Annotated in this window: 52 protein-coding genes, 2 tRNA genes, 2 rRNA genes, 1 other RNA gene and 1 other annotated feature (2 of these 58 running past the window's edge); of the genes, 43 read left to right on the top strand and 14 right to left on the bottom strand. The window is 39.5% G+C overall.

Features of this window, described 5'->3' with window-relative positions; all coding sequences use genetic code 11:
- From J9537_RS09020 to J9537_RS08975, 10 genes are all read left to right on the top strand, one after another.
- Positions 1 to 454 carry the 3' portion of a PTS sugar transporter subunit IIA gene (locus J9537_RS09020; protein WP_218255800.1) on the top strand. Its footprint begins 5 nt before the window's first position, so 454 of the gene's 459 nt are visible here — the last part of the coding sequence; its start codon lies off the left edge, out of view; the stop codon is at positions 452 to 454.
- A gap of 12 nt (positions 455 to 466) precedes the next feature.
- Positions 467 to 1,957 (top strand): PTS ascorbate transporter subunit IIC, encoded by a 1,491-nt coding sequence (locus J9537_RS09015; RefSeq protein WP_218255798.1) that lies wholly within the window; start codon positions 467 to 469, stop codon positions 1,955 to 1,957.
- Between the two features lie 41 nt (positions 1,958 to 1,998).
- Positions 1,999 to 2,298: a PTS sugar transporter subunit IIB gene (locus J9537_RS09010; RefSeq protein ID WP_218255796.1), complete on the top strand. Its 300-nt coding sequence runs from the start codon at positions 1,999 to 2,001 to the stop codon at positions 2,296 to 2,298.
- Positions 2,299 to 2,313: 15 nt separating this feature from the next.
- Positions 2,314 to 2,955 carry a 3-keto-L-gulonate-6-phosphate decarboxylase UlaD gene (locus tag J9537_RS09005; RefSeq protein ID WP_218255794.1) on the top strand — a complete coding sequence of 214 codons (642 nt, stop codon included), beginning with the start codon at positions 2,314 to 2,316 and terminating at the stop codon, positions 2,953 to 2,955.
- 1 nt (position 2,956) lies between these two features.
- Positions 2,957 to 3,817 carry an L-ribulose-5-phosphate 3-epimerase gene (locus tag J9537_RS09000; RefSeq protein WP_218255793.1) on the top strand — a complete coding sequence of 287 codons (861 nt, stop codon included), beginning with the start codon at positions 2,957 to 2,959 and terminating at the stop codon, positions 3,815 to 3,817.
- Positions 3,807 to 4,520 (top strand): L-ribulose-5-phosphate 4-epimerase AraD, encoded by a 714-nt coding sequence (gene araD / locus J9537_RS08995; RefSeq protein WP_218257358.1) that lies wholly within the window; start codon positions 3,807 to 3,809, stop codon positions 4,518 to 4,520. The genes J9537_RS09000 and araD overlap by 11 nt, the downstream gene beginning before the upstream one ends.
- A gap of 98 nt (positions 4,521 to 4,618) precedes the next feature.
- Positions 4,619 to 4,867, top strand: a binding site (T-box leader).
- Between the two features lie 119 nt (positions 4,868 to 4,986).
- Entirely contained in the window at positions 4,987 to 5,826 is an 840-nt protein-coding gene (locus J9537_RS08990) for an SAM hydrolase/SAM-dependent halogenase family protein (protein WP_218255791.1), read from the top strand.
- 36 nt (positions 5,827 to 5,862) lie between these two features.
- Complete coding sequence (locus J9537_RS08985) at positions 5,863 to 6,414, top strand: ECF-type riboflavin transporter substrate-binding protein (protein ID WP_218255789.1); 552 nt, start codon at positions 5,863 to 5,865, stop codon at positions 6,412 to 6,414.
- A gap of 16 nt (positions 6,415 to 6,430) precedes the next feature.
- Positions 6,431 to 8,119 carry an ABC transporter ATP-binding protein gene (locus J9537_RS08980; protein ID WP_218255787.1) on the top strand — a complete coding sequence of 563 codons (1,689 nt, stop codon included), beginning with the start codon at positions 6,431 to 6,433 and terminating at the stop codon, positions 8,117 to 8,119.
- Positions 8,106 to 8,939, top strand: a complete 834-nt coding sequence (locus tag J9537_RS08975; RefSeq protein ID WP_218255785.1) for an energy-coupling factor transporter transmembrane component T family protein — start codon at positions 8,106 to 8,108, stop codon at positions 8,937 to 8,939. Before J9537_RS08980 ends, J9537_RS08975 begins: the two co-directional genes overlap by 14 nt.
- An 85-nt stretch (positions 8,940 to 9,024) precedes the next feature.
- Here J9537_RS08975 and J9537_RS08970 read toward each other — a convergent pair whose 3' ends face one another.
- On the bottom strand, positions 9,025 to 9,231 hold the full coding sequence (locus J9537_RS08970; RefSeq protein WP_010746184.1) for a DUF378 domain-containing protein: 207 nt from the start codon (positions 9,229 to 9,231) through the stop codon (positions 9,025 to 9,027).
- Between the two features lie 253 nt (positions 9,232 to 9,484).
- Here J9537_RS08970 and J9537_RS08965 point away from each other — a divergent pair, with 253 nt between their 5' ends.
- Entirely contained in the window at positions 9,485 to 9,682 is a 198-nt protein-coding gene (locus J9537_RS08965) for a hypothetical protein (protein ID WP_218255784.1), read from the top strand.
- A 244-nt stretch (positions 9,683 to 9,926) separates the two neighbouring features.
- Positions 9,927 to 11,258, top strand: a complete 1,332-nt coding sequence (locus J9537_RS08960; RefSeq protein ID WP_218255782.1) for an ISL3 family transposase — start codon at positions 9,927 to 9,929, stop codon at positions 11,256 to 11,258.
- Positions 11,259 to 11,321: 63 nt separating this feature from the next.
- Here the strand turns inward: J9537_RS08960 and ssrA are convergent.
- Positions 11,322 to 11,688: a transfer-messenger RNA gene (ssrA, locus tag J9537_RS08955) on the bottom strand.
- A gap of 210 nt (positions 11,689 to 11,898) precedes the next feature.
- Between ssrA and J9537_RS08950 the strand changes: the two genes are divergently transcribed.
- Together J9537_RS08950 and J9537_RS08945 are read left to right on the top strand one after the other, a co-directional pair.
- Positions 11,899 to 12,621 carry a response regulator transcription factor gene (locus J9537_RS08950; protein ID WP_010746186.1) on the top strand — a complete coding sequence of 241 codons (723 nt, stop codon included), beginning with the start codon at positions 11,899 to 11,901 and terminating at the stop codon, positions 12,619 to 12,621.
- Positions 12,618 to 14,099, top strand: a complete 1,482-nt coding sequence (locus J9537_RS08945; protein WP_218255781.1) for a sensor histidine kinase — start codon at positions 12,618 to 12,620, stop codon at positions 14,097 to 14,099. The genes J9537_RS08950 and J9537_RS08945 overlap by 4 nt, the downstream gene beginning before the upstream one ends.
- Positions 14,100 to 14,134: 35 nt before the next feature.
- On the opposite strand, the gene J9537_RS08940 is transcribed toward J9537_RS08945, so the two are convergent.
- From J9537_RS08940 to J9537_RS08930, 3 genes are all read right to left on the bottom strand, one after another.
- Positions 14,135 to 15,574 (bottom strand): NCS2 family permease, encoded by a 1,440-nt coding sequence (locus J9537_RS08940; RefSeq protein ID WP_010746188.1) that lies wholly within the window; start codon positions 15,572 to 15,574, stop codon positions 14,135 to 14,137.
- 134 nt (positions 15,575 to 15,708) lie between these two features.
- Positions 15,709 to 16,365: a hypothetical protein gene (locus tag J9537_RS08935; protein ID WP_218255779.1), complete on the bottom strand. Its 657-nt coding sequence runs from the start codon at positions 16,363 to 16,365 to the stop codon at positions 15,709 to 15,711.
- A 125-nt stretch (positions 16,366 to 16,490) separates the two neighbouring features.
- Positions 16,491 to 18,602: an LTA synthase family protein gene (locus J9537_RS08930; protein ID WP_218255778.1), complete on the bottom strand. Its 2,112-nt coding sequence runs from the start codon at positions 18,600 to 18,602 to the stop codon at positions 16,491 to 16,493.
- Positions 18,603 to 18,779: 177 nt separating this feature from the next.
- Here J9537_RS08930 and J9537_RS08925 point away from each other — a divergent pair, with 177 nt between their 5' ends.
- Entirely contained in the window at positions 18,780 to 19,949 is a 1,170-nt protein-coding gene (locus tag J9537_RS08925; protein WP_425333170.1) for a class I SAM-dependent rRNA methyltransferase, read from the top strand.
- A gap of 22 nt (positions 19,950 to 19,971) precedes the next feature.
- Entirely contained in the window at positions 19,972 to 20,721 is a 750-nt protein-coding gene (gene aroD, locus J9537_RS08920; RefSeq protein WP_010746192.1) for a type I 3-dehydroquinate dehydratase, read from the top strand.
- 117 nt (positions 20,722 to 20,838) lie between these two features.
- On the opposite strand, the gene J9537_RS08915 is transcribed toward aroD, so the two are convergent.
- Entirely contained in the window at positions 20,839 to 21,876 is a 1,038-nt protein-coding gene (locus J9537_RS08915; RefSeq protein WP_218255774.1) for a tagatose 1,6-diphosphate aldolase, read from the bottom strand.
- Positions 21,877 to 22,006: 130 nt separating this feature from the next.
- Between J9537_RS08915 and ybaK the strand changes: the two genes are divergently transcribed.
- On the top strand, positions 22,007 to 22,492 hold the full coding sequence (gene ybaK / locus J9537_RS08910; RefSeq protein WP_218255772.1) for a Cys-tRNA(Pro) deacylase: 486 nt from the start codon (positions 22,007 to 22,009) through the stop codon (positions 22,490 to 22,492).
- On the opposite strand, the gene J9537_RS08905 is transcribed toward ybaK, so the two are convergent.
- On the bottom strand, positions 22,489 to 23,745 hold the full coding sequence (locus tag J9537_RS08905) for a BaiN/RdsA family NAD(P)/FAD-dependent oxidoreductase (protein WP_218255770.1): 1,257 nt from the start codon (positions 23,743 to 23,745) through the stop codon (positions 22,489 to 22,491). The two genes, ybaK and J9537_RS08905, sit on opposite strands and share 4 nt — an antisense overlap.
- 162 nt (positions 23,746 to 23,907) lie before the next feature.
- Between J9537_RS08905 and gdhA the strand changes: the two genes are divergently transcribed.
- The 5 genes from gdhA to J9537_RS08880 all read left to right on the top strand — a co-directional run bounded on the left by gdhA (position 23,908) and on the right by J9537_RS08880 (position 29,154).
- Positions 23,908 to 25,251, top strand: a complete 1,344-nt coding sequence (gdhA, locus tag J9537_RS08900; protein ID WP_010746196.1) for an NADP-specific glutamate dehydrogenase — start codon at positions 23,908 to 23,910, stop codon at positions 25,249 to 25,251.
- An 86-nt stretch (positions 25,252 to 25,337) separates the two neighbouring features.
- Entirely contained in the window at positions 25,338 to 26,684 is a 1,347-nt protein-coding gene (locus J9537_RS08895; RefSeq protein WP_028020642.1) for a glucose-6-phosphate isomerase, read from the top strand.
- Between the two features lie 312 nt (positions 26,685 to 26,996).
- The gene (locus tag J9537_RS08890; protein WP_010746284.1) at positions 26,997 to 27,215 is read left to right on the top strand and encodes a hypothetical protein; all 219 of its coding nucleotides are present in this window, start codon (positions 26,997 to 26,999) and stop codon (positions 27,213 to 27,215) included.
- A gap of 234 nt (positions 27,216 to 27,449) precedes the next feature.
- The gene (locus J9537_RS08885) at positions 27,450 to 28,364 is read left to right on the top strand and encodes an ABC transporter ATP-binding protein (protein WP_218255768.1); all 915 of its coding nucleotides are present in this window, start codon (positions 27,450 to 27,452) and stop codon (positions 28,362 to 28,364) included.
- Positions 28,354 to 29,154, top strand: coding sequence for an ABC transporter permease subunit (locus J9537_RS08880; RefSeq protein ID WP_218255766.1), 801 nt, complete (start codon positions 28,354 to 28,356; stop codon positions 29,152 to 29,154). Before J9537_RS08885 ends, J9537_RS08880 begins: the two co-directional genes overlap by 11 nt.
- Positions 29,155 to 29,195: 41 nt before the next feature.
- Here the strand turns inward: J9537_RS08880 and J9537_RS20605 are convergent, their stop codons facing one another.
- From J9537_RS20605 to J9537_RS08860, 4 genes are all read right to left on the bottom strand, one after another.
- Complete coding sequence (locus tag J9537_RS20605) at positions 29,196 to 30,131, bottom strand: glycerophosphodiester phosphodiesterase family protein (protein WP_245001248.1); 936 nt, start codon at positions 30,129 to 30,131, stop codon at positions 29,196 to 29,198.
- Positions 30,132 to 30,947: 816 nt separating this feature from the next.
- On the bottom strand, positions 30,948 to 31,547 hold the full coding sequence (locus J9537_RS08870) for a TVP38/TMEM64 family protein (RefSeq protein WP_010746288.1): 600 nt from the start codon (positions 31,545 to 31,547) through the stop codon (positions 30,948 to 30,950).
- A 188-nt stretch (positions 31,548 to 31,735) separates the two neighbouring features.
- The gene (locus tag J9537_RS08865; protein WP_218255763.1) at positions 31,736 to 32,185 is read right to left on the bottom strand and encodes a threonine/serine exporter family protein; all 450 of its coding nucleotides are present in this window, start codon (positions 32,183 to 32,185) and stop codon (positions 31,736 to 31,738) included.
- 25 nt (positions 32,186 to 32,210) lie between these two features.
- Entirely contained in the window at positions 32,211 to 32,963 is a 753-nt protein-coding gene (locus J9537_RS08860) for a threonine/serine exporter family protein (RefSeq protein WP_218255761.1), read from the bottom strand.
- A 392-nt stretch (positions 32,964 to 33,355) separates the two neighbouring features.
- Here J9537_RS08860 and J9537_RS08855 point away from each other — a divergent pair, with 392 nt between their 5' ends.
- Entirely contained in the window at positions 33,356 to 33,928 is a 573-nt protein-coding gene (locus J9537_RS08855) for a TetR/AcrR family transcriptional regulator (RefSeq protein WP_010746292.1), read from the top strand.
- Positions 33,929 to 33,969: 41 nt separating this feature from the next.
- Positions 33,970 to 34,057 (top strand) — tRNA-Ser (locus J9537_RS08850).
- A gap of 111 nt (positions 34,058 to 34,168) precedes the next feature.
- Here the strand turns inward: J9537_RS08850 and J9537_RS08845 are convergent.
- Positions 34,169 to 35,152 (bottom strand): homing endonuclease associated repeat-containing protein, encoded by a 984-nt coding sequence (locus J9537_RS08845; RefSeq protein WP_218255759.1) that lies wholly within the window; start codon positions 35,150 to 35,152, stop codon positions 34,169 to 34,171.
- Positions 35,153 to 35,389: 237 nt separating this feature from the next.
- Here J9537_RS08845 and J9537_RS08840 point away from each other — a divergent pair, with 237 nt between their 5' ends.
- The 5 genes from J9537_RS08840 to J9537_RS08820 all read left to right on the top strand — a co-directional run bounded on the left by J9537_RS08840 (position 35,390) and on the right by J9537_RS08820 (position 38,503).
- Entirely contained in the window at positions 35,390 to 35,617 is a 228-nt protein-coding gene (locus J9537_RS08840; RefSeq protein WP_218255757.1) for a hypothetical protein, read from the top strand.
- 324 nt (positions 35,618 to 35,941) lie between these two features.
- On the top strand, positions 35,942 to 36,325 hold the full coding sequence (locus J9537_RS08835) for a hypothetical protein (protein ID WP_218255756.1): 384 nt from the start codon (positions 35,942 to 35,944) through the stop codon (positions 36,323 to 36,325).
- Between the two features lie 41 nt (positions 36,326 to 36,366).
- A complete protein-coding gene (locus J9537_RS08830) occupies positions 36,367 to 36,963 on the top strand; it encodes a DUF2922 family protein (protein WP_218255754.1) in 597 nt (198 codons plus the stop codon).
- 176 nt (positions 36,964 to 37,139) lie between these two features.
- Entirely contained in the window at positions 37,140 to 37,922 is a 783-nt protein-coding gene (locus J9537_RS08825) for a hypothetical protein (protein ID WP_218255752.1), read from the top strand.
- A gap of 80 nt (positions 37,923 to 38,002) precedes the next feature.
- Positions 38,003 to 38,503, top strand: coding sequence for a flavodoxin family protein (locus J9537_RS08820; RefSeq protein WP_218255751.1), 501 nt, complete (start codon positions 38,003 to 38,005; stop codon positions 38,501 to 38,503).
- A 47-nt stretch (positions 38,504 to 38,550) separates the two neighbouring features.
- Here J9537_RS08820 and J9537_RS08815 read toward each other — a convergent pair whose 3' ends face one another.
- A complete protein-coding gene (locus J9537_RS08815; RefSeq protein WP_010746299.1) occupies positions 38,551 to 39,357 on the bottom strand; it encodes a Cof-type HAD-IIB family hydrolase in 807 nt (268 codons plus the stop codon).
- 181 nt (positions 39,358 to 39,538) lie between these two features.
- Here J9537_RS08815 and J9537_RS08810 point away from each other — a divergent pair, with 181 nt between their 5' ends.
- Positions 39,539 to 40,741 (top strand): multidrug efflux MFS transporter, encoded by a 1,203-nt coding sequence (locus tag J9537_RS08810; RefSeq protein WP_218255749.1) that lies wholly within the window; start codon positions 39,539 to 39,541, stop codon positions 40,739 to 40,741.
- Positions 40,742 to 40,846: 105 nt separating this feature from the next.
- On the opposite strand, the gene J9537_RS08805 is transcribed toward J9537_RS08810, so the two are convergent.
- Positions 40,847 to 41,026 (bottom strand): YjzD family protein, encoded by a 180-nt coding sequence (locus J9537_RS08805; protein WP_010746301.1) that lies wholly within the window; start codon positions 41,024 to 41,026, stop codon positions 40,847 to 40,849.
- A gap of 309 nt (positions 41,027 to 41,335) precedes the next feature.
- On the opposite strand from J9537_RS08805, the gene J9537_RS08800 reads away from it, so the two are divergent.
- The 13 genes from J9537_RS08800 to J9537_RS08740 all read left to right on the top strand — a co-directional run.
- The gene (locus tag J9537_RS08800) at positions 41,336 to 44,593 is read left to right on the top strand and encodes a DNA polymerase III subunit alpha (protein WP_218255748.1); all 3,258 of its coding nucleotides are present in this window, start codon (positions 41,336 to 41,338) and stop codon (positions 44,591 to 44,593) included.
- A 140-nt stretch (positions 44,594 to 44,733) separates the two neighbouring features.
- Positions 44,734 to 45,696: a 6-phosphofructokinase gene (pfkA, locus tag J9537_RS08795; RefSeq protein ID WP_010746303.1), complete on the top strand. Its 963-nt coding sequence runs from the start codon at positions 44,734 to 44,736 to the stop codon at positions 45,694 to 45,696.
- 63 nt (positions 45,697 to 45,759) lie between these two features.
- Positions 45,760 to 47,544 carry a pyruvate kinase gene (pyk, locus tag J9537_RS08790; protein WP_218255746.1) on the top strand — a complete coding sequence of 595 codons (1,785 nt, stop codon included), beginning with the start codon at positions 45,760 to 45,762 and terminating at the stop codon, positions 47,542 to 47,544.
- A gap of 418 nt (positions 47,545 to 47,962) precedes the next feature.
- Entirely contained in the window at positions 47,963 to 48,514 is a 552-nt protein-coding gene (locus tag J9537_RS08785; RefSeq protein WP_218257357.1) for a YceD family protein, read from the top strand.
- Between the two features lie 59 nt (positions 48,515 to 48,573).
- Positions 48,574 to 48,753, top strand: a complete 180-nt coding sequence (gene rpmF / locus J9537_RS08780) for a 50S ribosomal protein L32 (RefSeq protein WP_010740070.1) — start codon at positions 48,574 to 48,576, stop codon at positions 48,751 to 48,753.
- Between the two features lie 223 nt (positions 48,754 to 48,976).
- Entirely contained in the window at positions 48,977 to 49,711 is a 735-nt protein-coding gene (locus J9537_RS08775) for a CPBP family intramembrane glutamic endopeptidase (protein WP_218255744.1), read from the top strand.
- A 53-nt stretch (positions 49,712 to 49,764) separates the two neighbouring features.
- A complete protein-coding gene (locus tag J9537_RS08770; protein WP_218255742.1) occupies positions 49,765 to 50,463 on the top strand; it encodes a CPBP family intramembrane glutamic endopeptidase in 699 nt (232 codons plus the stop codon).
- A 434-nt stretch (positions 50,464 to 50,897) separates the two neighbouring features.
- A complete protein-coding gene (gene gndA / locus J9537_RS08765) occupies positions 50,898 to 52,319 on the top strand; it encodes an NADP-dependent phosphogluconate dehydrogenase (RefSeq protein WP_218255740.1) in 1,422 nt (473 codons plus the stop codon).
- Between the two features lie 107 nt (positions 52,320 to 52,426).
- Positions 52,427 to 53,113, top strand: a complete 687-nt coding sequence (locus J9537_RS08760; protein ID WP_010740068.1) for a response regulator transcription factor — start codon at positions 52,427 to 52,429, stop codon at positions 53,111 to 53,113.
- On the top strand, positions 53,110 to 54,615 hold the full coding sequence (locus J9537_RS08755; protein WP_010746309.1) for a HAMP domain-containing sensor histidine kinase: 1,506 nt from the start codon (positions 53,110 to 53,112) through the stop codon (positions 54,613 to 54,615). Before J9537_RS08760 ends, J9537_RS08755 begins: the two co-directional genes overlap by 4 nt.
- Positions 54,616 to 55,142: 527 nt before the next feature.
- Positions 55,143 to 56,701, top strand: a 16S ribosomal RNA gene (locus tag J9537_RS08750).
- A gap of 76 nt (positions 56,702 to 56,777) precedes the next feature.
- A tRNA-Ala gene (locus tag J9537_RS08745) sits at positions 56,778 to 56,850 on the top strand.
- Positions 56,851 to 57,027: 177 nt separating this feature from the next.
- Positions 57,028 to 57,671: ribosomal RNA gene (locus J9537_RS08740) — 23S ribosomal RNA — on the top strand; it runs 2,269 nt beyond the window's last position.
- Together the 16S and 23S rRNA genes with 1 tRNA gene alongside form the textbook arrangement of a ribosomal RNA operon.

Genomic DNA, 57,671 nt, shown 5'->3' with positions numbered 1-57,671 from the left:
TAAATATTTTTTTGATAATGAACTAATCAACTATTCCGAAAAAGAAATAACGGATTGGCGAGAGGCGATTGCTGAAAGCTGCCATTTATTGTTGGAGAAAAAGATTATCAGTCAAACCTATGTGGATGAAATCATACGCTGTGTAGAAGAGCATGGTCCTTATATAGTCATTGTTCCAGGAGTAGCAATGCCACATTCTTCTGAGGACAGCGAAGGGGTTTTTGGAACAGCGATCTCATTTACGAAAATGAAGAAGCCGATTCAATTCGATAGTAAAGACGAAGAAAAAGCTGCTATTTTATTTTTTACCCTAGCCGCAAAAAATGCTGAAGAACATATGGAAAATATTCAGAACTTGTCTGAATTACTGATGACAGAAGGTCTAATAGAGCGTCTTGTTGCGACAAATTCGATCGAAGATTATCAAACTGTGATGCAAGAGTATAACTTATAGGAGGAAGAAGTAATGGGGGACTTTTTGTTAAGTATTTGGACATATTTTGCAACAAACATTTTGACACAGCCAGCTTATCTGATCGGATTTATTGTGCTGCTGGGGTATATCTTACTGAAAAGGCCGCTTTATGAATGTGTCGCGGGCTTTTTAAAAGCAACTGTTGGCTACTTTATTTTAACTGTTGGATCAGGTGGCCTAGTAAATAACTTTCGCCCAATCTTAGTTGGATTAAAAGAACGCTTTAACTTAGATGCAATGGTAACCGATCCATACTTTGGACAAAACGCAGTGGATGCTGGGCTGATGGAAACCTTCGGCCGAACATTTGGAGACGTTATGATTTTACTATTGATCGCTTTCGTTATGAATATTTTATTGGTTCGTTTCCAAAAATACACGAAATTACGCTCCGTTTTTACAACAGGAAATGTGCAAATTCAACAGTCGGCCACTGCCTTTTGGATCTTATTGTTCTGTTTTCCAGATTTAGGAAGAATTCAAGTGTTGATCTTTATGGGATTAATTTTAGGCTGTTACTGGGCAGTTGCTTCAAACTTGACGGTAGGAATTACACAGGAATTAACGGAGGGGGCAGGTTTTGCTGTTGCTCATCAACAAATGTTTGGGATTTTTATCTTCGCAAAATTAGCTGAATGGATGAAAAAACGGGATGAGAAGAAAAATAAAGCTGAAAAAATGGATAAAAAGTTAGAAGATATTGAATTGCCAGGTTTTTTATCAATCTTCAATGAAAATATGGTAGCAACTTCTTTACTGATGCTTTTCTTTTTTGGAATCATTTTATTGGTGTTAGGTAAGGATTACTTAATTCAGGCAGAATTCATGCAAGAAGGTCAAAGCTTCCTATTCTATATTATGACTACATCGCTGAATTTTGCTGTTTATCTGGCTATCTTGCAATTAGGAGTACGGACTTTCGTTGATGAACTGACTCAATCTTTCCAAGGAATTTCCAATACGATTTTGCCAGGTGCAGTTCCTGGGATTGACGTGGCTGCTACCTTTGGTTTTGGTTCACCTAATGCAGTGACAATTGGTTTCTTGTTTGGTGCTTTAGGCCAGTTCTTAATGATCGGATTGCTAATTCTATTAAAATCTCCAACAATTGTTATTGCAGGATTTATCCCGTTATTCTTTGATAATGCAGTAATTGCTGTTTTCGCAAATAACCGTGGAGGGTTCAAAGCCGCTTGTCTATTTCCGTTTCTTTCGGGGATTATCCAAGTCGGAGGGTCGGCGCTATTTGCAACTTGGATCGGCATGTCAAAATACGGCGGCTATATCGGAATGTTTGACTGGGCGACAGCTTGGCCAGTATTTACAGTCATCATGAAAGTCTTAGGTTATATTGGAATCGCTATCGTTGTGGTGGGGCTACTGATCATTCCGCAACTGCAATATCGGAAAAATCCAGATGGCTACTTTATGATTGTGGATGATTACGAACAATATGCAGAGAAATATCAAGAGCAAAATTAATAAAAAAATAAATTGTTAAAACGAATAAGGAGGAAGTAATAATGAGAATTTTAGTATCTTGTGCGAACGGGTCTGGTACTAGCTTGATGATGATGAGAAGTGTGGAAAAGGCAATGAAGGAATTGAATGTGCCAATCACAAAGATTCACCATTGTGCGATTTCTGAAGGGAAAAGTTCTGCAACGCAATACAATGTCGTTTTTACTCCAGTAAATTTTTTAAATATGTTTACTCAAGCAGAAAAAAAAGGTGTGACAGTAATCGGAATTAAGAACGTAATGTCCGCTAAAGAAATCGGAGAAAAATTTTCGGAATCAGAGTTATATCAAAAAACTAAGTAGAAGAGGAATTTCATAATGAGTAGACCAAATTTACAAATAGCATTGGATCATAATGATTTAGAGCACGCATTAGCAGATATTTTTAAGGTAGGAGCTGTCGTTGATATTATTGAAGTAGGCACGATCTTGTGTTTACAAGAAGGACAAAAAGCAATTCGCTGTATTCGTGGAATGTTTCCAGAAAAAAAATTAGTCGCTGATACCAAATGCGCGGATGCTGGTGGAACAGTTGCGAAAAATGTTGCGAAGGCTGGGGCAGACTTCATGACGGTTATCTGCTGTGCGACGATTCCGACGATGAAAGCAGCGAAAAAAGAAGTGGAAGAATTACAAGTAGAGCTGTATGGGGATTGGACCTACCAGCAGGCCGAAGCTTGGCGTGAGATGGGAATCAAACAAGCGATTTACCATCAAAGCCGTGATGCTTTGCTATCTGGTGAAACTTGGGGCGAAAAAGATTTATCCAAAGTCAAAAAGTTGATTGAAATGGGCTTCAACGTTTCAGTTACTGGTGGGTTAGATGTAGATACATTAAAACTATTCGAAGGAATTGATGTGTACACCTTTATCACAGGACGAGGAATTACAGCGGCTCCCAATCCAGTACAAGCCGCTCAAAACTTCAAGGATGAAATCATTCGAATTTGGGGGCAATAAAATGGCTCAAGTCGGAATTTACGAAAAAGCCTTACCTCAAAATATTTCATGGAAAGAACGTTTTTACTTGGTAAAGGAAATGGGCTTTGATTTTATAGAAATGTCCATCGATGAAACCGATGAACGATTGGCGCGTTTAGACTGGCCTGAAGAAAAAATTGCGGAGCTGAGAAACGATATGTTCGAGACAGGCGTGCGAATTAATTCTATTTGTCTAAGTGGACATCGTCGTTTTCCTTTTGGCTCTTCTGATCCAAATAAGCAAAAAATCGCAAAAGAGATTATGAGTAAAGCCATTCAATTAGCTCACAATTTAAGTATTAATGTTATTCAAGTAGCAGGATACGACGTATACTATGAAAAAAAATCCATAAGTTCTAGGGAAGACTTTATCGCAGGAATGAAGGAAAGTGTGAAGGAAGCGTCAAATTACGGTGTGATTCTCTCTGTTGAAATTATGGATGATCCTTTTATGAACTCTATATCAAAATTTTTAGAGATTAAAAAACAAATCCATTCACCTTACCTTCAAGTGTATCCAGATTTAGGTAATTTATCTGCTTGGCCGGAAAATGATCCAGCTCGAGAATTGGAAAAAGGAATCGACTGTATTACGTCCATTCATTTGAAGGATACCTATCCTGTAACCGAAGATTCCAGTGGACAGTTTCGGGATGTTCCATTTGGGGAAGGCTGTGTCGATTTTCTAGGGTTATTAAGAAATTTGAAACGACTAGAATACGATGGGACGTTTCTAATCGAGATGTGGAGTGAAAAGAGTCAGGATTTTGTGACGGAAATTCAGCAAGCGAAAAGATATCTTTATGCAAAATTAAGGGAGGCAGGCTATGATGTCGCGTAATGAAGTCATTGCCGCAATGAAACAGCGAGTTTTTGAGGCGAATTTAGAACTGCCTCAATACGGCTTAGTCAAATTAACTTGGGGCAATGTCAGTGAAATCAATCGGAAACTAGGGATCATTGTGATCAAACCAAGCGGAGTAAAATACGAAAAAATGCAGGCAGATCAAATGGTCGTTACGGACTTAGCCGGACATGTGTTGGGTAAGGGAAGTCTTAATCCATCATCTGATTTGCCAACACATGTGGTGCTATACCAAGCATTTGAAAAAATCAATGCCATCGTTCATACTCATTCAACAAACTCGGTCATGTGGGCTCAAGCTGGACGTGATCTGCCAGCTTATGGAACGACGCACGCGGATGCTTTTTATGGTAGCATTCCCTGTACACGTCAGCTAACGGAAGCAGAAGTGAAAGAAGCGTATGAAGTAAACACTGGACAGGTAATTGTTGAGACATTCAAGAAAAGGAAAATCCATTCAGATGAAGTACCTGGGGTGTTAGTTTATGGGCATGGTCCATTTACTTGGGGCGATTCACCGATGAAAGCAGTGGAAAACAGTTTGATTTTGGATGAAATTTGTCTGATGGCGAAGGAAAATGAAAAAATCAATCCAGGCATCTGTGAGATTCCACAGTATTTGCTAGATAAGCATTATTACCGTAAGCACGGAGACCATGCATATTACGGGCAAGGTTAAGCAAAGTAGTCAAACCGCTCTCTTTTTTATTGACGAGTGGTCAAATTATCTCTGAGATTGACAAGTCGTAGTTTCTTTGCTATTTTATTAACAATCAATGAAACGCGATGAGAAAGAAAGTAAATTAATTCAATCTGCGAAAGAGAGTTCCTGTTTGGTGAGAAGGGATGCAGCTTGGTTATTTGAAAATGGCTTTTGAGCGGATTTCCCGAATGTTTAAGGAAATACGGATGCCCCCGTTAACAAGGCACAGTCTCCAAGAAGTTGATTTTTTTGGGTACTGATTGAGGTGAAGTCTGTGAGGATTTTTACGAGTAAAGGTGGTAACGCATGTTCATGCCCTTAGCAATTTTTTTGCTGAGGGCATTTTTTGTGTCTGCTTTTTTGTTAAGGTGACGATCTTAACAACTAAAAGAACTTACAAGACGAGCTTTAAAATGATGTAAAAGTGGAAGGTGGAAGATTTATGGCAGGATTTTTAGTGGTACAGACGGATTTTGGATTGCAAGACGGTGCGGTTAATGCAATGTATGGAGTGGCTTATCAGGTGGATCCGACATTGAATATTAATAATTTAACGCACGAAATCGAACCCTATAATATTCATGATGCTAGCTATCGATTATTGCAAGCAGTTACTTATTGGCCGGCAGGAACAGTATTTGTCTCAGTGGTTGACCCTGGAGTAGGTTCAACCCGTCGCAGTGTCGTTGCAGAGCTGAGAGGCGGACAATACGTGATCACCCCAGATAATGGTACATTAACATACTTAGCACAGTACGTGGGGATCAAAGAAGTTCGTCAAATAGATGAGGAGTCGCAACGCTTGCCGGGATCCTCTGAGAGTCATACATTTCATGGCCGTGATGTTTACGTTTATAATGGTGCGCGGCTTGCTAGTGGGAAGGTTAGCTTTGCAGAATTAGGAACCGTGATTCCTGTAAGTGAGTTAGTGACTTTTCCTTTGATTGCCCCCACACAAATTGAAAGTAAAATTATCGGTACGATAGATATCACGGATATTCGCTTCGGTTCACTATGGACGAACATTCCTGTGGACTTTTTCAAAAACTGGCAGATTGAATATGGACAAAGCTTGCTAGTAAAAATATACTATCAAGGTGTGGTTCGTTATCAGGATGAGGTTGTTTTTGGGCGTTCCTTTGCTCAAGTCTCTCCAAAAGAAGCGGTCTTATATATTAATTCATTATTAAATGTTGGTTTAGGGATTAATCTGGACTCGTTTTCTACAGTTTATAAAATAGGAACGGGCAATGATTGGACGATTGAGCTAACAAAAATTTAGCGAATATAGCACAAAAAATGAAAAAGGGGTAAAACTATGAATAAGAAATTTACAGTAAAACACATTGTAGCAATTGGTATCGGTGCGGCAGTCTTCTTCATTTTGAAGCGATTTGTGACGATTCCTACAGGGATTCCAAATACGGATATTGCAACAGCCTATCCTTTCTTGGCGCTATTAGGTGTAGTATACGGACCAATTGTTGCCGGTTTAGCAGGCTTCATCGGACATGCTTTAGGTGATTTAACGACGTATGGCGCCTGGTGGTCATGGATCGTCGCTTCAGGTATTCTGGGTGTTTTCTTCGGACTCTTGGCAAAACGTATTCCGATCGAACAAGGAATTTTCGGTAAAAAAGAAATCGTGACTTTTTTGGTTGGTGAAACGATCGCAAACCTAGTGACCTGGGTTGTTATTGCACCCATTGGAGATATTTTGATTTATGCAGAAGCACCGAGCAAGGTTTTCACTCAAGGCGTTGTTGCGGGTATTACAAATTCTGTTGTTACGGGAATTATAGGTTTTATTCTATTAAAAGCTTACGCACAGACAAAAACTAAAAAGGGAAGTTTAAATAAAGAAGCTTAGAACGTGAGGAAATAAAATGATCGAGTTTCGTGATTTTACGTTTCAATATGACAGTCAAGCTGAACCTACCTTGAAAAACATCAATTTGTCAATTAAACAAGGTGAAAAGATATTAATCATGGGTCCTAGTGGTTCAGGGAAATCGACGTTGGGAAAGGGTTTGAATGGGATCATTCCCCAAAATGAGAAGGGCAGCTTTACCGGCAGCTTGAGTATCAACGGCCAACTATTCAGCGAGGCATCAATTTATGATCTTTCGCTGGATGTTGGTACGGTGCTCCAAGATACTGACAGTCAATTTGTCGGCTTGACTGTTGCCGAAGATATTGCGTTTTCTTTAGAGAATGAGATGGTCGAGCAGGAAGCCATGCGTCAAGCGGTAAAATATTGGTCGGAAAAGACCCATCTACTGGCACAGCTTGAAAAACGTCCGCAGGATCTTTCTGGTGGACAAAAGCAGCGGGTGACGATGGCAGGTGTTCTGATCGATGAGACACCAATTCTTTTATTTGATGAACCTTTAGCAAATCTTGATCCGCAAACAGGCTATGAAGCGATTCAAATGATTGATCAACTATACTTGTCACAAAAATTTACGACAATTATCATTGAACACCGTTTGGAAGAAGTATTGGCTGCGCCAATTGATCGTGTTGTTTTGATGGATGAAGGAAAGATTATTGCGGATATGACACCAACGGAATTGCTAAAAAGTGATTTGTTAGCGACATATGGTATTCGTGAGCCACTTTATATTTCCGCGTTAAAACGTGCAGGTATTTCATTAGAAGGTTTCCCTGATTTAACGCAAGTAGATCAATTAGTTTCACCGGAGATTTCTGCAGCTTTAGCGAAATCGCAAGGGAAGTTTAAAGCAGTTGAAAAATCAAAAACACCCTTATTGTCCATAAATAATCTTTCATTTAGTTTTGGAAATGAAGAAGTCATCAAAAACATGGATCTTACGCTCTATCAAGGTGAAATGGTCAGTCTAGTAGGACATAACGGTGCTGGAAAATCCACTCTTTCTAATTTGATTACCGGCTTTTATCCTCTTCAGACAGGACAACTTCTGTGGAAGGGACAAGCTATTGCAAATGAGAGCATCAAGGAACGGGCGGATAAAATTGGTTACGTATTGCAAAACAGCAACCAAATGTTGTCTAAAAATATGATTTTTGAGGAAGTGGCTTTAGGATTAGAAAATCGTGGAGTTGCGCCTGATAAAATTCAAGAGAAGGTATTTGATACCTTGAAAGTCTGCGGACTCTATGAGTTTCGTAACTGGCCAATCTCAGCGTTGAGTCACGGACAAAAGCGTCGGGTAGCGATTGCTGCCATTTTAGTACTGGAGCCAGAACTGTTGATCCTTGATGAGCCGACAGCCGGGCAAGATTATTACCATTATAATGAAATGATGACGTTCTTGCGAAAGTTGAATCGACAAGGAATAACGATTTTGATGATTACACATGACATGCACTTAATGTTAGAACATACAAAACGGACGCTTGTCTTGAAGGAAGGCCAGTTGATTGCTGACGAAACACCTGCGGATGTTCTATCTTCAGCAAAGCTTGTTGCCTCGGCGAGTTTGCGTGAGACCAGCTTGTACACGTTGGCGCAAAACAATCATCTAACGGATGCAACTGGCTTTGTGTCGGCATTTATCCAACATGAGGAGGGGCCTTATGGCAGGAAATAATCTAATTGGCTATTTGCCAAAAACGACACCGATCCATCAGCTTAGCGGATTTTCGAAATTATTATGCTTTTTGATGATTTCCGTGGTTGGAATGATTTCCTATGATACGCGATTCTTACTCGCGCTTGCAATCTTTTCAGTGATTCTATTCAAGACAGCAAAAATCAGCTATCGGGAGATTTCTTTTGTGGTGAAGTTTATCGCCTTCTTTTCAATTCTGAATCTACTGACAGTTTATCTATTTGCTCCAGAATATGGTGTAACCATTTATGGAACACGTCATGTAATTTTAGAAGGCATCGGCCGCTATACACTTACTCAAGAACAACTGTTTTACGAATTTAATTTATTGATAAAATATTTTGTCACGATCCCACCGGGGTTGATTTTTATTCTAACGACCAATCCAAGTGAACTAGCTTCAAGCATTCATCGAGTTGGCGGGTCTTATAAGATTGCGTACGCCTTTTCTTTGGCACTACGTTATATCCCAGATATTCAAGAAGACTTTCGAACAATTTCTAAAGCCCAACAAGCTCGCGGAAACGAACTTTCTAAAAAGGCTTCCTTGGTGAAACGGGTGAGGGGAAATTTAACGATCGCAATCCCATTGATTTTTTCTAGCTTGGAACGAATTGAAACGATCTCTTCGGCTATGGAGCTACGTCGTTTTGGAAAGAAAAAAAGTCGAACATGGTTGTTGGCTAAGCCTTTGAAGCGAAATGATTATTTAGCCTTAGCAATGGTCCTTTTTTTGTGCTCTGCGGGAATTATTTTGCTTTTTGTCAATGGTGGACGATTTTACAATCCTTTTCGTTAAAAAAACGAAGCCCTCTATTCAATTATGAGGGCTTCGTTTTTTTATATATTAAATGCTTTTGATTTTGTAAATCTATTTTACTTAACTATTCAGCACGATTCGCAATTCCTGGAATGAATTTCAAACAGTAAAGAGCACATATTCCGACAACGATATAAATAATTTTAGCAAGAATCGCTGTACTTCCACCAGATATCGCAGCAACTAAATCATATTCAAAAAGACCTACTAATAACCAATTAATTCCACCGACAATTAACAAAATAAGCGCGATAATATCAAGGTATTTCATCTGTAACCCCTCCTTTCTGATTGGTCTAACCGTACCATAGTTGTTTATCCGTCCCTACTTATATGCTCAAAATAGAATTATTTTTATTTTATTAGATGAAAAATAACGTTAATCAAATTAGAATAGTTCCGCATGATAAGAAAAAGCCCATTTACTTAATAAAACGAACGATTTTTAAGAAAACTACCTATCTTTATACTCAGCGCGTATAATAGAAGTATGCAAAGTTGTCCAAGGAAAGGGAGCGAGCTGAATGTTGAATCCATTTATCAATCCGGGTCTGGAAATTGCTTTAAAAGAACTTTTTCGCGACAATGTCTCAACAGAACAAGTGCATCCAGCAGTCGCGACCGATATACGGAAGGAACGTTTGATTGTATATGTATACCCAGAATCGATAGAATTCGTGTTTGTTGAGTTGGAACAAGAGGTTTTTGATCAAGGGAAGTAAAGGTGGTATTGAAAACTCGGTTCAAGTGCTGCATCTTTTAATAAATTAAAAAAAGGTCCCAATGCTTCAGTACTTAGCATTGGGGCCTTTTCTGTGGTTTTAGGATTATGGGGCTCTATAATATCTAGTGTTGGTGACACCTTCTGTTGCCAACACTTTTTCTTTTTTTCTAATAAACGCAAACAGACACCTTGAAATCCTTTAGAATAAAGTCGACGAAAACCATTCAAAGGAGTGTTTCAAGATGTCCTATTCAGAGTTTACCAAAGAGTTACTAGATATTCTAGACCTAAATCTTACCTTTCATGAGAATGCCTTTCGCAAAGAGCGAATCAAGGACGAGACCTGTTTTGTTTTTGATGGCACATTAACCTATCGACCAGAGGAATGCTTTCATTGCCGCTATGAAAATGATCAAACGATCATTAAATGGGGCTGGAAGAAAGTCTCTATCCTATTAAATGACGTCAGTAACTACAAGACGATTCTGCGGATAAATAAACAACGCTTTAAGTGTAAACACTGTGGAAAAACTTTTTTAGCCGAAGATTCGGTTAGTGATCGTCACTGCTCCATTGCCCGCAGAGTCAAACAAGCCGTTCTCGAACTATTAAGTGAGCCTCTTTCTATGTCCTTGATTGCACGCATGAAACACGTTTCTCCAACAACGGTTATTCGGATCCTTCGCAGCCTTCGGCCTAAAACCATTTCTTTGAACCAGCCACTGCCAGAAGTGTTGTGTTTTGATGAATTCAAATCAGTGAAAAATGTCTCGGGTGCTATGAGCTTTGTCATGATGGATGGCAAAACCCATCAACTGATCGATATTGTGGAAAATCGTCAACTCGATCCTTTACGCGACTATTTCTTGCGTTATCCCAGAAAGGTACGGGAACAAGTACGTCTAGTGGTTTCAGATTTCTATACACCCTATCGTACATTGGTGAAAGATTGTTTTCCGAATGCCCGAATCGTCGCCGATCGCTTTCATATCAGCCAACACATTGGTCGAGCCTTTACCAACCACCGAATTCAAGTGATGAAGTCCTTTAGAAAAGGCGACAGTCGATCAAAACATTTAAAGAAATACTGGAAACTGCTTCAGAAGAATGCGTGGGAATTGAAGGGGAGACACCGCTACTGGCGACCTTCTTTTCGGGCACATCTAACGGAAGCAGAAATCGTCGATCGCCTGTTGTCTTACGATGACTCCTTAAAGCAAGGCTACGAAGTCTATCAGCACTTTCTGTCCGCTATCAGAAGACGAGATGTTCCTGATTTCACGAAGCTTTTAAAGGAAAATTACAAAGAGTTACCAGAACACTACCAACCAGTGATTACGACCTTCAAAAAGTACCAAACAGAAATCAAACGCGCGTTGCGGGTTCCCTATTCCAACGGGCCACTGGAATGTTTGAACAACCATATCAAAGTACTAAAACGAATGGCCTATGGCTTTAGAAACTTCCAAAACTACCGAGAACGAATCTTTTTGTATCGCGGAAAGTATTTCAAGAAAACCACCCAAATGAACAAGACCAGAACGACAACACGGCTAGACAAAAGAGCTGCCTAGCCGTGTGAATGACTTGATTATTCTATTGAATTTCTTCACCAACACTCATTGACAAAGAGCCGATTATGGAGACGGCGGGAGTCGAACCCGCGTCCAAACATATCGACACTTAAAAATCTACGCTCATAGTCATACTATTTGAATTTCGCTTTGTCCTCTGCCGCATGACAGGCCGCGAACATTGCTAGTCTGATGAACTCTTTTTCAACTTGCAGACGGAAAGTTGAAACGTATCCCACTTAGAATAGGACCCTTACTCGAGCACATGGGCGATACCGAGAGGATCTACGCTAACTGTTTTTAGGCAGCTAAAGCGTAAGAGTTATTGTTTTCTTTAGCAGTTATATTTAACTGTAACGTTTTTACGTAGACGTAACCTACGAAGCGCAATTCAAGCTCAAACTATGCCTGTCGAATCCGTAACGTCCCCCTAGTAAATATTTTTATTGCAGAAAAAAGTATACCATTCCGTTATAAAAAAAGCAAAGAAGTAAATGAGAAATGAAAAAATTTGTATGAATTGCTGAAAAAATTGAAGAAAAAGCAAATTGTTGGTGAAGATACAGGTAAGGTAATGGTTGAAAAAAATGAAATAGAGTATACTAAGAATGAGAATTAGACGATATCAGGGGGTTAGACTATGAATATTTTAATGATCGAAGACAATGAATCGGTCTCCGAGATGATGCAAATGTTTTTCTTAAACGAAGGCTGGGAAGCTGAGTTTAAGTATGATGGACAAGAAGGATTAGACGCGTTTAAGGCAGACCCTGAAAAATGGGATATGATTACATTGGATTTAAACTTACCAACGATGGACGGGATGGAGGTCGGACGTGAGATTCGAAAAATCTCGAAGACCGTACCCATCATTATGTTAACAGCTAGGGACTCTGAAAGTGACCAAGTTATAGGTTTGGAAATGGGTGCAGATGATTATGTAACCAAGCCATTCTCACCGCTGACGCTGATTGCGCGAATTAAAGCGTTGCATCGTCGCAGCGAACTGACTGCTGAACCGCAAAAAGAGGGAGTATCTAGTAATGAAAGCTTTGATATTCAGACAGATCACTTCAAAATGAATTTGAAAACACGTGAAGCCTATTTAGATGGGAAAACTATCGAAGGATTAACGCCAAAAGAATTTGATTTACTGTACACGATGGCGAAGAAGCCGCGTCAAGTGTTCACTCGTGAGCAGCTGCTGGAGCTAGTTTGGGATTATCAATATTTTGGTGATGAACGGACAGTAGATGCCCATATTAAAAAACTTCGTCAAAAAATAGAAAAGGTAGGCTCACAAGTTATTCAAACGGTTTGGGGCGTAGGGTATAAATTTGATGACACTGAGGTTGGTCGATGAAATACCTTTATCAACAGTTGCTGGCTTTTGGCGGGTTGATTTTATTAATTTTACTAACATTGGGCTTGTCGTTTACCCAATTTACACGGAAGACTTTAGAGGACAATAACTATAAGGAACTGTTCGGATACGCGCAGTCGATGGAAAAAAACAATCTTTCTTTGAGTCGAGATATCCGCTTTGAAGGGATGTCTAGTAATGAAATTTTTCTTTTCGCCATCAATGTGACTGAGTCCAGTCTAAATCAACAGGACGTTTCCTTTGTCTTTATTGATAAGGACAAGAATGTTCAGTATCCTGATAAATCAGGAAAAGTGAATCAGCATCTAGTTAGCAATGAACAATGGCGAGCATTGAAAGCTGGACAGCAGCAAAAGGAAACAAGCTCAAAAAATGTGATGGGACAAAACCAAACGACTTCTTACGCCATGGTTCCATTCTTTACAGATGGTGTTTTCTTCGGTGTCTTGCTGGTTAGTCAGCCAGCGATGAATGTTGAGACGAGTGTAAATTCGATTGTCACTGATTTATTCAAGGCATTTATCATTGCTTCGATTATCGCGATTATTGTCAGTTATTTCTTTGCTACGCAACAAGTAAAGCGAATTAATCGTATGCGTTCAGCAACTAAAGAAGTTGCCATGGGGAATTTCGATGTTATTGTGCCGAATCGAAACCGTGATGAATTTGATGATTTGGCAGAGGATTTCAATAAAATGACCATATCATTGAAGGAATCTCAGGATGAAATTGAAAGACAGGAAGAGCGGCGAAAGCAATTTATGGCGGATGCTTCTCACGAGATGCGTACACCCTTAACCACAATTAATGGCTTGCTTGAGGGAATGCAGTATAATGCGATCCCGGAAAACCAAAAGGAAAAAGCGATCAAGCTTATGCAAAATGAAACCTCACGTTTAATTCGATTGGTAAATGAAAATTTAGATTACGAAAAGATCCGAACGAACCAAATCAGTATCCTGTTGCAAACGTTCAATGCTACAGAGGCCGTTTCTACGTTAGTCTCACAATTGCAAGGGAAAGCTGAGGCTTCAAAGGACCAATTGATACTGCAGACGGAAGAACCGATTAATGTGTACGCTGACTATGATCGATTCGTACAGGTCATGGTGAACCTAATTCAAAATGCGATTCAATTTACTAATGATGGTACAATTACAGTAGCAATCAATAAATTAGAGCAGGCTACTGAGATAAAAATTTCCGATACGGGAATCGGTATGTCAGAAGAGCAAGTTAAGAATATTTGGGATCGGTATTATAAAGCTGATCCGTCAAGAAAGAATACGAAGTACGGAGAATCAGGATTAGGACTATCGATTGTTCAAGAATTAGTGCGGCTGCACAACGGAACAATTGAAGTGAAGAGTGAGTTAGAGAAGGGGACGACATTTACTGTTGTGTTTCCAGATAAGCCTGAAAAGGATGAATCTACAGAAGAACAAAAAGAAGCGTAAAACCATTTTTCGGTTTTACGCTTCTTTTTCTACTATTATAAAACAGCTAGAATAATAAAGTTTAGAATAAATAAAAGATCTACAATCCAAAGAATAGGTGAAATTTCTTTTGTTTTTCCTTTGATTACTTTAACGATGGTATAGAAGATGAATCCGGCAGCAATCCCGTAAGAAATACTGTAGCAAAGCCCCATGAATACACTTGCGAAAAATGCAGGGACAGCTTCTTCTAGATCCAACCAGTTAATATCAGCGAAAGACGCTAACATCATTACACCGACCAAAATTAAAGCAGGCGCAGTTGCCTGAGCAGGTACAATAGCGATTAACGGGGAAAACAAGCTGCTTAGAGCAAATAGGGCAGCAACAACAACAGAAGTTAAACCTGTACGTCCGCCAGCACCGATCCCAGCTGCGGATTCGACATAAGTGGTTGTATTTGATGTACCAAAGATAGCACCAATTGAAGTTGCGATGGCATCCGCGAATAAAGCCTTATCCATTTTCGTTTTAAATCCTCGAGAACCATCATCTAATGCTTGTTCATCTTCTTTAGAGAAAATACCTGTTCGGCGACCAGTGCCAATAAAGGTTCCGATCGTATCAAACGTATCAGATAAGCTAAATGCTAAAATTGTCATTAATACCTGAGGCAATTTAGAGGAATCTGAAAACAGAGAACCCATTCCAGCTGGACCAAAGGCTGCACCAAATGTTGTTCCCAATTCTTGAATCGAACTTCCCAATGAATTTGCGTGCCAATCAATCGAGCCTAATTGAACAACGCCCATAGGGATACCTAATAAAGTAGTGATCACGATACCAATCAAAATGGCTCCGCGAACATTTTTAACGACTAAAATGGTAGTAAGTACCAAACCGATAACAGCCAATAAAATTGGCGCATTGTTAAAGTTTGCCAATGCTGGGACGATTCCGCTGTTAATGGTTACGTTGGTTGCTTTGCCACCTTCAACAACACTACTAGTAATCGCAGAAGAATCCGCACTAAAAGAAAGCAAGCCGGCATTTTTAATTCCTACATAAGCGACAAAGATTCCGATCCCACCGCCGATTGCATGCTGCATACTTTCTGGAATAGCGTGAATAATCAATTTACGGATTTTAGTAACAGTAATCAAGATGTTGATGATCCCGCAAATAAATACCATTGCTAAGGCCTGTTGCCAAGAATATCCTAATCCGAATACCACAGTGTAAGTGAAGAATGCATTCAGTCCCATACCTGGAGCTTGTGCATAAGGGACATTTGCGAACAATCCCATAACTAAAGTTCCGATAACAGACGCGATGATGGTTGCTAAGAACACAGCCTGAAAGGGCATCCCCGAAGCTGATAGAATGGTTGGGTTAACGAATAAAATATAACTCATGGCAAAGAATGTAGTAACCCCAGCCATTACTTCAGTAGAAATATTGGTACCTTGTTCCTTTAATTTAAAGAATTTCTCCATTATAATTAAACGCTCCTTAAAAATAAGTTCATTATATCGGCAAAAACCGAATACTTGTTAAGTATAATGAAGGAACGATCGACTTTCAAGAATTAGTTTAACAAAAGAACGAACAAAAAGAAGAACGTTCGTATTTAGCGAACATTCTTCTTTTTAGAGGCGAAGTTAATCAGGCGAAAACAGATAATTAACAAACATAAGCAGAAAAAGATATAGGCAACGGCTTTGATTAAAGAAACAAAAAACAAGTCAAGCAGGGTTGTTGAAGAAAGTTCAAAGGAAATCGAAGAACGAACGGAGTAGGCGATTCCACTAGTTCCATTACTCAGAACAAAATTTGGGAGTTCCTTAAATTGATTCAATCCTTGATGATAAAAGGATTGAAGGATCGCTTCATAGGCAGGTTCAAAAAGTGTGTACAATAGAATTAAGCAAATAGAGGCAATCATTAATCCTATAAAAAATTCTAGGCCTGTAGAATAAATTAATTGTTTCATTGAGATCGCCGCTTTTCTTTGGCGTTGAATTCTAAACACAAAGAAGACCACCAGCAAAATAAACAGTCCGATCGCACAAACTAGTAATCGTTCGGAAAAATAGTGCTGCAATTGTAGAATTTCCTTTGTTGTAAATAATTGAATTTGCTTGGAGGAATCCAATTGATTCAACACAAGTTTTAACATACTCAAACTGGTCAAGGCAAATAGAGCAATCAAGCAGATTACCCATGAAATCGAGAATTGGATGCGATGCCGTTTAATTGTTGTAAGTGTTGTTGAAATAAGTTCCATGAATTTCCACCCCTTACTATTAAGTATAGAATCCTAATTTGAAAGAAATATGAATTCTATCGGAAGAAATAAATGTAGAAAAAAAGGCCAATCTTCACGGAATAAATGAAGATTGGCCTTTCAACTTATTGTTGGTTTTGCTCTTGGTATTGCTTATATGTTTCAGTTTTGTATAGCTCTTGAGTGGATTTCTTCCCATTCTGATCGTACAGACTGGTTGATTTATCCCCCAATTTATTTTCGATTTTTTCCATCTTATTCAGACCATCTTTATAGTCGTATTGAGAAGCATCGATCGGCTTCAAACCACTTGCTGAATAGAAGCGTAATAAGTCTCCGTTATTAATATTATCTGACGTGCTTAATTGAGTGGAGACTGCTTCTTTCCATTTATCTGCTTGCTGCTGCAAGCTTTCGCTTGGTTCTGTAATTGCCATACCATTGCTGTTACTATACAAGCTTCCGCTATAATACGTATATTCTGGAGTAACGTAATCTCCATCACGGAAGGCCACGATTTGGTCATGATCTTCGGATAACAGATCTTGTCCTAGTTGAATATATTTGCTTGTATCTATACCTAAAAGATGTAATAGGGTAGGGAGAGCATCAACTTCACCACCATACGTATGATTGATTCCGCCTTTATCTTGTCCGGGAATATGAACCATGTAAGGAACCCTTTGCATTTGCGCGTTATCAAAGTTTGACCATGTTTCTTTTGATTTACCAAGTAATGGTGCTAGGTCAGAGTTTCTTGAATTTGAGATCCCATAATGGTCACCGTACATGACGATGATCGAATTGTCATACAAACCAGAAGCTTTTAGATAGTTGAAGAACTCTTCAACTGCTTTATCTAAATAGTTTGCTGTGGCAAAATACCCATTGATTGTTTCATCGCTCGTATTCGCCATTGGAAACCCTGCTTCATCGTTTTTGAACTCACTGTAAGGGTAATGGTTCGATACAGCGATAAACTTAGAATAAAAAGGCTGTTGCAGACGTTCCAAATACTTCACCGATTGTTGGAAGAATGGTTTATCATGCAGACCGTATTGGAATGAATTTTCATCGTTTACATCATAATAAGAAGAATCAAAGAAATAGTCATACCCAAGGTTCTTATAGGTTTCTGAACGGTTCCAGAAGCTTCCTGAATTCCCATGGAAGGAAGCACTTGTATAGCCTTCAGTTTGTTTCAAGATATCTGGCGCAGCTTGGAATGTGTTCTTACCGCCTAATTGTGAGAACAATGAACCTTGATTCAAACCGAACAATGAGTTTTCCATCAGTGTTTCAGCATCGGATGTTTTTCCAGCTTTTACTTGATGGAAGAAATTATCAAAACTAAAAGTACTATTGCTATGGAAAATGCTATTCAAGAAAGGCGTGACTTCATGTTCTTGTCCATTTTCATCCTTTAGTTTGTAGTCGATCACAAATTGTTGCAAACTTTCTAAATGAATCGTGATTACGTTACGTCCCTTAGCAATTCCGTAGTAGTCACTGTTTGGGGCAGCGTAATGATCCTTCACATAAGATTCAACTTCTTTTAAGTCATTAGGACTCGCTTCTGCACGAACTTGGTTTGTTTTATAGGTTTGGATGCCATCATATACAGTGAAGGCATTGACACCTAGGTACTTAATTAAGTAGTCACGAGAGAAGGTACGAGTCAACAATTCTGGACGATCTGCTTCTGCTAAGAACAGATTCCCTGAGAAAATCATGATTGAAAGAGCCGTCATTGCAAAGGCCATACGGGCACGAACGGGACGATCCTCACGCTTAATCCCTTTTCTCCATAAAAGAATCGGTAAAATGACAATATCAATTAGATATAACACGTCATAGGGACGGAAAAGTCGAACAGCACTTTCCCCTAAGCCACTGGCAACTTTTCCAGCACCCAAGAAGGTATTGACTGTAATGAAGTCAGTAAATTCACGATAATACACAACATTGGCAAAAAGTAAGAAACTTGCCAGTGCATAGATGACCATCATCGTGATGTAGGAGGCCTTCGACCGACGCACATATAAAGCGATCGACAATAAGAACATCGTCGACGCGATTGGATTGATAAACAGGATGAAGTATTGAGTCATACTTTCGATCCCTAAATTAAATTCAAATAGGTATGCAAAAACACTTTTCGCCCATAATAAGAATGTCAGTAACGCATAAAAGCCGAGACGTTTATTCAAAAATGCAGGAGCTTTTAGTTTTTTCAATAGTAACTTCCTTTCTGCCGCAAAAAAATTGCGAAATGTTCACTTGTTAACAGTTTACTCGCTTACACCAATGCAGTCAATTCTTATTGAAATTTGGGCAATCATGCTTAAAGAAAACTTTATAAGCGAAAAATACTATTTTTTTTTGATATACTATAGAAGAAAGCAGGGATGAGAGTGAAAATAGAATTAACAAATTATGGAATCAAACGAATTCAGCAAGGCAATCCATTGATCCAAGCCGAAGATCTAAAAGTGAATATAAAAAAAATTCCCTTAGAATGGGTTCACTTTGTTGATAATAAGAATAAATATATTGCGACAGGTTATTTAGGGAAACAAAATAAAGGGTTTGGCTGGGTTATTGATCAAACGCAGCGTCCGATTGATCAGGCTTTTTTTATGGAGAAATTTCAACAGGCGATTGCGAAACGTCAGTCCTTTTTTGCAGATGAGACGACAACTGCCTTTCGTTTATTTAATGGCGAAGGAGACGGAGTTGGCGGCATAACTATCGACTATTACGCAGATTACCTAGTAATTTCTTGGTATAACGAAACAATCCATTATTTCAAAAAAATGATAGTGGATAGCCTGCTTCAAGTGTTTCCAAATGCAAAAGGAGTAGTTGAAAAAATCCGCTTTAAGAGTGGACTAGAAGAAAGTCGATGGTTAGCTGGTGAAAAACCTCAAGGACCGCTAATTGTACTGGAAAATGGCGTTTCATATGCCGTATACTTAGATGAAGGATATATGACAGGCATTTTCTTAGATCAAAAAGAAGTTCGCGGACGGTTAACAGAAGGACTTGCCGCGGGCCAAAGGGTATTGAATATGTTTAGCTATACAGGGGCTTTCTCTGTCGCAGCAGCATATGGTGGTGCGTTAGAAACGACTAGCGTGGATTTAGCACAACGTAGTTTACCAAAGACACAGGAGCAGTTTGAAGTGAACGGTCTGCCATTAGAGCAGCAAAAAATTATCGTAATGGATACATTTGACTATTTCCGCTATGCAGCAAGGAAGAATTTAAGTTATAATTTGATTGTCCTAGATCCACCTAGTTTTGCTCGCAATAAGAGAAAAACTTTCTCTGTGGCAAAGGATTATGGACGTTTAATTGAAGATAGTGTAGATATCCTTACTGAAGAAGGAATGATTATCGCCTCAACTAATGCGGCAAATCTCCCCCTCAAAAAATTTAAGAAATCAATCGAAACGGCTTTAAGCAACAAGAACGTGAGTTACCGACTGACTGAAAGCTACCGTTTGCCAGCTGATTTCCCAGCTAGTCAATTTGAAGAGAGTAATTATTTGAAGGTATTGTTTTATTCAATAAAAAAATAGAAGAAAATAGGATGGGATGCGTATGATGGATGTTCAAGTAAGAGAGGTGCGATTTGATGCAGGAAAACCGAAAATCTGCGTACCGATTGTTGGAAAGACTTTCGACGAAATCATTGAACAAGCGAATGAAGCAAAGAAGGTTGCCGAAGTAATCGAGTGGCGTGCTGATTTTTATGAGGATATCTTTGATGACGATTGTCTTAATTCAACCCTACTAGCCTTAAGGGATGAAATTCGAGATATCCCGTTGATTTTCAATCTGCGAACAATGGAAGCGGGCGGACAGCTCGAAATTTCTCTGAACCAATATCGACATATATATGAGTTTGCAGTTTCTTCACGAGCAATTGATTTAGCAGATGTTGAAGTTTCTATTATTGATCAATTATCGACGACCTTTATCAAATGGATGCAAGCTTTAGATGTACGTGTGATGTTAAGCTATTATAATTTTAAGGAAACACCGGAAGATGCTGTGGTACTTTTCCGTTTGAATTTAATGGAGCATTGGGGAGCGGACATCGCGAAAATTGTTGTGTATCCAGAAAACGAGGCGGATGTATTACGTCAAATGGATATTATAATGAAAGCCCAGACTTTTGTTACATTACCCGTCGTTTCAGTCTCTTTAGGACGTCTCGGAAAATTCTCGCAAATCAGCGGCTCTTTAGATGGTTCCTGTATGACCTATGGTTGTTTAGAGGGGAAACCTTATGAGGATGCTCAGATTGAGGCTGAGAAATTAGTAATGATGATCAATGAGTTGAAATAGGAAGAGTTTTCTACTTAATGAACGAAATGAACGAAAAATGAACTCAAAGTAAACCAGGCATCGATCCCAACTTTCGGGAGCGATGCCTGGTTTTGTTCATTTATGATAGCCTGTTGGTTAGTCCATTACATCAATATCAAAAACGTCGATATTATCCAATCCCCCGTAGATTTCATACCAAGGTTTTGCATACTTCGCAAGGATATCATTTAATTCTTCGACATTTTCACGACCTTGTGTATCCAACCATTTGATTAGCCCGTCTTTGCCCTCATCTGCGTAAATTTGTACACCATCACGCCAAGTGGCACGTCCGCCTAAAATTCCGCAATAATTCGCGCCATGTTCGCCAGCAAATTTCAATTCCTCACGGAAGATATCTGCTGGAACCCCTGCACTTAGATAAATGAAAGGCCGAGTAGCAGCTTCCCCCGCTTCTTTAAAGTAGCTTGCGGCTTTCTCTTGTGTATAAACAACGGGGTCGGCGTCTTTAGTAAATCCTTCAACATATTTAAATAGAACGGGCACTTCTACTTTTAATACATCAATATGATATTTCTCTTTAGTAAACTCCTTAATTGTACTGATTACTTTTTGTGGTTTTATTTTGGCAAACTCTGGAGAATGGTCGTCAGTGATTTTTGAATCATAGACGATGGGTTCTACGAATACTGGAATATCAGCAGCTAAAGCTTCTGTGCCTAGACGTTCGAGAAAAGCATGTTTTACATCTAAGATCTCCTGTGATTCATCTGGATCATAGTAAACCAACACCTTCGCCGCATCTGCGCCTTTAGCTAGCAGGCGATCTAGGGATTCGTTTGGTAGAAGTTCAGGTAAGCGACCAGGTGTATTGGCATCGTAGCCAGTTTTTTCATAGGATAAAATTAATCCACAATTTGGGTCCTTGGCTTGAATGCCTTTAAATCCGTATTGTTCATCCAATAAAATCGCGCTGACTCGCTTGGTTAATTCTTGAGATACCAATTCCTTGAATTCATAAACTTGATCCATAGAAAATTTTTCTTCGCCAACAGCGGCTTGCATCATCTTTTTCATAGAGCCACGTTGATCGATTGCTAAGGCTGCAATGACCCCTTGATCATTTGACAATTGTTGCATCTTTTCAAACTTTCCTCTTGAAATTCTTTTCATGATGATTACATCCTTTCCATTACATAATCAGTGTAGAACTTTTAAGAAAAAAGACCAAACAAAACGACCAATTTGTTTCCTCTCTGCTTTTTTGCTAGACTTTAGAAAATAAAAGAAGTGAGGGATAGACTTGGCGAAGAAGAAAATACAAAAAACCAATGCGATTCGTTTAGTCGAACAAAAAAAGATTTCATATAAGGAATATGAATATTCTTGGAGCGAAGATGATCTTGGAGCCGGCCATGTCTCAGAACAAGTGGGGATCGAGCCAGCACGAATTTTTAAGACGTTAGTCGCAGTAGGAAACAAGACAGGACCTGTAGTGGCTGTGATCCCTAGTGATCATGAGTTGGATTTGAAAAAAATTGCAAAGGTCAGTGGCAATAAAAAGGTAGAAATGCTGCACTTGCGTGATCTAGAAGCGACTACGGGGTATATTCGTGGCGGTTGTTCACCAATTGGGATGAAAAAACTTTTTCCAACTTTTATAGATGCTTCAGCAGAACAATATGAGCAGATAGCGATATCAGCAGGAAAAAGAGGGCTTCAAATGGAAATTGCCCCCAGTGCCATCAAAGAGCTGACACGAGGACAATTTGCTGAATTAACTCATTAAGTAAACGCATAATAGGCGGCATGCGTACCTGCGACAAACCCTGTACAAAAAGCAGTGGTAATATTATAGCCGCCTGTATATCCGTTAACATCTAAGACTTCCCCGGCAAAGTACAAGCCGGGGATTTTTTTACTGGCTAATTCTTTTGGATTGATTTCCTTCAGTTCGACACCTCCACCGGTAACAAAGGATTTTTCTAATCCAAAGGTCTTATTAGCGGTCAACGTCCATCTCTTACAATAGGAGATAAATTTTTCCAGCTGTTCCTTTGATGTTTGCGCGTATGTTTGCTCGCCAATATCGGCTTTCTCTAAAAAGAATGATAATAGTCGTTCAGGCAAGACCCCCGCTAACGCATTTTTAAGTTGTTTTGTAGATTCCGCAGCACGCTGGTGCACCAGTTCACTCAATTCCGCTACTGTTTTTTCAGGGAAGCTATCGAGTGTTAGAGTGACTGTTTTTTGACTACGCAACAATTGATTGACGAAGCTTGAGCAACGTAACGCTGCTGGACCAGATATACCGAAATGGGTAAAAAGTAAATCCATTTCGTGACTAGTCACTGTCTTGTTTTTTTCATCAAGAACAGAGAGCTTCACATCTTGAAGAGCAAGACCCTGCAACTTTTTTTCTGCAACAAACGAATCGATTAGATAAATTGGCGTTTCAGTGGGGTATAAAGGAGTAACGTGATGCCCCACGCTTTTCGCAAAACGGTAACCATCTCCTTGTGAGCCAGTCGATGGATAAGTGATCCCGCCAGTTGTTACGACTACACTTTTTGCGGAGTAGTCTCCCTCAGCGGTGCGGACGCCTTGAATTGATGAGCCATCAGTAATAATCTTTTCAACCGGCTCTTTAAAATGAAGACAGACATTTAATTTTTCTAGTTCATCCTTCAAAGTATTGACAATTGTCGCTGATTTATCAGAGACGGGAAAAATCCGTCCATGATCTTCTTCTTTTAAAGCTACGCCTCGTTCACTGAAAAAATTCATGATATCTTGGTTATCAAATTGAGAAAAGGTACTATATAGAAAGCGACCATTGCCAGGAATATGAGTAATTAGATCCTCAACGGGACGATTGTTTGTAACGTTGCAACGTCCTCCGCCGGTCATTAATAATTTTTTTCCAAGTCGTTTGTTTTTTTCGAACAAAGCGACTTGGGAGCCGTTCATCGCAGCTGTGATGGCAGCCATCATACCAGCTGGTCCTCCGCCAATCACAATCACATCAAAGTTTTTATTCATTTCATCAAACCCTCATTTAGCTATAAATTTGTTTAGATAGTTTGGATAATCATACCTTAAAAACGAACATTTTACGTTCAACTTGCAGTGTAGCATGAATTTTTTTTCACTTCTATTAGAAAATGATGTAAACTATGAGTATTAACTGTGAGGAGGAATTTGATGGAAGTACGAGAATATGTTGAACAGATTCAAAAGAACTTAGAGGCAAAGGATCCGAATCAAGAAGAATTTTTACAAGCGGTGGATGAGTTTTTACCAACGGTGATTCCGTTTTTAGAAGAACATCCAGAATACGTTGAAAAGAATATTTTAGGCATGATCCTTGAACCTGAGCGTTTGGTTCAATTTCGTGTGCCTTGGCAAGATGATGAAGGCAATTGGCAAGTGAACCGAGGCTACCGTGTTCAGTTCAATTCAGCGATTGGCCCATACAAGGGTGGACTTCGTTTCCATCCAAGTGTGAATCTAAGTATCTTGAAATTTTTAGGTTTCGAGCAAATCTTTAAAAATAGTTTGACAGGTCTTCCTATTGGCGGCGGTAAGGGTGGTTCAGATTTTGATCCGAAAGGCAAATCTGATTCAGAAGTTATGCGTTATTGCCAAAGCTTCATGACGGAATTATCAAAACATATCGGACCAAACTTAGATGTACCTGCAGGTGATATTGGAGTTGGCGGACGTGAGATTGGTTATTTGTTTGGACAATACAAACGTTTGCGTGAATATGATATGGGTGTATTAACAGGGAAACCTCTAGGCTTTAATGGTAGTCTTGGTCGGACGGAAGCGACAGGCTATGGTGCGGTTTACTTCGTGAAGCATTTATTAGAAGATCGCAATGATTCCTTTGAAGGCAAAAAAGTTCTTGTTTCTGGAAGCGGAAATGTCGCCATTTACGCGATCGAAAAAGCACAAGCGCTTGGCGCAACAGCTATTACATGTTCTGATTCAAATGGTTATGTTTATGACAAAGATGGTATCGATGTTGAATTATTGAAAGATATCAAAGAAGTTCGCCGTGCTCGTCTAACAGAATATGCGAAAGAGCGTCCTTCAGCAGAATACCATGAAGGATCTGTCTGGGAGCTTGAACAAGCTGCCGATATTGCTTTACCATGTGCCACACAAAATGAGATTGACGATAAAAAAGCAGCAATTTTAGTAAAAAATGGGGTAAAAGTAGTCGCTGAAGGAGCGAACATGCCAAGTACGATGGCAGCAATTAAGCTGTATCATGAGAAAGGTGTACTTTACGGTCCCGGAAAAGCAGCCAATGCGGGTGGTGTAGCGGTATCTGCACTAGAAATGAGTCAAAATTCTCAACGATTGGTATGGTCGAAGGAAGAAGTGGACGGTAAATTAGATGATATCATGAAAAATATCTATGAAACTTGTCGTGACACAGCTGCTAAATATGCTGATAAAGATAATTTCGCCGCCGGAGCCAACATCGCTGGTTTTGAAAAAGTCGCTGCTGCAATGTTAGCTCAAGGAACAGTTTAATTTTTTAAATGGTTTAAGCTTGAAAAATATGCAAAAGAAACGTAAAGTATAGATTGTTACGAAGTGATTTTCAAGGAGGAAAAACAATGGCACACATTCATTTCGATTATTCGAAAGTAGCACCATTCGTGAGCGAACATGAAATGGACTACATCAAATCTGAAGTAGCTCTAGCTCACAAAGAATTACGCGAAGGGACTGGCGCAGGAAATGACTTCCTAGGCTGGATCGATCTTCCAGTAAACTATGATAAAGATGAATTTGCCCGCATTAAAAAAGCAGCTGAAAAAATTCAATCTGATTCTGAAGTATTAGTTGTTATCGGGATCGGTGGTTCATACCTTGGAGCGCGTGCAGCAATCGAATTCTTGCACCAAAGTTTCTTCAATGTATTAGATAAAGAAGATCGTAAAGCTCCTCAAGTATTCTTTGCAGGAAATTCAATCAGCTCAACATATATCGCTGACTTAATCGAAGTAATCGGCGACCGCGACTTCTCTGTGAATGTAATTTCTAAATCTGGAACAACAACTGAACCAGCAATTGCATTCCGCGTATTCAAAGAACTATTGATTAAAAAATATGGTGAAGAAGAAGCCAACAAACGTATCTACGCAACAACGGACAAAGCACGTGGTGCTGTTAAAGTAGAAGCAGACGCAGCTGGCTGGGAAACGTTTGTTATTCCTGATGATGTTGGCGGACGTTTTTCAGTACTTACTGCTGTTGGTTTACTACCAATCGCAGCAAGCGGTGCAGATATCGATGCGTTGATGCAAGGTGCAGCAGATGCACGCGAAGCATACTCAAGCGAAAACTTAGACGAAAACGAAGCGTATCAATATGCCGCACTTCGTAATATTCTATACCGTAAAGGCAAAGTGACTGAAATCTTGGTCAACTACGAACCAGGTATGCAATATTTCAACGAATGGTGGAAACAATTATACGGCGAATCAGAAGGAAAAGACTTGAAGGGTATCTACCCATCAAGTGCAAACTTCTCAACTGACTTGCATTCCTTTGGACAATATATCCAAGAAGGCCGTCGTAACATCTTCGAAACAATCGTGAAAGTTGAAAAACCTCGCAAATCTGTGGCAATTCCATCACAAGAATCTGACTTAGATGGTTTAGGCTACTTAGAAGGCAAGGATGTTGACTTTGTTAACTCTAAAGCCTATGAAGGAACATTATTAGCCCATACTGATGGCGGCGTACCTAACTTCGTATTGAACATTCCAACAATGGATGCTTACACTTTAGGTTATGCAATGTACTTCTTTGAAATCGCAGTAGGTATCTCTGGTTACTTATTGGGTGTGAACCCATTCAACCAACCAGGTGTTGAAGCATACAAAAAAAATATGTTCGCTCTACTTGGAAAACCAGGATTTGAAGATTTAGCAAAAGAATTGAATGATCGTCTATAAAATGGATGAAAGAGCTCTCGCATCGCGAGGGCTCTTTTTTTAATTGGTATAGTAAAATTAATTTACAGCTAATCAAAATTAATGATAAAAAACATAATGGTAGGAAAATGAAATCGGTTTTAAACAAATAAAGATAAATAAAAAATGAAGGTCAGATTAAAAATAACCAAGGTTGTTTATGTTTGTGTTTTGCGAATTTTCTAACAATTGCGACTTTTCCCTTGATATTAAAGCAAAAAAACTAATAAAAAACGTTTTCAATTTATTCTCATTATGTTATTATAAAAACGTAGAATTAAAGGGGGATTTATTATGGAAACTATTGAAATTGGTCTTGCTTATGAATGCCAGGCAATTGGCATAGAAAAGGAAGTTGTGGGAGTTGTTGAACAGCTTTATAACAATACGGTGCTAATCAACGTTGTTTCTTGTGCACCATCTGATCGTGCAGCGGTCATCGAATTACAAAACCGCTTATTAGTAAAATACGAAAATATCCACGCATGCGTGGAGGTTGAATGTACCGCCTAACGTATACGGTATCATGTGAAATATTTATTTTAACAGGAAAGGGATTCGGGCTTTGAAAGAGGCCCGAATCTTTTTGTCTGCTTCTAAGTGAAACTATGAATGATAAGTATCGTAACGAGTGATTTTACACCCGTAAAATTAACAAATAGTCCATTGAACACTTAGATTCGAACCAATACAATAAGAGTATAGAGAAAGTCATTCTATCCGATGAATAGGAACGAGGGATTATAAATGAATGCTATTGAAATTAGACAATTAGAAAAGACGTTCAAAGAAGGAAAGAGAGCGTTAGAGACGATTAGCCTAGTTGTTCCTCGAGGGACAATTTTTGGTTTCTTAGGGCCTAATGGGGCTGGAAAAACAACGACAGTTAAGCTTCTAAACGGAATTTTAACTCCTTCGGGAGGAGAAATCCGAGTACTTGGTTTTGATCCTGTCCATGAAGCTGAAAAGCTTCATCAAGAGTCGGGGGTATTAACAGAGCATGCAGGAATGTATGATCATTTAACAGGGATAGATAATCTTTGTTTCTTCGGTCAGCTGTTTGGACTGACAAAAGAGGAAAGCGAAACACGGGGAAGGGAGCTATTGAAAAAACTAGATCTTCTGGATGCTTCAGAGGTGAAGCTTAAGAGCTATTCCACGGGTATGCGGCAACGACTATCGTTGGCGAGAACGCTGATTCATCGACCAAAGGTGTTGTTTTTGGATGAGCCGACTAGCGGTCTTGATCCTGAGAGTACAAAAAGGGTGAATGCGCTTTTGCTAGAATTATCAAAAGAAGAAGGAACAACGATATTTTTGTGCACGCATCAATTGAGATATGCTCAAGAAATTTGTAATGAGTATGGGCTGATGGACAAGGGTCACTTGCTAGCTTTAGGAAGCTTGGAACAATTGAGAGAACAAACCTTTAATCACTATAAGGTAATCATTGAAACGGACTTGATGCCAGAAACTATTCAAAGTAAAAAAATTGAAGAGGATACCTATGAACTTTCCTTCAAAGAAAAAGCAGAGGTTTCTCAATTAGTTAAAAAAATCGTTCAAGCAGGCGGAAATATCTCACAGGTTAGGCCAATGGATTATTCACTGGAAGATATTTATTTCGCCTTATTAGAAGGGGGAGAAAAAAATGTTCAGTAGTCGTCAAAAGGCTGTTATGAGTAAAGACATACGAGGGATTACAGAAAATAAACGCTATTTCTCTGTTTTGACGATCCTTCCGTTGATTTTTTCTGTAGCATTTCCGGCCATGATGCTGTTGACCGTCTTATTAAGTCCGACAGATTCTTCTTCCTTTACTGAAATGGCACGGATTTTACCAGATTTCCAAAAACTGAATCAAGAACAGTTGGTTTATGAGCTGCTCTCTTTAATGGTTAATAATGTGATTCCGATTTTCTTTTTAATCATTCCGATTATGACAGCAAGTGTCATGGCGGCCAGTTCATTTGTTGGAGAGAAGGAAAAACGAACGTTGGAAACATTGCTTTATTCACCTTTGTCCATTCGAGAAATTTTCCAAGCAAAAGTATATGCGTCATTTTTTGTAGGAATTTTGATTACGTATGCTTCCTTTCTCTTAACCGTGATTGTGGTTGAAGTAGTGGTTTATATTTTTAAAGGGATCTTGCTTCCGTTTAGTCTTAATTGGCTGTGGGTGATGCTTCTAATTGTTCCAGCGATCACAATTATTTCTATCGTTTTAATTGTAAAAGGATCAGCTAAGTCTATGACGATCGAGGAATCACAACAAAAAGCAGCCTTTTTGATTTTACCTTTGGCGTTGCTTCTTGTTGGCCAATTCACTGGTATCTTAGTTTTTGGGGGATGGGTCGTCGTCTCCATCGGTCTAGTATTGTTAGGAATTGCGCTTCTCTTATTGAGATACGCCATGTCCGGTTTCACCTATGAACGTTTGTTGGAACGTTAGTTAAAATGAAAGCAGCAACCAATCGGTTGCTGCTTTTCGTTTTAATCGAACCATAAAATGCTAGCGGTTTGTGCTTTTATATCGTCGGAAGAGCCAGAAAAGACAGTCAGGTCATCAGATAAAAAACCGTTCACCTGTTGGAAGCGGAACATAGAGGCTTGCTGTTTTGTATTAACTGACCAGACATAAACACCCTGTTTCTGATGGCGGAGCGCCTGAATCAAATCGCTATTGGCAGTTCTGGATTCAATGTTCACGAAATCCAATGTGTTTTTGGGACTGCCTAATAGATCAAACGGCAAAATATAGCCGACTTTCAATTTGGGAAATTCTTTTTTCATTTGGTTAGCTGTATCAAGATCCATACTTTGTAATTCATGTCTTGCTAAGTCCTTTTTCAGAGGAATCATTTGGTGCACGATTGATTCTTTCGTCTTAGCGGTGACCTTTAATTCAATGAGCAGCTTTTGATTTAATTGATTTGCCGTTGCCAGGTAGTCAGTAAATAATGGAATGGTGCTCGTATAGCCATTTTCCTTTAGCGTGATATCTTTTAATTCTTGCCAAGTCGATTCATCGACTCGTTTATTTTTATTGGCTAATGCTTTAAGATCTTCATCGTGCATTACCACTAAGTGATGATCGGCGGTTTCTTGAACGTCCATTTCAACAAAATCAGGGCGTCGTTCGTAACTTGTCCTTTTCAGAACCTCAATCGAATTTTGAACACCATTATGATTAGAAACACCTCTATGGGAGATGGTTAACGCAGGAGTTTGCTGTTGAATATGAAAAGCGTGCGCATAATGAAGAGAATAAAGACCTAAGCAAGAAAAGATGGTCAAGCTTAGCCAAATGACGGCGCCTTTCGTTCTTGATTCGCCGGCAAGAGGCCCCTTATCTGGTGAAGCCAAATAAAGAAAGAAGAAGGTCCATAAAACATTTTGTAGAACACGATAGAGGAGCAGCAGAAACATAGCACTAACTTGTCTGGCTATAAGTTTTGTCGCCCAAATAAAACCGATTTTAATCAGAAAGCTAGTAGCTAAAAAGAAGATCGGTATCACAAAAAAAAGTAGGATTTGCTTTGGGAAACTATATCGTGTTTTTTGCCAGCTCAGCCAAACACTTTTTTTCAGCGAATGATTTTCTTTAAGGTATTTAGGCGCTAAAATAGATCGGTACAGAAGGTATAGTAGAATCAAGTAAAAAATGCCTATAACTGGTAATATTTTCCAACGATAAAGAAATAGGAAAGATAAAACCTTAGCCGGAAGAGGTTGCCAAACCAGCATCATCTGATAAAAGCGAAAGAAAAAAATAGGGGATAGAATCAACCAAAAGCCAAAACTAGTGAATGCTGACTTTAAAGAAAAATTTTGAAAATCAGTTTCGTTCGATTGGATTTGACTATAGAGACTACCGTATAAAAAAATCAATGCCACAAAAAGAAGTAGATAGAAGGGTGAGTAAAGATTATTTAAAAAACTCTGTCTAAAAAATAAAAAGAGACCTTCGGTTAAGAAGGGAAGACCAAAGCTGAGAAGCAGAAAATTATATAAAGAAAAGGTACCGAAAAAATAAGTAAAATACTTTTTTATGGAATTCATAGTTCCTCCTATGGTTCTAAAAGAGATTCGCTTTTTAAAAAGCAAGCGATCTTCTAATTAACAGTGATGAATGTGTAGCTGGTCATTCACTATTATCTGTTTCTCCTGTAAATAAAGTATGAATTTTTTACGCCAAAACTTTGAAATTTCAATAGAAAGATGAACAAAAAAAAGTCCACTAAATTAGTGGACGAGTAAGCTAGATAATAAGTTGCCACCTTGCAGTAAAGCCAAGCTATATAAGAAAATCGAAGCTGGTTTAGCTAAAAAGATGATTGCGCTGTATTTCTTGAAGGACATGTTCGTCAGACTAGCCATTAAACATAAGGCATCATCTGGTGCGACAGGTAAGAAAATCGCTAAGGCGAACAATTTTTCAAAGCGAGGCTGATCATCGAGCCAATGACTGTACTTCTGATATACCTTATCACTAACAAGATGCATAATCAAGGGCTTCCCATAGTGTCTTCCCATCAAGAATAGAATGAGGGAACCAATCACTATCCCTACATAGTTATATACAAAGCCCCAATATGGACCGAAAATCAAAACCCCAGCTGCGAGGCTGATTCCCCCGGGAATAATTGGAATCACAACTTGAATGATCTGAATCAGAACGAAAATGAGCGGTCCGGCGATCGGTGAATGCCCGACGAGCTGTCTTAGTGAATTCATATCATTAAATACTCCTAAGCGATAGAAGTAAATAGTCAAACTAACCGTTATGGCAATACCCATTAACGAAATTAAATTTAATAGCCTTCTGGATTGAACAACACTCATCTGATTCATCTCCTTTGTCTTTCTAAAGTGAAGTATATAGGATAAATTCACAAAATGCATAGGTCTGAGGTTGTAATTTATAAATATCCGACGAAACTTAAAATATTTTTAGGAAATTATAGATAGCGTTTACAATATTGGGCTGATAGTAATTTAAAAAGCAGAAAAAATTCTGCTTTCACCTTGATCTATTTTAGTTGAAAATTTGAACGAGTTCTTTTTAGTGCTCGTTCAATTAAATTTGTGAACATGAATCCAATCGCAATTGCTCCAGCTGTAACCAAAACAGTGACCACTTTTTCCATTGACTCAGTAAATTCTTGGTTCATCATATATCGGACAGCCATGTAAGCAGGTCCACCAGGAACTAATGGAACAAGACTGGGAACATTAAAAACAATGACGGGCATATGCATAATTCGCGAGAAGAAAATACTAATTAGTCCGATCATCATCGCACCCAGGAAGTTGGAGATGCCAATATTTTGATGACAGTATGTCTGTAGAATCCAAAAGGTCATCCAACCTGCGGCACCTGTGAAGCCGCAAGCTAAAAAAGCTCTGCGCGGAATGTTAGTAATGACACTAAAGGCAATTGTACTAAACATACTGAATAGAAAATTGATAACAAAAGTCATAAGAGACCTCCCAAAAAATATTTTTCTAAAAGAAATTAAAGGCAACGATAATCCCGCCGCCAATTGCCCCCGCGATAAATAAAGCTTCTGTCCCACGGGCAACACCACTAATTAAATGTCCTGCCATAATGTCACGAAAGGCATTAGTAATAGCCAAACCGGGGACTAGCGGCATAATTGATCCTATAATCAAGCTATTAACATCACGAGCGACGGAAAAAGAAACGGCAAGTAAAGACAAGCAACCAATAACTAATGCAGCCACGAAGTCGTTCAAGAATTTCATACGTAGCTTGTTTCCGAAAAAGGTATGGACAGCAAAGCCGACCATGCCGATCATAAATGTTGGAATAAAGTCGAACCAAGTACCGTTGAGAATAATCATCAGCGTACTGCTGACAATTCCAGCGGAGATAATCTTCCATAAGTAAGGAAAGTCTGGTGTGGAATCATCCACTTCTTCTAAATACAAATAAAAATCAGGTAAAGAGAGTTCGCCATCTGCGAATTGTCTTGAGCCTTGATTGACGGCAGTCACCTTTTCTAGATTAATCGACTGTGGGGTAATCTGGATGACTTGGCTGTTTTGTTCAGAAGGAAAGCCAACAATCAATCCGGTCGCAGTCACATAGGTTTGAATATCGTCTAAACCAGCATTAATAGCAATGCGCTTCATCGTGTCCTCCACGCGATAGACTTCAGAACCGGACTCCATCATGATCTTTCCGGCCTTTAAGCAAGTATTTAAAACGAGTTGCGCATAATTTTGTTGTTCCATTAAGCTAACCACCTTTTTCTATTTCTCTACTATAGTAGAGAAAATAAATAAATTAAACAAGAAAAAGAATAAGGATTGTCACCGAACGCTAGAGAAAGTATAATAAAGTAACAGTGGAATTTTTTTTAAGCGATACTGTTTTTACTTTAAAGAAACAAAAATGTCTTCAAATGTATAACGACTCTTTTAAATTTTAATAATTTAAAGGAATATTTCCTAATCGAATAAAACGGTTACACTCCCTTTATAAGGAAAATTTGTAGAATAACCACGCAATTTCAAAAAAAATTCAGTAAATTTAGATAACATCTTGCTTAAGGGTTGCAAAACTAATCAGTTTTTGATTAAAATAAAATGACAGTAAAAATAATAACATTCTGGGAGGAATTACAATGAGAAGAAAAGTTTATACAAAAGACCAGATTCTAAAGGCTGCCTATGAAGTTGTCGAAAATGAAGGTTTTTCTGGATTTACCGCGCGAAACATTGCCAAAAAAATGGGGATCAGTACACAACCAATCTATTTAGAATTTAAAAACATGAGCGATCTTAAAAACACATTGCTCGATGAAATTTGCAATCACCTATACTACGATATTTTCCCAGAAGTTCGCACAGGTGATACGATCATTGATTTAGGCTTGAGCTATGTTTACTTTGCAAAAGAACAAAGCAATCTGTACAACGCATTGTACGTTCAAGAGTATGGCGGCGGGAAAAAAATGCATGACTTTTCTTACAATTATTTCCACCAGCTGATTGTAGAGCATCCTAAATATAAGAATTTATCTGAAAAAAGAATCAATGCGTTGCACGTGGGAACTTGGATCTGTGTGACAGGAATCGCGACGCTGATGTCTTCAGGTATCATCGAACCGACTCAGGATGAAATCGTTCATTTAATGAACCGTACGATCACGAATATCTTAGAAGAAGAGGATACATCTGTATTAGATACATTATAAAATCTTGACATTTAAACGAAAAACGGTAAGATAAATGGTGCGGAAGGTTGGCAGAGTGGTAATGCACCGGACTCGAAATCCGGCGAGCCGCAGTAATGTGGTGCACGGGTTCAAGTCCCGTACCTTCCTTACATTCTACCGAATTAAAAGCCAGAAACATTTGCAGCAGGACTGTCAATGTTTCTGGCTTTCTTGTTTTATAGAGTAAGAATTCGCATCGTTTTTTTCGACTATCCGAGTTTAGATTTCTACGGGTGTTAGTTCACAGCCGTTGGCCTTGAGGAATGCATCGAATGATCCGTACAATTCTTGGATTCGTTCCGTATGACCGAACTCAGAACTTTTAGGAACGCTGTCAACGATTACAATAAAGGTTTGCAGTTTCCGAGACAATTCTTCCTTGGATAAAGGTTGATTGTTTTCAGTAGTATCCAGTATAAATCCCTGACTTCGGATAAAAATTCTGTAGGAACCAAAATGTTTTTTTATTTGATTTAAATAGCCGAATTCTTGAATAGATGGGATACGATCGTATTTATCAATAAATAAGTGAAGCTGTTGGACTAGCGCTTTTTTTGTTATCTTTTTTTCGTATTCCATTGATTGGAACTTTCTCTTTTTAGTGGCCTGTGAGTTGAAATACAATTCTTCATAGCCATTAGCCTTTAAAAATTCAAAATAAGAAGGATAAAGCTTATAGATATAATGTGCTTTTCCTAGTTCACTCATGGTAGGTGTCCGACCATTTTTCTCAACAAAATCGTTTAATCTAGTAATCACGGCTTCTAATACTTCTATATCATTCAGAGTGATCAAAGGTTGTTTACCTACTTGGAAAGATGGAGAAGTAAAATATAAATTATCGTATCCGTTCGCCTTAATAAACTCTATATAGGAGGCATAGTATTTATAAATTCTATAGCCCTGTTTAAGTTCTTTTATCCTCGGGGTGCGTTCGTGCTTCTTAACGAAGGCGTGGAGTTCATTGGCCAACTGCTCTTTTTCCTTTGCATTTTCAAGCCTGCGTAGTGAAGTCTTTTCTGGTCTGCGACCCACGTATAAATGCTCATAACCATTCCTTTTAATAAATTCAAAATAGGATCCATAGTATTTATAGATAAGTTGCTTATAGCCGAATTCTTTCATTCTAGGTGTTCGCCCATGTTTTTTCACAAATGTATGTAATCTTTTTATGATAAATTTTTTTGTATGTATTTTAGTCATCTGAATAACCTCCATTGTATTCCATCTATTTCTCTATCATTCGATTATTTGTTAGAAGAATACCATAATCAGGAAGAGAAAACGTTCGCAACTTTTTTCATTTTTTTATTAGAAAAGAGTATTTTGTTTAAAAATCATTTCCCAGAAAAAGAATTGGTTTAGAACGCTATCTTTTATCAAGTGCGTTGTTCCGATTTTTGGTATACTTAGGCAAAACTTATAGAGGGGTGGATGGCTATGGAAGAGACGGTATTTTTTAACCTAGGCAATGCAATCGCAGCAAAACGTGACCCGAAGGAGTTAATCAAAGAAGCTCAGATCGTCAAAGATAATCGTGATCCGCTTGGGAAATTAGTGATTGTAGAAGGCAAAGAAGGGGAGTCGCTTATCTTATTTGATTTAGCAGATCAGGAAGAACCTTCTGAACAGACCGAGCCTTTTAAGGTTAAAAAAGTTATTGATTAAGTATAAAATCCTCTGTTCGACTGAATAGAGGATTTTTGTTGACGCTTTATCAAACAAATGGTCATAAATCTAGAAAACCAACTAAAATTTTCAAGCCTTTTGACATTTTTAAACAAAGAAAAAATTATTTTATCTACCAGCAAGCTTTGATAATTAAAAAAGAATTACTATTATTTAATTATTTTAAAAAAGCTGAAGTAGAATTTTTGATCCAAGTCCTTTATGGTTGACTTGTGGGTTTTTCGAGGATAAGGGTTGTTAATGATGAGAGATGTATTTTTCACTATAGTTAAAAACACAGTGCAATTGAAAAGGAGAACGTTCATGAAAGATCATGGGTTAGGGCGTGAACAGCTCTTTTCTCTAAAACGTGTCACATTAGAGAAAAGAATTAAGCTGTTTTTTAAAGAAACAAAAGATAGTAATAGCGCGATCGAAATGTTGGTAGCGCTTCAAATAAGAGATGAATTATGTGAAGACGATTTTTCGTTTATGTTGGCGGATGTAGCTAAGTATATTTTTCTTCGTACACGATCGAATGCGATTTTGCGCAGGTATTACACTTATTTCATGGAATATTTTGATCAGAAGGAATGGCGTCTGTTGTTGATCAAGTTATTCCCAACAAAATCATATATCTTGGAAAAATTAAAAACTTTATATAGCCAATTTATTAAAACGCCATTAGCAGGACTAGTAGGTTCATGACGATAGCAAATAGCTAACAAAAAAAGAAAGGAGAGAAAAGAATGATTGTCTCAACGACCTTAGATGCTGAGTTTGAGAAAAGCAATGGAAGGAAATGCCATTTACGTTTGAGAAATGCTGATAAAAGTAAAACTGCAGAAGAAATCAAATCTTCTTTAAATAAAATAGCCAAGTTAAGCTTGTTTGAAAAAGAGGGTGTCCATCAATTTCATACGTTAAAGCATGCAAAATATATCGATAAAATAGAAACGGTAATTTTTGATAAACGGAACCAAGAAAAAGAACAACAACCTGTTTCAGAACCCGTTTTGACAGAAAAGGAAACGGAAAATACCAAGCTACTAGAGAGTTTAACGATTGAAGAAGAGCGGCCTGAACCAGGAAAACTGATTCAAACAGTGCAGTTATCAGAAGGGTTTGATCCAATAAAATTGACTGAAAGTCAAAGAATGTCTGTAGTTCTGGCTTGTCTACCGGAGGGGTATTCATTAGAAAGTGCTCAAATTGATACTAAAGTAAAACCAGCGAGATATGTATTTACAGAAAGACAAAAGAAAGAGCAGTCTGTAGAGGAGCCGCCTCAGAAAAAGGGACGATTACGTAAACGGCTACTAGAGCGGATTCGAAAGCGGGAATAAATTTTTGTATCAAAAGTTTCTGTGGTGACTGCAAGAGAACCTGAGATAGGTCTATTTGATGTGCATACATGAAGTAATGCTTGTTTTCATAGTAATTGAAACTTTTCGAGCCAAATTGTTCGACTCCCAAATGCTTTTTTTATAAGCTATAGAAAAAAGATTTGAGGAGAAAAGTGATGATTCAATTGACAGTTGAAATAGAGGCGAGTACTACGAAAATCCAATACAATGGACAAGGGACGATGGTAATTTATCGAGATCTAAAACAGGTCCCAGCACTGGATAGTGAGGAACTGCTGCTCTATTATAAAGGGCGTGAGGTTCAGACAATTGATTATAATCAAAAAATCGACAAAAAAGTCTTGAAAGAAGCCAATCAGCTGGTGACCATCAGTGTTCCTTGGGATATTGAAGGACGAGAATTAGCTCAACAAATGTTGGCTGTTTGGAATGAAAATTCGCTGAAAACCAACGGCTTATTTGAAGAGCAAAAAATAGCGTCAAATCATTTTTCAGTCGTGGCGAAGTACCAAAAGGAATTGTTCGAGATTCTAACAACTTTTGGTTTTGAGAATGAAAAGGTTAAGGCTAAACCCGCGAAGGCGCAGCATCGTTGGAACAAAAAAGTCAGTGAGATTCCTTTTTATATTGATTATAACGATGCTAAGGGAGAAGTTGTGTGGCAAAAGAGAAATGAGATGGTACTAAAAGCAGGTGCTAAGCTCACACAAAAGATGCCTTTGAATAAGGACGGGTCAATTGGATTTAGTGCGCGTTTAACAGAAAAATTACGAGCGGATCACGCTCATCAGATAGCGAATTTTATCACGACGGAAGATATTGTATTGAAAAGTGTCAATGAGGTGGGCATCTTTTTATACTATGCTGGAACAAATGGCTGGCTCGTTTTGAAGGATAAGGATGGCAAAACCATTGATGAATATACAGTAGTGAAATAGAAGTGCAGTTGCGCTTCTTTTTTTGTTGAAAACCTCCCTTGTAAAGAGGTACCATCAAAGAAAAGAAGGGAGCGGTTTGAGTGAAATTAGCAGTCATCTATTATAGTAAGACAGGTCAAACAAAAGAGATGGCGGAGATTATTGCTGAAGGAATGCGAAAAACAGGCAGTGATGTGAAAACCTTTTCGGTGGATGAATCCATGGACAGGGAGTATTTAAAAGAATGCTCAGGAGTCGTTTTTGGATCACCGACGTATCTGGCGACGAGTCATTGGCGCCTCTCGCAATGGCTTTTAGAGGACAGCAGCAATCTTTCATTAACCGGAAAACTGGGTGGTGCATTTGCGACTGCTCATTATGCACAGGGAGGGAGCGACAGCACGATTCTCTCCCTGTTAGGAATTTTACTAGTAAAAGGAATGCTGGTATATTCAGGCGGTTCGGCTTTTGGCAAGCCCTTTATTCATCATGGACCAGTTGCTTTGGATGCAGTGGGAGATCATTATGAAGAATCAAAAGTGCAGTTTGAAATTTTTGGACAGCGTTTTGCGGAGAAGGCGCTGGAATTATTTGAAGCATAAAAAGGCTGGGGGAAAGAGAATCAACGTCGATTCTATCCCTCAGCTTTTTATAAGTCTAGATATTTTGTTAAATAGTCAGCCATGCCATCTTCGGTATTTGGCTTATCGGTAACATCATTCGCAACGGATTTTACTTGATCGGTCCCATTAGCCATGGCAACGCCCCAGCCAGCGAACTTCAGCATTTCTACATCGTTATGTTCGTCTCCGAAAGCGAGAATATCTTCCTGCTTCATATTCAGATGATCAATGACACGTCGTAACCCATGAGCCTTTTGGATTCCCTTGGCAACAACTTCTAGGATTGGGTTCGGTCCGCCCCATGTATTCACTTCAACTTCATGGCCATATTGTTGTTTCAATTCTTCAGAAACACTGCCAACATTTTCAGGCTGGCTGCGCAAAAGAACAGAGGTTGGGTTCGTCCGTAATGTATTTACAGTTAAGAGATTTTCATTCGTAGCGAAGTCACTGGCAAAGAAGTGCTGATCAAAGAAATTTAAATCGTCAATAAAAAAGGTTTCACGATTTTCCGCAGCAATGAAATCTAGTTTCAAATTTTTCTTTTCTGCCATCAAATCAAACACGATTTTGCGGTTAAAGGATGTTTCTTGTTCACCGTCCCACTGTTTATCAGGCAAATGGACAAGGGCGCCGTTAAAATTAATCATCGGCGTTGTTAACTGCAATTCTTGATAAAAGTTTTTACTCATGCGGTAAGGGCGTCCAGTCGCGATGACGACAGAGTGACCATCTTGAATCGCACGGCGTAAAGTTCTCGCGGTTTTATCAGTAATTTTTGAGTCTTGATTCAGTGTAGTCCCATCTAAATCAATAGCGATTAATTTTTTCATAAAAACTCCTACTTTCAATTTGTTTTAGTCTAGCACATCCATTAGAAAACGCAACCGTAGCGCTTTAAAAAGATGGAAGTATTAGAAAAAATTCAACTTCTTTGAGAGAGGAGAAAAGTTTTTTTGGTCAGACTCTGCTATAGTAGATACATGAAAATGGCGAGAAAGGGGATTCAATAGAATGAAAATCAATTGGCGAAGAAATCTTTTGATATCGTGGATTGGTTGTTTTTTTACAGGTGCAAGTTTTAGTTTGGTGATGCCCTTTTTGCCGGTGTACATCGAACAGTTGGGAACAGCGAAATCTCAAGTTGAGTTGTTTTCCGGGTTAGCAATCTCTGTTACAGCATTCTCGGCAGCCATCGTCTCTCCCTTGTGGGGAAGTTTGGCGGATCGTAAAGGGCGCCGACTCATGATGATTCGGGCTGCAGCGGGAATGACGATAACTATGGGCTCATTAGCTTTTGTGACGAATGTCTATTGGTTACTAATCATGCGCTTCATGACGGGCGTGTTATCAGGGTATATTCCAAACGCAACAGCACTGATTGCTTCGCAAGTGCCGAAGCAAAAGAGTGGTTGGGCATTAGGGACATTAGCAACAGGAGCTGTGGCGGGAAACTTGATCGGGCCGTTGATCGGTGGAATGCTGGCCCAATGGTTTGGTTTACGAAACGTGTTTATTATCACAGGAATTATTTTGCTGATTTGTACTATTTTGACAGTATTTATGGTAAAAGAAGACTTCCAGCCAGTCGAAAAAGAAGATGTGATCAGTATGGCGGAATTACGAAAAAGAATTCACTATATGCCAATTTTGATAGGTTTGTTTATCAGTACACTGATTCTGCAAGTCGGAGCAACCAGCATCAGTCCGATTTTAACCTTGTATATCCGTGACTTAAGCGGATCGAGCAGCAACGCATTAGTGGTCAGTGGTTTGATTGTTTCGATTGCGGGTGTTTCAGCGATTGCTTCTTCTCCTACATTGGGCAAAATTGGGGATCGTATTGGCAATCATAAGGTGTTATTGGCGGGATTAGTCCTATCGTTATTTTGTTTCATTCCAATGGCTTTCGTAAGAACGCCCTTTCAACTTGGTGTTTTGCGCTTCTTCCTAGGCTTCTCTACAGGAGCTTTGATGCCGTCAATCAATACGTTAATTAGTAAGATCAGTCCTCCCGAGGGTGTTAGTCGAATTTTCAGCTACAATCAAATGTTCAACAATTTTGGACAGGTCATTGGTCCGATGCTAGGTTCGACTGTTGCTCATGGCTTTGGCTATCCGGCAGTCTTTCTTGTAACAAGTGCCTGTGTTTTTGGAAATATCATTTTGAGTGTGTTCAATTTCCGCAAGCTCTTAGTGACGAAGACGAAGATATAACAACGTTCAAAAGACTGTCCTGCATGGATGGTCTTTTTAGCGGTCGTTTCAAGCTATGAAAAAAACAAAAAACCAGTTACAATATAGTAACTGGCTTTCTTTGTTTTAGGCATTTGCTTTTTTAGGTGAAACAAAACGTGCGGCAATAAGTGCGATAACACCAACGATCAGTGATATAATCGTAGATAATTCGAAGTTATAAGATCCACTTTGCAAGGCACCGCCTAGATAACAAACGGCTTGTCCAATAGCGAAAGCCCAAAAAAATGTAACTAGATATTTCATCAAGAGCACCTCTTTTCGCAAGAATTTCTAGGTTCAGTTTAGCATTTTTTTTGAAAATGTAAAGAAAAGTCTTGTGTAACTATATAGAAACAGTTAATGTTCTAAAGCAAGTAAAAGATGTACATAAAAAATAATAAACTTTTTTCTTAGCGAGAAAAATAATTACATTAAAACGAAGTAGGATGTCAGTTCCACTTTTTCCAGTAAACAATGAAATAACAGTATAGTGGAATGATATACGTGCTGAGGAACAGACTTATTTTTCTCACTGAGAAAAGTAAATACATTAAAACGAAGTAGGAGGAGCTCATGAATCTACCACAACTTTATACGAAAACTTCCTATTCATTATTGAAAAGTACCTTAACAATCAACGAGTATGTGCAATCAGCAAAGGCGAGGGGTTATTCCGCGATCGCGATTACTGATGAGAATGTATTATACGGAGCTGTTGAATTCTTTCAGGCATGCCAGAAGCATCAGCTGATGGGAATTATTGGTCTAGAATTGGATTTTTATTCTGAAGAAGCGATTGAAAAAATCTTGTTATATGCAAAAAATGTTGCAGGCTATCAGGAGCTGATGCGTCTTTCTAGTACGCGAATGATGGCAGAAAAACCGCAAACATTAGCTGAATACCAAATTGATGGTGAAAATCTGATAACGGTGTTACCGGTAGACGGATTATATGAACCCTTAGAATCTTTTTTGCCAAAATTGACGCAAACCATCACTGGCGAAACATATTTGGGCATTTCTCCAGCAACGAAGGTCTCAGATCTACCGGCTTCTTTTCCTAAACTTGCGATTCATGAAGTCGCCTATTTAGATTCAACACAGGCATTTGCGATCAAAGTAATGGGTCACATTCAAAATGGCAGTCAATTGCCGCGAGAAGAATTGACCAATCAGTTGGGAGACAATTATTTAGTAGAGATGGACAAGCTCATTGCGGGATTTGATGATACAGAGGCGGTTATAAATGCTCAAAAACTGGCAGAAGCTTGTCAGTTTGAATTGCCGCTGCATCAAAAGCTTTTGCCCCACTATCCAGTACCGACAGCGCAAACTGCGGAAGCTTATTTGCAGGAGCTGTGTTGGCAGAGGTTGCCAGAGCGAATTGCTAATGTAACGGAGGAGTACCGTCAACGATTGACCCGTGAGTTGGGGATCATCCATAATATGGGGTTTGATGATTATTTCTTAATCGTCTGGGATGTAATGGATTACGTCCATCGCAGTAAAATTGTTTCTGGCGCGGGTCGTGGCTCTGCAGCAGGATCATTGGTGGCTTACGTTTTAAGTATCACGGATGTTGATCCAATCAAATACAATTTATTATTTGAGCGATTTCTGAATCCTGAACGAAACAGCATGCCCGATATTGATTTGGATATTCCAGACAATCGACGAAATCAAGTTCTGCATTATGTTCATGAAAAGTATGGACATTTTCATGTCTCGCAAATCGCCACATTTGGAACCATGGCGGCGAAAATGGTTCTTAGAGATGTTGGTCGAGTCTTTGGATTGTCCCAAAGTGAAGCGAATCGCTGGTCAAAGGCAATCCCGAATCAATTAAAAATTACGTTGCGGGAAGCGTATGAAAAATCCGAGCCGCTGAAACGACTGGTGGCAAATGATGAACGCAGCAACTTACTTTTTCAGACAGCGTTGAGCTTAGAAGGTTTGCCGCGCCATGTGTCTACCCACGCAGGTGGTGTAGTGATTAGTGATATTAATTTGATAAACGTTGTTCCGTTGCAAAATGGTTCAGAAGATATTCTGCTGACACAATTTACCATGACGGATGTGGAAGCTATCGGCTTGTTAAAAATGGACTTTTTGGGCTTGCGCAATCTTTCGATCATTGACAATGCGCTGCAAAATGTTCGTCGAGTCTATCATGAGGAATTGAATTTAAAAAATGTTCCGTTGGATGACCCGGAAACACTGGCTTTATTCCAGCGAGGAGAAACAAGCGGGGTTTTTCAATTTGAATCGGCTGGTATCCGAAAAGTGTTACGAAATCTTCATCCGACGTCCTTTGAAGACATCGTGGCAGTTAACGCGTTGTATCGTCCAGGCCCTATGCAGATTATCGATCAGTTTATTGCACGAAAAAATGGCAAAGAGCCGGTCTCCTTTCCAGATGCCTCGGTTCAGCAAATATTAGCACCGACTTATGGATTTATTGTTTATCAGGAACAGATCATGCAGGTAGCCGCACAGATGGCAGGTTTTACATTAGGGGAAGCCGATATTCTGCGGCGAGCGGTCAGCAAAAAGAAAAAGGACCTTTTAGATGAAGAAAGGCGGCATTTTGTTAGCGGAGCAGTTGGTCGCGGACACAGTCAAAAGAGTGCAGAAGAAGTCTACGATTATATCGAACGCTTCGCCAATTATGGATTTAACCGATCCCATTCGGTAGCCTATAGTTTTGTTGGGTATCAAATGGCTTATCTAAAGGTCCATTATCCAGGTGCATTTTATACAGCTTTGATGCAATCTGTTCGGAATGATCCGAAAAAGCTACGGGAGTATATCGCTGAGGCTAATCGTGCAGGTGTGAAACTGCTAGCGCCAGATATCAACCGCAGCAGTTATAGCTTTACCTTGGTAGAAAAAGAGCTGATTCGGTTTGGGCTAGATGCAATCAAGGGAATGCGGCGCGACTTTGTTAGTGATATTTTGTCAACCCGTAAAGAAGAAGGTCCCTTCAAGTCTTTGGATCAGTTTCTTCTGAGAATTGAATCACGTTGGCTGAAGATCGATTACATCGCTCCATTGATTTTTATTGGCGCCTTTGATGAGCTTCATCCAAATCGAAGAGAGCTGGCAGATGGATTAGAAGGAAAGATTCAAAACGTAGAATACAGCGGCGGCAGCATGTCATTGCTGGATGTTATGAGTTTGAAGGAACGGCCTTCTGCGGATTATTCATTAGCCGAACGTTTGAATTATGAGGAACAATATCTTGGCTTATATGTCTCAGGACATCCGACCGAAAATTATCCGAAACTACTGAAACAAAAGGATCTTCAGCCAATCACAGAGCTCTCTGTTGGAAGCAATGGAAAAATTCTCTTCTATTTAAAAGATATTCGTGAGATTCGCACAAAAAAAGGGGAACAGATGGCGTTCTTGACAGGAAATGATCAAAGCGGGGAAATTTCGTTAACTGTATTTCCACAAACGTATCGTCGATTAAGGAATGAAATCGAATTAGAAAAAGTCTATCTAGTTCAAGGGAAGGTCGAACGTAGCCGTTATGACCAAGCGATTCAGTTATTAGTGGAAGAAATGGTTCCTGCCCAAGCAGCGGAAGATGATATTAGTGACAAAACTCTATTTATACGTGTACAATCCGATCGAGATACAAAAGAAATCCAGCAGGGGATTGCTGAAAGACTTCAATTATCACCAGGAAAAGTGCCAGTGGTAATCTTTTATGAAAAAAGCCGACGGAAGATTGTGCTGGATAAAAAGTTTTGGGTGGGGGTTAATGACACCCTCTTAAATGCTTTAAGTGACATATTAGGGGAACAAAACGTCGTAATAAGATGATTTCTTGTAACTTTCAAAAACTTTTTTCAAAATCTAAGCTTTTCCCGTAGACATCCCAAGACTTTTGGGATGTTTTTTGGTAAAATGTACCATGAATTAAACGATGTATGTTTTTTTGAGAATACTTATGAGGTGAGAAAATGAAACGCATTGGAATTTTAACAAGTGGAGGAGACGCTCCTGGAATGAACGCTGCTGTTCGTGCGGTCGTTCGTAAAGCGATTTTTGAAGGCATGGAAGTTTATGGCATCAATTATGGTTTTGCCGGACTAGTTGCTGGCGATATCCGTCGTTTAGATGTTGCGGATGTTGGTGACAAGATCCAACGAGGCGGAACTTTCCTATATTCAGCTCGTTACCCAGAATTTGCTACTGAAGAAGGGCAATTAAAAGGGATCGAACAATTGAAAAAATTCGGCATCGAAGGGTTAGTTGTTATCGGTGGTGACGGTTCATATCATGGTGCGATGGCCTTGACAAAACATGGCTACCCAGCTGTTGGTATCCCAGGAACGATCGACAATGATATTCCAGGAACAGACTTTACTGTCGGCTTTGATACGGCAATCAATACGGTATTAGAATCCGTTGACCGTATTCGTGATACTGCAACTTCACACGTACGTACTTTTGTCATCGAAGTGATGGGACGTAACGCTGGCGACATCGCTCTATGGTCTGGTGTTGCAGGTGGAGCAGACGAAATCGTCATTCCTGAACACGATTTTGATATGGAACGTATCGCTAAAAAGATCCAAGCTGGCCGCGATCGCGGGAAGAAACATTGCTTGATCATCTTAGCTGAAGGTGTAATGGGCGGAAATGAATTTGCTGATAAACTAGCTGAATATGGCGACTTCCATACACGTGTCAGTGTATTAGGCCACGTAGTTCGTGGTGGTTCACCAAGCGCTCGCGACCGTGTATTAGCCAGCAAATTTGGTTCATATGCTGTTGATTTATTGCTAGAAGGCAAAGGCGGATTGTGTATTGGTATTGAAGACAACAGCATTGTTGCATCAGATATCGTTGATACATTGGAAAATAACAAACACAAACCAGATTTATCATTATACAATCTGAACAACGAAATCTCATTTTAATCTCGTTAATAATAGTTAAAAGACTATATATTATAAACAATCAAGAATGGAGCGTATTACGTAATGAAAAAAACGAAGATCGTTAGTACATTAGGACCAGCAAGTAACACGGTTGAAACAATTTCTCAATTAATTGAAGCTGGTGCTAACGTGTTCCGTTTCAACTTCTCACACGGAGACCACGAAGAACAACTTGCACGTATGAACATGGTTCGTGAAGCAGTAGAAAAAACTGGTAAAGATGTCGGTATTCTTTTAGATACTAAAGGTGCTGAAATCCGTACAACTGTTCAAGATACTACAGACGCAGATTACGGCCGCGCTGGCTATATCGAATTCAACGTAGGCGATGAAACTCGTATCTCAATGGACCCAGAACATAAAGGGACAAAAGAAAAAATCGCTGTTACTTACCCAGGTTTGTACGACGACGCGCACATCGGTGGACACATCTTATTCGATGATGGCTTGATCGACATGGAAATCATTGGCAAAGACGAAGCAAATCGTGAATTAGTTATGCTTGTTAAAAATGCAGGTATGCTAGGTTCTCGTAAAGGTGTAAATGCTCCTGGTATCTCAATCAACTTACCTGGTATCACAGAAAAAGACGCAGACGATATCCGTTTTGGTTTAGATAACGATATCAACTTTATCGCTGCAAGTTTTGTACGTAAAGCACAAGACGTTCTTGATATTCGTGAAATCCTTGAAGAAAAAAATATGACACACGTTCATATTTTCCCTAAAATCGAATCACAAGAAGGAATCGATAACATCGATGAAATCATCAAAGTTTCTGATGGTATCATGATTGCCCGTGGAGATATGGGTGTTGAAATCGCTCCTGAATTAGTACCTATGGTTCAAAAACGTATCATCAAAAAATGTAACTATGCGGGCAAACCAGTTATTACAGCAACACAAATGTTAGAATCAATGCAAGAAAACCCACGTCCAACACGTGCGGAAGCATCTGACGTTGCCAATGCTGTATTTGATGGAACAGACGCTACAATGCTTTCTGGTGAATCTGCAAATGGTAAATACCCAGTTGAAGCTGTTGGCACAATGGCTCGTATCGATATGGAAGCTGAATCTGCTTTGTCAGAATTAGGTTCTTTCCAAATCAACGAATTTGATAAATCTAACGTAACTGAAACAATTGGTTTGTCTGTGGCTCGTGCTGCGAAAAACTTAGGCGTTAAAACAATTGTTGCAGCGACTGAATCAGGCCATACGGCTCGTATGATCTCTAAATATCGTCCAGATGCTGATATCTTGGCTGTGACATTTGATGAACATACTAAACGTAGCTTGATGGTTAACTGGGGTGTGTTCCCAACGGTTGCTGAAAAACCAACGACAACCGATGAAATGTTCGACTTGGCTGCACAAAAAGCAGTAGACTTAGGCTTCGCTTCTGAAGGCGACTTGATTCTTATTACTGCTGGTGTACCAGTTGGTGAACGTGGAACAACAAACGTTATGAAAGTTCAAATGATCGGTTCTAAATTATTACAAGCTCAAGGTATTGGTGAATCAACAGTCGTTGCTCACGCAGTGGTTGCGAAGTCTGCTGAAGAAGCAATCAAAAAAGCAAAAGACGGCATGGTTCTTGTTGTACCTACAACAGATAAAGACTATATGCCAGCAATCGAAAAAGCAGCTGCTTTGATCGTTGAAGATGGCGGTTTGACTTCACATGCTGCAGTTGTAGGTATCGCTCAAGACATTCCTGTAGTTGTTGGTGCAAGCACTGCAACTTCAACGGTTGTTGATGGTGAACTAGTTACAGTTGACCCTCGTCGCGGTATCGTATATCGTGGACAAACAACAGCAATCTAACATTCGATTGAAAAGTTACCTGTAGAAATAGGGACTGCGACAGTATCTGTCACAGTCCTTTTCTATGAGAAGTACGGGTGATTGAACGATGTCAATATTTTCCATGATACCCGTCTGCTCAGCTAGCTCAGTAATAGGCCGATAATTTTTCTACGCATACCATTTTGTTAATTCCGCTAGAGCGTAAAGAAAAGCTGACCAAGCTCATAAAGCTTTTAAGTTGTCTGGCTTACCGAACTAGATTTTTCAGCAATAAGCGAAACTATTTTGAAATTTGAAAAGCAATTTAAAAATAGTTTAGTCTTATTGTTCTAAATCTGACCGAGTTCGTAAAGCCTTTCGAGGTGTCAAGAAAATTTCATTGACAAAGGTTTTTTCCACCTGTATAATATCGATTGTTGCTTAGAGGTGATGAATGATGAAATGGTCGATTGGCGAATTGCGCCGCTACAAAGAAGAAGCACTAAATTTTTCAGAAACGATCGATGTGAATGAGGCATTAACAGCCCGGGACAATGAAATCCTGGCAGTTACTCCGGTTACTGTAGACGGTATCTTGTCTGTCGGAAAAAATGAATATGTTTTACATTATCGTTTGAAAACTATTGTAACTGTTCCTTCAGCCCGCTCCTTGGAACCAGTTGATCTACCACTTGATCTTTCAGTGGATGAAGTCTTCATGACACGGGAGCAATGGTCTTCAATGGAAGAAGAACAAGACGAAGAGATCCTTGTCTTAGACAATGATACGATCGACTTGACGGATTCTATCGAAGATAACATTTTATTAGCGATTCCGATGCAGGTCTTTTCTGAAGAAGAATTGCAAGCGACAGATTTACCCAAGGGCAATGATTGGGAAGTCGTGAGCGAAGAAGATTACCTGCAGAAAAAAGAATCCGCTGAAACAATTGATCCTCGTCTTGCAAAATTATCTGAACTATTCAATGAATCGGAAGATGACAAGTAAGATTGGAATAAAATGTATCAGTAAATGATACTTCATTTTATAAGGAGGTGTAACACCCAATGGCAGTACCAGCTAGAAAAACATCAAAAGCTAAAAAGAACAAACGTCGTACTCACTACAAATTGACCATTAAAGGATTGAACGAATGTCCTAACTGTGGCGAAATGAAGAAGAGCCATCACGTATGTGCCAACTGCGGCTACTATGATGGAAAAGATGTTATGTCTAAAGAAGCATAAGCACTTTTTAATAGAGAAGATCAAAACCTCAAGACTAACCATGGAGTCTTGAGGTTTTTCTTTTTGTGATGAACAGTACTTTACCGAGCGATTCCTGCTTAGTAAAGTACTGTTTTTTTATTATCCGCTAGACATTAAGAGAGAATCAAATATATACAAGCAAAATAGTTGTCTATTAACATTAAATGCACTAATCTTAGGTAAAAAATTATGGAGAGAAAAAATGGAAAACCATTTAACTCGTCTGAAGCTGTACTTCTTTTATTTCGTCATAATAATCGGTTATTTGATTCTGCCTAGTATCGCTTCAGCTATTACTGGCTTCTCAAGTAGTGCTGTTGTCACTGCTTTTTCTCAGGTAGTGTTCATCGTACTTTCTTTTATGATGATAAACAGATATCGCCTTAATAAGTTCTGGCATTTTGAAAAGTTGAGTGGAGCAAAAATGCCCCCTCTTTTATTGCTGCTCCCAGCAATTTTTCCTATTGCGGCAGATCTGTTGTTCATGAGAGTCGGCGACTTTTCTTTTCAGAAACTCGGGATTAGTCTGATTACTTCATCCCTTACTGGTATCACCGAAGAATTCGTTTTTAGAGGCGTTCTCTTAAGTGGATTTCTACTTGTTTATCAATCAAAGGGCATCTGGAAGCCTGTAATGATCTCTAGTGTTTTATTTGGTGCTGTGCACTTTCTTAATTTACTTTCTACTACACAAGTATCGCCTAAGTTGGTGATACTCCAAGTTGTCTACGCGACTTTTCTTGGTATTTTCCTAGCTAGCCAGTTCTTAGTCAGTAAAAATTTACTTCTACCTATAGTGACACATACGTTAATTGATCTTTTCAGCTTTGTGGAACATCCGCTGAATGGAACGCAGACCGTCGTCTTTTTGCTTCTATATGGAATAGTGCCTTTAATCTTTGGCGTTTATTTTCTAATGAGAGGAAAGAGCAGATAATTTCTACTTATCACATGTTATAGCATAAAATTTAATCAGAGAGGATGAGAGAGATGGAAGCTACAAAAAAATGGACATGGAAAGATACAGTGGTTTTATTCATACTGCCAGTTGAACTGACAGTTGGTGCGTTACTGAATGTCCTAGGACTAACTAAAAATCAATTACTGGCGACGGTATTGGTTTTCTTGATTTTCTTTACTGGCTTTCTTACAGCTGTGATTCTAAAGCGAGATTTGTTAGCTGAAGACTTTAGAAAATACAAGCAACATTTCTTTAAAAACTTTGGGCTAAGTATTCTTGGTGCAATTATATTTGGAGGAATTATTTTAGGAGGAAGAGGTCTTTTTCAGACAAATCAAGCCTTTTCTCAGATAGACTTTTCAGCTTCTGTGAGCCTTTCGACGGTTGTGCCTATAGCAATTTCTGGAATCATTCCTTTACTGGCTCCTTTTGTAGAAGAGACAGTTTTTCGTTATGAATTGTTTTATCGTTGGAAAGACACGAAATGGGTGAAGATAGCTATGCTTATTGTCTCGTCAGTGCTATTTGGCTTGGCTCATTATAATAACTATTCGAGTGTGCCTATTTTAATGTTACCAATGATGCTTGCAGGTGCGGCCCTAGCTGGTTTGTACTATTGGAGGGGGAATATCTGGATCAGTCTCTTTGCCCACTTTATCTATAACGCGGCCTTTTCATTTTTCCCAACGATTCTTCTCATCTTTATTCAATTAGCTGGTGGAAAGTAGAGTTAAATCATATGGTTGGAAATAGACATTTTCGAATGTCTATTTTTTTAAAAACTAAGCGAGCAAAGCGCAGCTCGAAGAATAAAAAGTCTTTGAAATTGTAAAAACTTTAAGGTATATTGAACAAGGCTCAATTTTGAGATTTGGCTTATCTTGGATGAAATTCATCCAGTGTGCCTAAAAAGTTTCTCAAATAGGTCATTTCGAAGATAAATGATGGCTCAATTTGAACGTTTTACGGTTTTTTTTATAGAAAGCACAATTCATTTTCCATTCTCACTTTCTTAGGATATAATGAGAATCGTATTGAGCAATTCGGATAACAGATCTACTAAATGATTAAACAAAATCAGTAGATTGTTGTACGTGGTGAAAGTCCACCTTATTTCTCACTTGAGAGAATAAGTAAATTAACACGAAGTAGGAGGATAAATATGTCAAAACAACAATTCGGTGTCGTAGGTATGGCCGTCATGGGGAAAAATCTAGCGTTGAATATTGAAAGCCGCGGCTATTCAGTGGCTTTATATAATCGGACTGGATCAAAAACGGAAGCGGTAGTAGCAGAACACCCTGATCGAAATCTAAAAGCAACATTTTCAATCGAGGAGTTTGTCGATTCAATTGAAGTTCCTCGTCGCATTATGTTGATGGTACAAGCGGGACCGGCAACGGACGCAACGATCCAACAACTACTACCACATTTAGATAAAGGCGACATTTTAATTGATGGAGGAAATACCTTCTTTAAAGATACGATTCGCCGTAATGAAGAATTAGCCAACTCAGGCATCAACTTCATTGGTACTGGTGTTTCTGGTGGTGAAAAGGGTGCGTTAGAAGGCCCATCTATGATGCCAGGCGGACAAAAAGAAGCCTATGATTTAGTGGCTCCTATTTTTGAACAAATCGCTGCAAAAGCCGAAGATGGTGAACCATGTGTCACCTACATCGGAGCCAACGGTGCAGGACACTATGTAAAAATGGTTCATAATGGGATCGAATACGGGGACATGCAATTGATCGCTGAATCGTATGATTTAATGCAGCATTTGCTAGGCCTTTCCGTTGAAGAAATGGCTGAAGTGTTTTCAGAGTGGAACGAAGGCGAACTAGACAGTTACTTGATCGAGATCACAGCAGACATCTTGACTCGTAAAGATGACGAAGGCACAGATAAAGCGATTGTTGATGTGATCAAAGATGCCGCTGGAAATAAGGGAACAGGTAAATGGACCTCACAAAGTGCTTTAGACTTGGGTGTTCCACTACCATTGATCACTGAATCAGTGTTTGCTCGCTTCATTTCTGCCTATAAAGAAGAACGCGTGGCAGCTAGCAAAGTTCTATCTGGTCCAGCTCCTTACAAATATGAAGGCGACAAAAAAGAACTGATCGAAAAAATCCGTGAAGCTCTTTATTTCAGTAAAATCATGAGCTATGCACAAGGGTTCTCTGAATTACGTGCAGCTTCAAAAGAATTTGGTTGGGACTTGCCATTTGGTGATATCGCAAAAATTTGGCGTGCCGGTTGTATCATTCGCGCTCGCTTCTTACAAAAAATTACGGATGCCTATGAAAAGGATGCTGACTTGGCAAACTTAATGTTAGATGATTACTTTAAAGAAATCACTGACAAGTACCAACAAGCAGTTCGTGAAGTTGTTGCTATCGCTGTACAAGCAGGTGTCCCTGTGCCAACATTCTCATCTGCGATCACTTATTACGATTCTTACCGTGCTGAACGGTTACCAGCAAACTTGATCCAAGCACAACGCGATTACTTCGGCGCTCATACGTATGAACGGACAGACAAAGAAGGAATCTATCACTATAGCTGGTACCACGAAGAATAGCAGAGGTTATTTATAACAATACTTGTAACTAACTATAGCTTTTTGACAGGTTTAGCCCTATAATGATAGAGGTTTAATGAAATTCAACTTGGAAAGGAACTAAAAAAATGAGTAATATTCTGATCATTGAAGATGAGAAAAATCTAGCTCGTTTTGTCGAACTAGAATTGAAGCACGAAGGCTATGATACAGAAGTTCATTATAATGGTAGAACAGGACTTGAAGCCGCTTTGGAAAGTGACTGGGATGCAATCTTACTTGATTTAATGCTTCCCGAGTTAAATGGCTTGGAAGTTTGTCGTCGTGTTCGTCAAGTGAAAAATACGCCGATCATCATGATGACTGCTCGCGATTCAGTGATTGACCGCGTTTCAGGCTTAGATCATGGTGCGGATGACTACATCGTCAAACCATTCGCCATCGAAGAATTATTGGCACGTCTACGTGCATTACTCCGTCGCATCGATATCGAAGGAGATAAGAACGTTGCGAAACAAACAACGATTACTTATCGTGATTTAACGATCGAAAAAGAAAATCGTGTAGTTCGTCGCGGCAATGAAATTATCGAGTTGACAAAACGTGAATACGAATTACTATTAACGCTAATGGAAAATGTGAACGTCGTTCTAGCTCGTGATGTCCTACTTAATAAAGTTTGGGGATACGAAACAGAAGTAGAAACGAACGTTGTTGACGTGTATATCCGTTATCTGCGTAATAAAATCGATGTACCAGGCGAAGACAGCTATATTCAAACCGTCCGCGGTACTGGGTACGTTATGCGCTCATGAGAAAATTTATCAAGAAACAAAGAGAACTGAAAGGGCCCTCACTCACTATCAAGTGGGCCTTTACAAGTTCTTTCTTTATATTCGTTGTATTTACGATTTTTGCCGTAATCACGTATAAATCCTCTGTTAATTTAATTGTTACAAAGGAAAGAAACAACGTTGAACGCACAATTTCTGAAGTGACCTCTCGCTTAGCGAATGCCAACGAAGAGTTAACACTGGTGAATACCTATCGAACATTGACGGAAACAGATACTCAAGATAACGCTATGTATGATCAAAACATGACGTTAGAAGGAAATATGATGCGTATTGATGACTTCATTTCGGAGTTAGGACAGCGTCAGCTTTCGCTTGATATTTACAATTTAGATAAAAAATTAATTTTCAAAACACAAAAGACCTACCAACCCTTAGTTCAAACCAAGCATAAAGCACCGACTATTGTGACGGTCGATGAAAAAAACGGGTTTCTATCGGTTGAACCGATATACTCTAAAAAAACGAGAGAAAAGATTGGCTATGCTCAAGTCTTTTATGAATTGTCAGATTTCTACGAGATGCGAAGCAAGCTATTATTAACGCTGATCGTGTTAGAGATCGTTTCATTGTTGCTGAGCAGCTTCTTAGGTTTCTTACTGTCTTCATACTTCTTGAAGCCTGTGAAGATTTTACGGGATACGATGGAGATTATTCGGCAAGACCCTCAAGCAGAGGTCCATGTTCCGGATATTACGACCAATGATGAATTGGCCGACCTTGCAGTGATATTTAACGATGTGATCGACCGTATTCGAATGTATATCGAACAGCAAGAGCAATTTGTTGAGGATGTCTCTCACGAATTGAGAACACCTGTCGCGGTGATTGAAGGCCATTTGAACATGTTGAACCGCTGGGGGAAAGACGACCCAGAAATACTGGATGAGTCTATTCAAGCTAGCCTACAAGAACTTGTTCGGATGAAGAGTCTCGTTCAGGAGATGCTGGATCTTTCTCGTGCAGAGCAAGTTGATGTGTATTATGGAAATGAGACGTCAAAGGCAAAAGAAGTCACGTATCAAGTATTCAACAACTTTAAATTACTTTACCCTGAGTTCACCTTTACATTGGATGACGATTTAGATGGGGAAAAAATGTTGAAAATCTACCGTAATCACCTAGAGCAGATTTTGATCATTATCTTAGACAATGCCGTGAAATATTCTACGGATCGGAAAGAAGTGCATATTTCTGTCTCTTCTACACTGAATAAGTTTGAGATAGCGATTCAGGATTTTGGTGAAGGGATACCAGATGAAGACATTGCAAAAGTCTTTAATCGTTTCTATCGAGTAGATAAAGCTCGTGCACGCACAAAAGGTGGAAATGGGTTAGGATTATCAATTGCGCATAAACTTTTGGAAAGCTATAAGGGAAGTATCAGCGTCGAAAGCTCTGTTGGCAAAGGGACAATTTTTAGAATTTTTATTCCTATGGTAGAAGAAAAAACAGCCGAGTAAAACTCGGCTGTTTTTTTATGCGAAAGTTTAAAAAGTTTTATACTCAAGATAGCGTTATTTTTGTTTTAAAATCGAACGTTATTTTGGAGTTTCAAATGATCGTTCGAAAAATAAAAAAGATTGAAAAAAAGTGTAAAAAATAGTTGCATTACTGCTTGAAGATTGCTATATTATTAAATGTTCCCAAGAGAGAAAAACATCTTGAAAAAAATTAAAAATAATTGTTGACGGATGAAAAATCTTGTGGTATTTTTATAAAGTCGCTTGAAGGAAACACGAAGCAAACTTGTTTTTTTATCAAAAAGTTTTTAAATAAAAGTTGTTGACTTTTAAATGGAAACCTGATATGATATAAAAGTTGCTGAAACAAAGCGACAAACAATGTAGACCTTTGAAAACTGAACGAATAAAACAAACCAAATGTGTAGGGCGTTTCTTTTAATAGAAACAAACAACATAGCAAGCAATATGCTAGCAAGTCAATTTTTACAATTGAGCTGATCAGTCGTAAGACTGTTTCAAACACTTTTTATGAGAGTTTGATCCTGGCTCAGGACGAACGCTGGCGGCGTGCCTAATACATGCAAGTCGAACGCTTTTTCTTTCACCGGAGCTTGCTCCACCGAAAGAAAAGGAGTGGCGAACGGGTGAGTAACACGTGGGTAACCTGCCCATCAGAAGGGGATAACACTTGGAAACAGGTGCTAATACCGTATAACAATAGAAACCGCATGGTTTCTATTTGAAAGGCGCTTTTGCGTCACTGATGGATGGACCCGCGGTGCATTAGCTAGTTGGTGAGGTAACGGCTCACCAAGGCAACGATGCATAGCCGACCTGAGAGGGTGATCGGCCACATTGGGACTGAGACACGGCCCAAACTCCTACGGGAGGCAGCAGTAGGGAATCTTCGGCAATGGACGAAAGTCTGACCGAGCAACGCCGCGTGAGTGAAGAAGGTTTTCGGATCGTAAAACTCTGTTGTTAGAGAAGAACAAGGATGAGAGTAGAATGTTCATCCCTTGACGGTATCTAACCAGAAAGCCACGGCTAACTACGTGCCAGCAGCCGCGGTAATACGTAGGTGGCAAGCGTTGTCCGGATTTATTGGGCGTAAAGCGAGCGCAGGCGGTTTCTTAAGTCTGATGTGAAAGCCCCCGGCTCAACCGGGGAGGGTCATTGGAAACTGGGAAACTTGAGTGCAGAAGAGGAGAGTGGAATTCCATGTGTAGCGGTGAAATGCGTAGATATATGGAGGAACACCAGTGGCGAAGGCGGCTCTCTGGTCTGTAACTGACGCTGAGGCTCGAAAGCGTGGGGAGCAAACAGGATTAGATACCCTGGTAGTCCACGCCGTAAACGATGAGTGCTAAGTGTTGGAGGGTTTCCGCCCTTCAGTGCTGCAGCTAACGCATTAAGCACTCCGCCTGGGGAGTACGACCGCAAGGTTGAAACTCAAAGGAATTGACGGGGGCCCGCACAAGCGGTGGAGCATGTGGTTTAATTCGAAGCAACGCGAAGAACCTTACCAGGTCTTGACATCCTTTGACCACTCTAGAGATAGAGCTTCCCCTTCGGGGGCAAAGTGACAGGTGGTGCATGGTTGTCGTCAGCTCGTGTCGTGAGATGTTGGGTTAAGTCCCGCAACGAGCGCAACCCTTATTGTTAGTTGCCATCATTTAGTTGGGCACTCTAGCGAGACTGCCGGTGACAAACCGGAGGAAGGTGGGGATGACGTCAAATCATCATGCCCCTTATGACCTGGGCTACACACGTGCTACAATGGGAAGTACAACGAGTCGCGAAGTCGCGAGGCTAAGCTAATCTCTTAAAGCTTCTCTCAGTTCGGATTGTAGGCTGCAACTCGCCTACATGAAGCCGGAATCGCTAGTAATCGCGGATCAGCACGCCGCGGTGAATACGTTCCCGGGCCTTGTACACACCGCCCGTCACACCACGAGAGTTTGTAACACCCGAAGTCGGTGAGGTAACCTTTTGGAGCCAGCCGCCTAAGGTGGGATAGATGATTGGGGTGAAGTCGTAACAAGGTAGCCGTATCGGAAGGTGCGGCTGGATCACCTCCTTTCTAAGGAATATTACGGAAACTACACAGGTTGCTTTATTCGTTCAGTTTTGAGAGGTCTACTCTCAAATAAATATTTGGGGCCTTAGCTCAGCTGGGAGAGCGCCTGCTTTGCACGCAGGAGGTCAGCGGTTCGATCCCGCTAGGCTCCATTGATGACGTTGGTCATCAATCGTTCATTGAAAACTGGATACAGAAACAATAATTTAAACAAACCGAGAACACCGCGTTGAATGAGTTTTTTAAATAAGTTCAATTGCTTATTTTTTTCTGATTGGGAAATCTATCGCTAGATGGAACAATCAACCCCCTAACGCAAGTTAGGATAAGGTTAAGTGAATAAGGGCGCACGGTGGATGCCTTGGCACTAGGAGCCGATGAAGGACGGGACTAACACCGATATGCTTCGGGGAGCTGTAAGTAAGCTTTGATCCGGAGATTTCCGAATGGGGGAACCCAGCATCTTTTATAGGATGTTACTTTTCAGTGAATACATAGCTGATTAGAGGTAGACGCAGAGAACTGAAACATCTAAGTACCTGCAGGAAGAGAAAGAAAAATCGATTCCCTGAGTAGCGGCGAGCGAAACGGGAAAAGCCCAAACCAAGAGGCTTGCCTCTTGGGGTTGTAGGACTCCGATATGGTAGTCCAGTGAGATAGTCGAAGGACCTGGAAAGGTCTGCTAGAAAGGGTAAAAGCCCCGTAGACAAAATTTGACTGGCACCTAGGAGGATCCTGAGTACGGCGGAACACGAGGAATTCCGTCGGAATCCGGGAGGACCATCTCCCAAGGCTAAATACTCCCTAGTGACCGATAGTGAACCAGTACCGTGAGGGAAAGGTGAAAAGCACCCCGGAAGGGGAGTGAAATAGATCCTGAAACCGTGTGCCTACAACAAGTTAGAGCCCGTTAATGGGTGATAGCGTGCCTTTTGTAGAATGAACCGGCGAGTTACGATTACTTGCGAGGTTA

The organism is Enterococcus raffinosus, from assembly GCF_019175485.1.
Classification (GTDB): Bacteria; Bacillota; Bacilli; order Lactobacillales; family Enterococcaceae; genus Enterococcus_A; species Enterococcus_A raffinosus.
The sequence above is the reverse complement of the archived record's forward strand: the minus strand, read 5'-3'. Positions and strand labels throughout refer to the sequence as shown.

What these genes read in the sequence shown, in the direction of transcription:
- pyk (WP_218255746.1), top strand. Translation starts at nt 45,760, where the DNA reads ATGAAAAAAACGAAGATCGTTAGTACATTAGGACCAGCAAGTAACACG.
- J9537_RS08840 (WP_218255757.1), top strand. Translation starts at nt 35,390, where the DNA reads ATGGAAGAGACGGTATTTTTTAACCTAGGCAATGCAATCGCAGCAAAA.
- J9537_RS08800 (WP_218255748.1), top strand. Translation starts at nt 41,336, where the DNA reads ATGAATCTACCACAACTTTATACGAAAACTTCCTATTCATTATTGAAA.
- J9537_RS09000 (WP_218255793.1), top strand. Translation starts at nt 2,957, where the DNA reads ATGGCTCAAGTCGGAATTTACGAAAAAGCCTTACCTCAAAATATTTCA.
- gndA (WP_218255740.1), top strand. Translation starts at nt 50,898, where the DNA reads ATGTCAAAACAACAATTCGGTGTCGTAGGTATGGCCGTCATGGGGAAA.
- J9537_RS08855 (WP_010746292.1), top strand. Translation starts at nt 33,356, where the DNA reads ATGAGAAGAAAAGTTTATACAAAAGACCAGATTCTAAAGGCTGCCTAT.
- J9537_RS08965 (WP_218255784.1), top strand. Translation starts at nt 9,485, where the DNA reads ATGTTGAATCCATTTATCAATCCGGGTCTGGAAATTGCTTTAAAAGAA.
- J9537_RS08815 (WP_010746299.1), bottom strand. Translation starts at nt 39,357, where the DNA reads ATGAAAAAATTAATCGCTATTGATTTAGATGGGACTACACTGAATCAA.
- J9537_RS08870 (WP_010746288.1), bottom strand. Translation starts at nt 31,547, where the DNA reads ATGAGTGTTGTTCAATCCAGAAGGCTATTAAATTTAATTTCGTTAATG.
- J9537_RS09005 (WP_218255794.1), top strand. Translation starts at nt 2,314, where the DNA reads ATGAGTAGACCAAATTTACAAATAGCATTGGATCATAATGATTTAGAG.
- J9537_RS08985 (WP_218255789.1), top strand. Translation starts at nt 5,863, where the DNA reads ATGAATAAGAAATTTACAGTAAAACACATTGTAGCAATTGGTATCGGT.
- J9537_RS20605 (WP_245001248.1), bottom strand. Translation starts at nt 30,131, where the DNA reads ATGTTTCTGCTGCTCCTCTATCGTGTTCTACAAAATGTTTTATGGACC.
- J9537_RS08905 (WP_218255770.1), bottom strand. Translation starts at nt 23,745, where the DNA reads ATGAATAAAAACTTTGATGTGATTGTGATTGGCGGAGGACCAGCTGGT.
- J9537_RS08845 (WP_218255759.1), bottom strand. Translation starts at nt 35,152, where the DNA reads ATGACTAAAATACATACAAAAAAATTTATCATAAAAAGATTACATACA.
- J9537_RS08915 (WP_218255774.1), bottom strand. Translation starts at nt 21,876, where the DNA reads ATGAAAAGAATTTCAAGAGGAAAGTTTGAAAAGATGCAACAATTGTCA.
- gdhA (WP_010746196.1), top strand. Translation starts at nt 23,908, where the DNA reads ATGGAAGTACGAGAATATGTTGAACAGATTCAAAAGAACTTAGAGGCA.
- J9537_RS08880 (WP_218255766.1), top strand. Translation starts at nt 28,354, where the DNA reads ATGTTCAGTAGTCGTCAAAAGGCTGTTATGAGTAAAGACATACGAGGG.
- J9537_RS09015 (WP_218255798.1), top strand. Translation starts at nt 467, where the DNA reads ATGGGGGACTTTTTGTTAAGTATTTGGACATATTTTGCAACAAACATT.
- J9537_RS08895 (WP_028020642.1), top strand. Translation starts at nt 25,338, where the DNA reads ATGGCACACATTCATTTCGATTATTCGAAAGTAGCACCATTCGTGAGC.
- J9537_RS08760 (WP_010740068.1), top strand. Translation starts at nt 52,427, where the DNA reads ATGAGTAATATTCTGATCATTGAAGATGAGAAAAATCTAGCTCGTTTT.
- J9537_RS08755 (WP_010746309.1), top strand. Translation starts at nt 53,110, where the DNA reads ATGAGAAAATTTATCAAGAAACAAAGAGAACTGAAAGGGCCCTCACTC.
- J9537_RS08860 (WP_218255761.1), bottom strand. Translation starts at nt 32,963, where the DNA reads ATGGAACAACAAAATTATGCGCAACTCGTTTTAAATACTTGCTTAAAG.
- J9537_RS08960 (WP_218255782.1), top strand. Translation starts at nt 9,927, where the DNA reads ATGTCCTATTCAGAGTTTACCAAAGAGTTACTAGATATTCTAGACCTA.
- J9537_RS08830 (WP_218255754.1), top strand. Translation starts at nt 36,367, where the DNA reads ATGATTGTCTCAACGACCTTAGATGCTGAGTTTGAGAAAAGCAATGGA.
- J9537_RS08980 (WP_218255787.1), top strand. Translation starts at nt 6,431, where the DNA reads ATGATCGAGTTTCGTGATTTTACGTTTCAATATGACAGTCAAGCTGAA.
- rpmF (WP_010740070.1), top strand. Translation starts at nt 48,574, where the DNA reads ATGGCAGTACCAGCTAGAAAAACATCAAAAGCTAAAAAGAACAAACGT.
- J9537_RS08890 (WP_010746284.1), top strand. Translation starts at nt 26,997, where the DNA reads ATGGAAACTATTGAAATTGGTCTTGCTTATGAATGCCAGGCAATTGGC.
- J9537_RS09010 (WP_218255796.1), top strand. Translation starts at nt 1,999, where the DNA reads ATGAGAATTTTAGTATCTTGTGCGAACGGGTCTGGTACTAGCTTGATG.
- araD (WP_218257358.1), top strand. Translation starts at nt 3,807, where the DNA reads ATGTCGCGTAATGAAGTCATTGCCGCAATGAAACAGCGAGTTTTTGAG.
- J9537_RS08775 (WP_218255744.1), top strand. Translation starts at nt 48,977, where the DNA reads ATGGAAAACCATTTAACTCGTCTGAAGCTGTACTTCTTTTATTTCGTC.
- J9537_RS08785 (WP_218257357.1), top strand. Translation starts at nt 47,963, where the DNA reads ATGAAATGGTCGATTGGCGAATTGCGCCGCTACAAAGAAGAAGCACTA.
- aroD (WP_010746192.1), top strand. Translation starts at nt 19,972, where the DNA reads ATGATGGATGTTCAAGTAAGAGAGGTGCGATTTGATGCAGGAAAACCG.
- J9537_RS08940 (WP_010746188.1), bottom strand. Translation starts at nt 15,574, where the DNA reads ATGGAGAAATTCTTTAAATTAAAGGAACAAGGTACCAATATTTCTACT.
- pfkA (WP_010746303.1), top strand. Translation starts at nt 44,734, where the DNA reads ATGAAACGCATTGGAATTTTAACAAGTGGAGGAGACGCTCCTGGAATG.
- J9537_RS08810 (WP_218255749.1), top strand. Translation starts at nt 39,539, where the DNA reads ATGAAAATCAATTGGCGAAGAAATCTTTTGATATCGTGGATTGGTTGT.
- J9537_RS08970 (WP_010746184.1), bottom strand. Translation starts at nt 9,231, where the DNA reads ATGAAATACCTTGATATTATCGCGCTTATTTTGTTAATTGTCGGTGGA.
- J9537_RS08990 (WP_218255791.1), top strand. Translation starts at nt 4,987, where the DNA reads ATGGCAGGATTTTTAGTGGTACAGACGGATTTTGGATTGCAAGACGGT.
- J9537_RS08865 (WP_218255763.1), bottom strand. Translation starts at nt 32,185, where the DNA reads ATGACTTTTGTTATCAATTTTCTATTCAGTATGTTTAGTACAATTGCC.
- J9537_RS08835 (WP_218255756.1), top strand. Translation starts at nt 35,942, where the DNA reads ATGAAAGATCATGGGTTAGGGCGTGAACAGCTCTTTTCTCTAAAACGT.
- J9537_RS08935 (WP_218255779.1), bottom strand. Translation starts at nt 16,365, where the DNA reads ATGGAACTTATTTCAACAACACTTACAACAATTAAACGGCATCGCATC.
- J9537_RS08950 (WP_010746186.1), top strand. Translation starts at nt 11,899, where the DNA reads ATGAATATTTTAATGATCGAAGACAATGAATCGGTCTCCGAGATGATG.
- J9537_RS08885 (WP_218255768.1), top strand. Translation starts at nt 27,450, where the DNA reads ATGAATGCTATTGAAATTAGACAATTAGAAAAGACGTTCAAAGAAGGA.
- J9537_RS08945 (WP_218255781.1), top strand. Translation starts at nt 12,618, where the DNA reads ATGAAATACCTTTATCAACAGTTGCTGGCTTTTGGCGGGTTGATTTTA.
- J9537_RS08770 (WP_218255742.1), top strand. Translation starts at nt 49,765, where the DNA reads ATGGAAGCTACAAAAAAATGGACATGGAAAGATACAGTGGTTTTATTC.
- J9537_RS08805 (WP_010746301.1), bottom strand. Translation starts at nt 41,026, where the DNA reads ATGAAATATCTAGTTACATTTTTTTGGGCTTTCGCTATTGGACAAGCC.
- J9537_RS08825 (WP_218255752.1), top strand. Translation starts at nt 37,140, where the DNA reads ATGATTCAATTGACAGTTGAAATAGAGGCGAGTACTACGAAAATCCAA.
- J9537_RS08975 (WP_218255785.1), top strand. Translation starts at nt 8,106, where the DNA reads ATGGCAGGAAATAATCTAATTGGCTATTTGCCAAAAACGACACCGATC.